Here is a 57,671-nt window from a genome sequence, read left to right as displayed (position 1 = left end):
TATTCAGAGCGATGAGAAGCGAATTGTGGGCATAAAAATGAGAGACGGTTACCGCTTTGGAGATGAAGACAGCGGAACAGAACTGTTTATCAAAGCCAACAAAGCAGTGGTGCTGGCCAGCGGAGGCTTTTCAGGGGATGCCCGCATGCGGATCTTACAGGACCCTCGTATTACGGAAGAATTTGAAACAACTAACCATGTGGGAGCTACCGGTGAAGCACTGCGGGAAGCCTTGAAAGTGAACGCCATGGATGTTCACATGGATTGGATTCAGTTGGGCCCCTGGACAAGCCCCGACGAAAAGGGTTTCGGTTACGTCCCCCAGTTCTGCGAGCGTCTGGTCGGGTACGGATTGATGGTCAATCCCCAGGACGCCAAACGGTTCATTGCCGAAACCGGTAATCGTAAGGTAAGGGCGGACGCCATCATTGCCATCGGTGAACCTGTTCTCATTATTGGTGATTCCTATGCAGTGGAACGCCAGGTGCTGCCTCATATACTGGAAAAAGGACTGGAAAACGGAGCGGTAAAGAAGTTTGACACCATCGACGAACTGGTACAGGAATATAACATGGATTCGGCCGCGTTTAGTGAAACCCTTGACCGTTGGAATTCAATGGTGATCCAGGGAAAAGACGATGATTTCAACTGTGCCATTCTGGAAGGAGCACAGCCAACTGAAGCAGGGCCTTTCTACGCTGCCCGACTCTGGCCACGTGTGCATCATACCATGGGTGGGTTAGTTACCAATGAAAAAACCCAGGTAATCAACCAGGATTTCGAACCAATAGAAGGACTCTATGCCGCCGGCGAAATCACAGGCGGAGTTCACGGGGCTGTTCGATTGGGCGGTGTTGCCATTGCCGATTGCATCGTCTTTGGTCGCATTGCCGGGCAGGAAGCTTCGAAAGCATAGGGATTGCCATAAGAACTGATCAAACGCAGGGTTTTGATGGGAACAGAAAACGAGGTGAAAAAAATGGGTTTTGGAAGAATAGGGTTTCAGGAATTACTGGTGGTGTTTGGGATTGCATTGCTGATATTTGGCCCTTCAAAGGTACCGGAGATCGGAAAAGCGATTGGAAACGGTATCGGGGAATTTCGAAAGGCTTCCAGAGAAATTACCAAGTCGATAGACATTGAAGACAACAAAGAATAACATGCTGCCAAAACCACCTGCCCCAAAAAGAGGCAGGTGGTTTTTTGGAAAAAAAGACCAACGTTATGAAACGACAGACAGGTATTTTCCTAAAACTCAACGATCAGGCGTTTCTGGAAATTGTGGAATGTGTGGTCAAAAAATCAAGCGAATCAGCAGACTCAACAGGATCAGCGAAAAAAACATTCTCAGTGCAAGAATCACCATCAGGTCTTTGAGAGTTATTCCAATGGTGGTGCTCAGAATGCAGGGGACGGTGCCTGCCAGAAACAGTACCGACGAAATGGAAAACACACCCACGGTAAACCGTGCGGCCAAAGAGGCTTCCATACCAGCCATCATCAATGAAGGCATGGTGACGTCAACGCCTGCTGTCACAATGGCTTTCGTAACAGCAAGTGAATCTGGAATACCCAAAAGGCGAACAAGGGGATGGAAAACATTAGCGGCAAAATCGAAGAATGGCGTCATTCTGGCCATATAAAACGCGATGGTGCCAATGGATAGAATCAGGGGAAGAAAACGAAGGCTCATGATGATGCCTTCTTTAACATTCTTAAGCATGCATTTCAGCGCCTGCTGATTATTTCCAGCTTCCAAAGTGGCCTGGTGTAAGGCGCGCGAGAAAAGATGGCCTTTTGTCACCTGTTCTGCCTTTTCGGGTGGCGCTTCTTCTCCAAAATGTTTTAGGGGAGGTAAGTGGACAGTGATGGCAGTTACCAAACAAGTGACCACGATTGATGCGCCGAAAAAAGTGGGCCATATGGACATCAGGTCCAGGTTGCGGGCAACGATGACGAAAAATGCGGTTGAAACCGTTGAAAATCCGGTGATAACGATGGCTGTTTCCCGGCGGGTGTACATCTGATCCCTGAAAAACTGGTCTGCCATGAAAATACCCACTGAAAAACTCCCCACAACAGAAGCGACCACATTCACTGCGGCACTTCCCGGAATCTTCCAGACAGGCCTCATCACCGGCTGCAGGATAACACCCAGAAAACCGATTAAGCCGTAGTCGGTCAGAAAGGTTAAGAAAAAAGATCCCAGGGGAACAATCAGGGCAACTGAAGTGGCGATGGTATAAAACAAGAGCGGCAGCATGTCTGAGGCCAGTAACCATTCAGGGCCCAGGTGAAAAAATGCCATTACCCCAAGAGCTGCGCCCAGCAGTTTCAGGCAGGTGATAATCACCGAGGGCACATCCCGTTTCCAGCTTTTTTCATAAAATGGCAGCAGGCTTCCCGCAAGAATCATTCCCAGTGTCACCAAAGCGCCAAAAGTCAGGGCATTTCGTGTGATGGCGGTGACCAGATGATCCAGTAAAATCGTTTTTCTGCCGGCAATGGTAAAGGGAATGAAATAAATGCAAATGCCGATGGTGCTGTTTAGGATAAACTTCATAAGACTGAGCACTTTTGGGGGAGTTTGTCGTGTTGTGTCATCTGATTTTGTATCCATGAAAGGCTCCTTTACATTGATGCTTAATGATCTGATGCATAACAAACCCATTATATCCGGATCTTAAATTTCGGTCAATCATCTTGATGACTCTTCCTTCTACACGTTTAAGGCAGATTCGGGCCGGCAATAAATAGAACGAGATCATAGTCAATGACGTCCTACAGTTACTTTGATGGAATAGGCGATAAAAAAAGCCTGCGTTGGGGCAGGCTCGAAGTTGGAGTCAAAGGGCTTTGGTCAGGGCAGCGGACTCCAATCTTGTGTGTTTTTAGTCAAAAGTCTCGAAAACAGCGCCTGAACTCGCTGCGCTAAACAGCAGGCGCTGGCGGTTTTCTCATCTTTTCGAAAAACACTGACAAGATTTCCAAGGCTGCCAGAATATTCAGTAGGGGCGCCAGGGGAGATAATATCATGTTACGTATAAAGGCACCTGATAACTGGAAGGTGGTTCAGCCAATAATGTTAAGGGAACAGAGAGCGATACCCACATCGGTGTCTGGTAAAGGTCTAGTAAATCCATTTTTTCTTAATATTATGGGTGCTAATCAGAAAGAGTCCGACACTGTAAGCCAACAGAACAATGAGGCTGATCCACAGCTGAATATGACCGTTTTGGTTAATGGAAAACTTGAGCAGATCAGCACCATAGGTCAACGGCAATACATAAGAAATGGGTCTTACAAAAACAGGGAGGCTTTCGATGGGGATGAACAATCCACAAAGAAACATCATGGGGAAACGGAAAAAATTTGAAAAGGTCTGAGCTTCAAAAACTTCGCGGACAGATACCGCAATAAAAAGTCCCAGGAAAGTTGATGTAACCGCAATCAGGAAAACACCAACGATCATTGTAACCCAGTGAATGCCAGAAAGATCCACCAGAAAAGAAGCAAACAGCACTGGAACAAAGGCATTGACAATACCAAACACAATGGCCCCTGTGGTTTTGGCCAACATTAACAAATTTAGACTGATGGGTGCCAGCAGGAGTCGCTCAAAAGAGCGGCTTTTTCGCTCAAAAGTAATGGTAACGGCAAGCATGGAGGTGGTGCCAAATAAGACTGATAAGGCCATGACCCCCGGGAGAATATCTCGAATATCCACCGGTGTTGATGATCGCATAAAGAACATAAGAGTCCAAGAGATGGGAAAAATGATGCCCCAGCTGATATTCGGCGGCTTAAGATAGTAGTTCTGCATGTCTTTCACCAAAATACTCCAGAAAGCCATTCGTTGTCTCATTTCTTTTTCCCCTCCTTTTCTTTTTTCAGTTTATTGATTTCGATCCCGGTGATATTGACAAAAACTTCTTCCAGGGAAGGGCGCAGAATCCTTGCCTCACTGACAACAACACCTTGTGCTTCAAAAAAACGCATAAAAGGCATCAGTTGAACTCTTTCAACTGAACTGATTTTGATGCTGTCCGGCGAGGACTGTTTAATGGAAACCTGAGGAAACTGATGTAAAAGAGCCGCTTCCAGCTCACTCTCGCTTTTTTCAATGAAAAACTCAACGATGTTTTCCTGTTGCGCTTCACTCATCAAATCATTGGTTTTGCTGACTTTTATTACCTTGCCATTGACAATAAATCCAATACGGTTACAGAGCCTCTCTGCATCTTCAATGTAGTGGGTGGTTAAAAAAATGGTTGTTCCTTTTGCGTTCAATGTTTTGATCAGATGCCTGATCTGTCGGGCGCTTTCCACATCAATCCCGGTGGTGGGCTCATCCAGAAAAAGGATTTCCGGTTCATGAATGATGCCAGCAGCAATGGTCAGCTTTCGCTTCATGCCCTTGGAATAAGCTTTGAATGGTCTGTCGCCTGTGTTGTCCAAGGAAAACTGTTTTAAAAGTTCCAGGGCTCTCTTTTCACGTGTTGCCTTCTCCAGGCCGTAAAGAGAAGCGCAGAAAACCAAATTAGCATACCCACTCATCTCATCGTACAGGTTGCTTTCATCCGGAACGATTCCGATGATCTGCTGTACTTTTTTGATATCTTTAATGCCGTCCTGTGAGGCAATCATGATTTCACCGGATGTCGGTTGTGCAAGCCCTGTGAGCATGTTAATGGTCGTGGTTTTTCCGGCACCGTTGGGACCCAGAAAGCCAAAAACCTCTCCTTTTTCAACCGAAAAGCTGATCTCTTTCACTGCAGTAAAATCTCCAAATCGTTTACTCAGATTTTTAACGTCAATAATGTGCACCGTAGCCGCCTCCTAAAGCCAAAAAGAACGGGCAAGTCATGTAAAATTCTGTTCTTTTCAGAGATTTGTTTCATCAGTCATGAAACTTTTTTGATGATGATCCTCGCCTGGGCGATCTTTCGTTATTCCTGTTTTTTTGCAACAGGAATGTTTGCTTGAAGCTGATTGATGACACTCCGAAAGACCCTGCGCCAAATCAGCCAGCTCGTTAAGTTCTTTTGCTGCCTGTTTCAGAAGATGCCGGTCAACATAGTAATGGGTGAAATAGCCTCTTTTATCCCCCTTTACGATTCCGGCGTTTCGCAGAATTTTGAGATGCTGTGAAACTGCAGATTCTGAAACACCCAGATGGTGGGCTAAAGCACCAACACAATAATCGTGTCTTAACAGCAGTTTAATCAGATGATATCGAGTCTCGTCAGATAAAGATTTGAGGATTTCAAATAACTCAGGAATAATGATCACCTCCTGTTTAATTAAGTAAACACTAAAATAAATTATAAACCACTAAAGTAAACGCGTCAATGATTGGTTGTTGCTTTTTTAATACCTGCTTTATGGTAAGGTGTAGTATACAGAGATGGCATTCTGATGGAACCGCGTGTGTCACTGCTGCTGTTTATGATCAAAAGCGAATGAGCAGTCTGAAGAGGGGTATCTAATAAAAATAGCATGTTTGATCCCGGGGTTTCTTTCTTTTACCCTGAATTCGCCACAGGAGTGAAACGCAGGAAATCTGGGAATAAGCAGGATGGTTTGAGAATTTCATAGCACATATATGGAGCGGATACATAAAATGGAGATAGGTGGGTAATGCCGTTGAAGAATTCGGTGAAAAATCTGGTGATCGACGACATCACCATTCAGGTGGTGCGTAAAAACATTAAAAATATCAACCTGACGGTTCGGGGGCCGGAAGGCATGGTGAGGATGTCAGTGCCCCGTGGGGTGGATGATCACTCCATCAACGCTTTTGTCAGGGCAAAGCTTTCCTGGATCAAAAAACACAAAACACGGCTCGAATCCCGGGAAAAACCTCCCGTGAGGGAGTATATCACAGGCGAAGTCCATGGTTTTCTGGGAAAAATGTACCGGCTGAAGGTGATTGAAGTGAGCCATCAACAGGAACAACAACGGGTGGTTCAGCAAGGCGAATGCCTGGAGATATATGTGCAGCCGGAGCATACCAAAGAGAAACGGGAGGCACTTCTCTACCAGTGGTACCGGGAACAGTTAAAGAAGCTGATTCCTCACTACATCAACAAGTGGGAACCTGTGATGGGGGTTAAAGTTCACCAATGGGGGATCAAACGTATGAAGACCCGGTGGGGAACCTGCAACATTCAGGCAAAACGCATCTGGATCAACCTGGAGCTGGCCAGAAAGCGGCCTGAATGCCTGGAATACATAGTGGTTCATGAGTTGGCTCATTTACTGGAACGCCATCATAATCAACGGTTTAAAGGATTGATGGACCAGTTCCTGCCACAGTGGCGGGATTTTCGCGGTGAATTGTCCGGGTAAACATGGCCGGCAGAAACAGCTGCAGCCGCAGTGCCTTTTTTCTTAAAAGCACTGCGGCTGTTTGATGTTAAAAAACGCAGTTCTTAGGAAACGTGGTTATTGCCGGGCATCAGCCATTCGGGCTACTTTTCTTTAACCTGTATTCCTGCAACGATTTGCTCATAGCTTTGAATGGCGTAGGCTCTGCCCTGATCAGTGAGCTTCAGGATATCATTTTCCACCACCACATGATGGTGGTCAATCAGCCGCTTCACCAGCCGGTCCAGAAAATCATGGGGCCAGTGGAGATGGTCATAAATGGTATGTCTTCCGTTTTCCAGCGCCTCATCGGGGTCTCCCTCGTGGTTGTGTAAATGAAAAAGAAGGGATTTTTCAGCAAAATCGACTTTTTGCCGGCGTCGTCTTAGAAAAACCGACAGCATACCCCTGCTGGGAGCGATTAAGAAAACCATAAAAAAGGTAATGCCTGTCAAAGTAGCCATGGATCCCGCAATGGAAACATCAAGCCATATGGCCATCCGAAAACCCAGGAATGCATTGAGCGCTCCAACGGCAAAACTGATGAGCATCATCCTTTTCAAGTCATCTGTCAGTAAATAGGCTGTGACAGGTGGTCCCACCATAAAGGCAACCACCAGGATAGAACCCACCGTTTCAAAAGCAGCCACGGCGGTGATGGAAACTGCAGCCATTAAACCATAATGAACCAGGGTGGGGGCCAATCCCAATACGGCTGCCAGTGCCGGATCAAAGGTGGCGATTTTCAGTTCTTTGAAGAACACGAAAGCCAGCAGCAGGTTCATCAGCAGGACGGCTCCCATGACGTAGATGGCTTTGGCCCCCATATCTACCCCCAGGAACACAAATCGGTTGAAGGGAGCGAAAGCCAGTTCTCCCAGCAGCACAGAATCTGTGTCCAGATGCACCGATCCGGCATAACGGGTGATGAGAATAATGGCAATGCTGAATAGGAAAGGAAACACAATGCCGATGGCAGAGTCTTCAGCCATCAGTTTGGTTTTGGTGATAGATTCCACCATAAAGACGGTGAGAAGTCCCATCAGCGCTGCTCCCAGAATCAGGAAGGGAGAAGTGAGGCTGTGGACGATAAAGAAGGCCGCGACAATCCCCAGAAGAATGGTGTGGGTGATGGCATCGGACATCATGGCCATGGAACGCAGCACCAGAAACATGCCGGGAATGGTGCAGGCAGTGGAAACAATGATGGCAATCAGTAAAATTTCGCCTTGAGCGCTCATTATTCATCTCCTTTCACGAGATGCCGGTTCACATGCCGGATTCCTTCGGGGGTGATGGCCACCTGGTTATCTTCATTTCGCCGCACCAGCCCCCGTTGCTCCAGGTTTTCAACTGCGGCCTGGAGTGCCTTGGAAGGTTTGCCGGCAATATTTTTTGACGGTTGAATCATGGCCATGGCGTGGGTATGTTGGTGATTTTCGTGATTCATGGCCAGTTCATGGATGGCTGTCAGAACTTTGTCGTAAGAGATCATCTGCTGATTTTTCCGCTGGCGCAGGTGCTGCCACAGCAAACCCCGGTTGGGAGCCAATAACAGACTTATAAGGGTAAACAGGCTTAAGACAATAACAATGGTGGGACCAGTGGGCATTTTGGTGATGGATGAACTGATCAGCGTTCCAATGAGGCCGGAAACAGCCCCGAAAAAGCCGGCCAGCAGTGCCACCACCGACAGCCGGTCTGACCACTGTCTGGCCGCCGCGCCTGGTGCCACAATGAGGGCGCTCATCAGAATAACGCCAACGGTCTGGAGGCCGATCATAATGGCAACCACAATCATTCCAGACAGGAGTGCATTGATGCGGCGTGTGGAAAAGCCGGCCACTTCGGTAAAACCAGGATCAAAAGAAAACATTTTCAGTTCTTTCCAGAAGAGCACTGTCAGGCCCAGCATGAGTAACGTGACCCAGATCATCAGGCGCACGTCTCGCACCAGCATGGTGGAGGCCTGGCCAAAGATGAATTTATCAAGCCCGGCCTGGTTGGCAGTGGGAATTTTTTGAATAAAGGTGATGAGTACCAGCCCAAATCCAAAGAAAACGGAAAGAATCAGGGCCAGGGCGCTGTCATATTTAATCCTGGAAAATCGGTCAATGGCGATGATGGTGCCTGTGGCAAGAACACCGGTGAGAGTGGCTCCCAGCAAAAGCAATTCTGTCTGGCGAGTCTGGGTCAATAGGAACATCAGGGCAATACCGGGCAATGCCGCGTGTGCCACGGCATCACCCAGAAGAGATTGTTTTCGCAGGACTGCAAAAACACCCAGAACACCACTGACAAGTCCCAAAAGTCCTGAACCTGCCGATACAACCAACAATGTATAATCAAGTCCCAACGATGTGAGCATCAAATCACTCCTCGCTCTGCAGCACCTTGCCGGTGCTGCGGTAGGTTTTTCTCAGGTTTTCTTCCGTAAAAACATCGGCCACAGGCCCGCTGGCAATCAGCTGGGTATTGAGCAGTGTTACCCAGTCAAAATAGTCGGCAACGGTTTGCAGGTCATGATGGACAACCACCACGGTTTTACCGGAGGCCCGGAGTTCTTTCAGCAGCACCATGATTGCCTGTTCTGTTTTGGCATCGACACCCTGAAAAGGTTCGTCCATGAAGTATATTTCCGCATCCTGGACCAGTGCCCGGGCAAGAAACACCCGCTGTTGCTGGCCGCCTGAGAGCTGGCTGATCTGACGCTGGGCAAATGCTTCCATTCCCACTTTTTGAAGGGCGTCCATGGCCAGCTGACGGTCTTGCTGGCTGGGGCGCTTAATCCAACCCAGAAATCCGTAACGTCCCATGAGGACCACATCTAAAACATTGGTGGGAAAATCCCAGTCCACACTGCCCCGTTGGGGCACGTAGGCAATTTTTTTTCGCTGCGCTTCATAGCTGCTGCCTTGAATGGTCACAGTGCCGGAGATTGGTTTAATCAATTGCAAAACGGCCTTGATAAGTGTTGATTTGCCGGCACCGTTTGGGCCGACGATGGCCATCAGAACACCCGTGGGTACTTTTATGTCAATATCCCAGAGTACGGGGGTTGTCTGATAGGCGACTGTCATGTCTTCAACGATCAGTGCGTGTTCCTGATTCATGGCTGTGCCTCCTATTTCAATGCATCCACAATGGTGTCGATATTGGCCCGGACAGTTCCAATGTAGGTTTCGGCATCGGTACCGGCAGATCCCAGAGAATCTGAATATAGCTCTCCTCCGATGGCTGTATCGAAGCCTCTGGAACTGACGGCTTCCTGAACGGCTTCAATGCTTCGGGTTGGAACAGATGATTCGATAAAAATCGCCTTGATCTGTTTTTCGTAAATATAGTCAGCCAGTTCCCGAATATCAGCTGTACCGGCTTCGCTGACGGTCGAAATACCCTGCAGTCCCAGCACTTCAAATCCGTAAGCTTCGCCAAAATAAGCAAAGGCATCGTGGGCGGTGATGAGTACGCGAGAGGCTTCGGGAAGCTCTTCCACACGGGACAGGATATAGGCATCCAGTTCATCAAGTTGGGTTGCGTAGGCTTCATAGTTTTCCCGGTAAGCATCTGCATTGGCTTCGTCCAAATCAATCAGGGCATCCTGTACAGCCTCGGCTGCCATTTTCCACAGTTGTACGTCAAACCAGATATGGGGGTCGTATATTTCGTCTTCCTCATCGGATTCCAGGAAGAGTTCCTCGGGCAGTGCTTCAGCAACGGCCACCACTTTTTTGTTCTGACTTCTCATCTGACTGAACACTTCACCCAGCTTTGCTTCCAGATGGAGGCCGTTATAAAGTATCAGATCGGCCGAACTGATGGTTTCCACATCACCGGCGCTGGCACTGTAAAGATGGGGGTCAATACCTGGCCCCATGAGGCCGGTGACGGTAACGTGATCGCTTCCGATGACCCGGGCCAGGTCTGCGAGCATGGTGGTGGTTGCCACCACCTGATACTGGTCGCTTTCTTCCGAAACAGGTGCAGAACTGCAACCCACAGCTGCTAAGGCAGCCGCTGTTATGATCACTGTGATTAATTTCCATTTTTTCATGTGAGATCCTCCATTCTTTGTGGTTGTTCATCGGGAAGTGTTGACTGTTTTGTTTTCGGGAAGCATTCAACGTAGAGCAACTTGGCCACCTTAAAGCCAATGGCAATGTGCTCATGCTGCAATTTCAGTGTGATAATGTCGCTGATGTTGTCTTTACGAACCACCTGCAGTTTGTCTCCCAGCTTCAGTCCGATTTCCAGCAAATAAGCCAGCACCTGTTGTTCGTCTGTTACCCGCACCAGCTTGTAACTGCTGCCCGGCTCAGCCTCCATCAATGAGATGAGGGGCAGATCAGGCATATGGCCCTCAAAGGTGGGAATGGGGTTCCCGTGGGGACAGTACGCCGGTCTGCCTAAAAAATCAAAGAGGGATTCCTCCAGCCTTGCCGATGTGACGTGTTCCAGCAGTTCGGCTTCTTCATGAATTTCTTCCCATGAATAGTGGAGTTTTTCATGTAGAAAGTATTCCCATAACCGGTGCTTTCGCAGGAGAGAAACAGCTGCTTTTATTCCGCTTTGAGTCAGCCGGGTACCCTGGTAAGGGGTGTATACCACATGGCTTTTTGATGCCAGCTTTTTGATCATTTCATTCACTGACTGAACAGAATGATCGAGGGTGAGTGCCAGTGTTGCATTGCTCACAGGCTTATCACTGGCACTCTGAAGTTCGTAAAGCACTTTCAGGTAATCCTCTTCGCCGCGGTTCATTAGAATACACACCCTTTGCAATAAGGATAGCAAGTGAAAAATGTTAAGGTATACCTGATAATTACCCCATCAAGGCTGGTCTAAACATCCTTTATGTTGACAAAAAAGAAATCTGAAGATATACTAAGTTACAACACTAACTTAGTGAGCTACTCTGAAGGGGGCGGTGAGTGGTGAAACAGCTGGAGGGCACAGAACCCATCTATCTGCAAATTGCAGACTGGCTGGAGAATGAAATTCTCTCAGGGCATGTCAGGTCGGAAGAAAAAATCTACTCCCAATACAAGCTCTCAGAAATCTTCGGAATCAACCCGGCAACGGCTCTCAAGGGGTTGAATCTTCTGGTGGAGAAAGGCATTGTCTATAAAAAGAGGGGACTGGGAATGTTTGTTTCTGCTGATGCACTGACAATCGTGAAGGAAGAGCGGCGGGGCCAGGTAATGAAAGAACAGATCAGAAACCTGGTGGAAGAAGCCAAACGACTGGAAATCTCACAGGCAGAACTGATAAAGGCCATCGAAAATGAAATGAAAAAAGGTGGGAAGACACTATGATTCAATGCGAAGAACTGACAAAAGATTTTGGCGGCACAAGAGCGCTGAATGGGTGCAGCTTTCAGATTGAAGCACCCACACTAACCGGGGTTATCGGTGTGAATGGAGCAGGGAAAACCACCTTGTTTAAAATCCTGGCAGGTTTCCTGAGGCCCAGCAGTGGCGAAGCCCGTGTTTTAGGTGAGCCGGCCTTTCAAAATATCAACGTGGCGCAGAATGTGGTGCTGAACGAAGGGAGAATGACCTTCCATGCCAATGCCACGTTACAGGAGTTAGTGCATTCTTACGGCCGCTTCTACCTGAACTTTGACGAAAAACTGGCAAGGGGACTGCTGGAGTACTTTCAGTTGGATGAAAAGCGGCAGTATTCCAAGCTGTCAAAGGGGATGGCCAGTACTTTTCGGCTCATCATCACTCTGGCTGCACGGGCGCCCATCACACTTCTGGATGAACCCGCCAACGGGATGGACCCTACGGTGCGGAAAGATCTTTATGAAGTGATATTAAAGGACTACATTAAAGTACCCCGAATCATACTCATTGCCAGCCATTACCTGGGGGAAATGGAACAGATACTGGAAAATATGTTGCTGATTCATGGGGGTAAAGTCATGCTGCACAGCGCTTTGGAAGAATTTCAAACGTTTCTGGTGGCTTTGAAGGGCTCTCCCCAGGCGATCAAACCCATTGAAGAAAAGCTGCAGGTGTATGAAGGAAAAGACTTTGGTCCGGGAATCCGGCAGATAGTCGTCAAAAGAGAAGCATTTCAACAGCTACAGCTGAAAGAGGAAGAAGCCGGAGTGCTAAAAACCACGGGCATCAGCCTGGAAGACAGCTTTATCTATCTGACACAACGAAAAGGAGGCGGCATCGATGAACTCTATCATTCATAAAGAGACCCAGATGACCATCGCCCTCCGGCAAACCAGAGACAAGCTCTATCATAATGCCAATGCGTTTATGTATCTCATCATTCTTCAGCTGTTGGGATATTTCCTTGCCAATAATGTGGGAATGAGCGGGTCTGGAACAGAATACTTTAGTTATACGGTACGCATTGCCAGCAGCGTCCCCCTGATTTTTTTCACTATCATCTGGATGCTCCTGCAGGGGCTGCATCTGGCCGGAGAAAAAAGCCGGGAGTATTACCTTGTCTCCAACAATTTTACCGCCTATTTTTCTGATATTGCCGTCCTGGAGATCTTTGCAGTGACGGGGGGCGTCACTCTGTTGCTGTCAGAGTCTTTTCTTCAGGTGATGGTCTCTGTCTTGTATGAAAATGTCACTTTGCAGGCATCTTTTTCAGAGGTGGGCTTCATCAACTATGTGAGTCTCTTTGTCACTGCCACGCTGTATTTGCTGATGTTTGGGGCGGCCGCCTATACGGTGGGCATTCTCAGAGCCCGCTTTAAAGGCCGGTTCTTTCTGGGGATATTTCTTTTGATTGCCCTGCTTATCTTCGGAAGTGTACTGGCAGCGCGCCTGTTGGGCCCTGCATTTGGATCCACTATTGAATCTGCAGTCAATTTCTATCTTCACGAAACACGAGGCATGATCTGGTTTCTGAAAATGGCCGTCACCATTGGAGCGCTTTATGGGATCAGTTATCTGGGAATTCGTAATCTGGAGGTGAATGCGTGATGGCAATGGCGGGGTTTTGGGTCATTTTGAATCTTCTCTTCCTGGTTCTTTTAATTCTGGGAATCAGCAAAATAGTGAAAAGTCGCATTTCTAAAAAGATATCAATCTGGGTAATGGCCATTTACTTCATTTTGCTGTTTTTTTCACCTCTCATGGCAACCATGATGCAGGGTGCTGACAAAATAAATGAGCCGGTCAGAGTGCCCGACTCTTACTTTATGAGTGTGGTGGAGAATGCAGATACTATGACACTGGAAGATCTGGTCGAGGATGAACATTTCGTTTTGCTTGATGTGCGGGAGATTCCCGTGGCTCTCAATGATTTCTCAAAGGACCGTCCTTTGAAAATTGCCTCACGGCATCGGGATCATGACCAGTTCGACCACATGTATCGATACCAGCTGATGGTGGAAGTGACAGATGAAGTGGAAAACGTGGAAATATCACAATTTGTACAACGAACTTATACTGACCAGGTGGAGATTAGTCAGGAGCTGGTTCCCTGGTCGTGGACCATGACAGAAGGCCGTCTGAAACCGGAGATTCATCAGACGGAAATTGTTCGGCACAGGTTGTCACCCAATCCGCTGCTCTTTCATTTTCAAGAGAAGCACAATATCATAAAGAATGGAAGCATTTCACAGGAGATGGATTTCCATTTTATGATTCCAGAATTTCGTATTATTCAATGGGTTCGAGTGCCTGAAGATCTTCATTTTCTGGTTCAGGGTGTTGGCCCCCACTGAGAGAATTGACAGGATAACAGCTTAAATCCTATGATGAGTGGCGTCGACTTATGCTTTTGCATACCGTTTAATCACTGATTGCAGCAGACTCAGATTAAATGGTTTTGACAGAAAACCGTCCATGCCCGCATTGAGGCATTCTTCCCGATCGCCAGGCAGCGTTTTGGCTGTGATGGCCACAATGGGAGTATGGCGGCCAGTGCTGATTTCATAATATCGAATGCGGCGTGTGGCCTCGTAACCATCCATTATCGGCATCTGACAGTCCATGAGTACGAGGTGGTAGGAGTAACGGATCGCCATTTCAAGAGCTTCTTCGCCATGGGTAGCGGTGTCCACCTGACAGCCCAACTTTTCAAGAAAGAGCTGCGTCATGATACGGCTGGCATAATCGTCATCCACCACAAGGGTTTTGAAACTTGGTAGTTGGTTTAACTTTGAAAACGACTCGCTGTAAACCGGCTTATCGGAATGTTGGAGAACTTCCTGGTCCAGTTTAAGTTCACAGGCGAGTGTGAAGGTGCTTCCGGCTCCAGGAGTGCTGACGGCGGTAATGCTGCCCCCCAACGTGACTGCCTGTTCCTGGGCTACAGTCAGCCCCAAACCCAAGCCGCCGTGTAACCGGCTGTGAGATTCATCAGCCTGGCTGAAATGCTGGAAAATATACTTCATTTTATCTGGAGGAATACCAATGCCGGTGTCTTGAACTTGGAATTGAATGTTGATGCGGCCAGAAGCTGCTGTTTTTTCACCCTGCATGATACGCAGAGTCACCGTGCCGTTTTCCGTAAACTTCAGAGCATTTCCCATGAGGTTTCCCAGAATCTGAATTAACTTAAACCGGTCACCCACCAGCTGATTTGGCAGGTGGTTTTCTTTGTTAAGGCTCAGCGTGAGCCCTTTGTGTACGGCGGCCACCTGGTGCAAATCCATGATTTCCTGAAGTAACACATCCAATTCGAAGGGTGCTTCGGTGATTGGATGAATGATATTTTCCATATTGGTCAGCCTGGTGTAGTTAAGAATGTCATTCACTACCCGGGTGAGGGCCAGGCTGCCATCCAGGGCAACCTGTGTGAATTCAACCTGCTCTTCGGTGAGGGCTGTGGTTTTCAAAAGCTGAAGCATGCCCATGAGACCATTTAAAGGTGTACGCAACTCATGACTCATATTGGTCAAAAACCGGGTTTTAGCATGATTGGCGGCATCGGCACTCTCCTTGGCCAGGGCCAGTTCCTGGTTTTTTGTCTCCAGTTCAAGTTGAATCTGCCTGAGTTGAGAAATATCCACGTGGGTACCCAAAGTGATCCCCATGAGTTTACCCTGCTCATCCTGCAATGTCTGCCCACGTGATAAAATCCAGGCCCAGGTGCCATCCCTTCGTTTCATGCGAAAAGATGACTCGTAAATCCCCTGAGAACCACCCGCCACATAGTTTTCAAGATATTCAACCGCTCGATCCATATCCTGGGGATGAATCAGTGCACGCCAGGCATTGATATGACCGTTGCCATCAGGCAGCAAAAACGCACTTTCTTCGTAACCCAGCATGGAGAAATAAGTGGGGCTGTACCAATCTGCTTTTGTTTCGTGATGATACTCCCAGGCACCGATCTCAGATACGGCGGTGACGGTTTCGTATCTGTTTTCAGTCAGCTTCATTTGTTTCTCAGCCTGTTTTCGTTCAGAAATATCCCGAACAATGCTCTGAATAAGGCCGTCGCCGTCATAAGAAATGACTTTAACACTGACTTCCACAGGAATGTAAGACCCATTTTTATGACGGTCAGCACTTTCAAAAACGGCTTTGCCTGCCCGTTGAAGCTGGGTCATTTCCTGAGGCAGGATAACGGCAGCCTTTGGATCCAAAAGGTCAGACAGATGACTGCCGATTAATTCATCCCGCTGATAGCCAGTCATTTGACAGGCCTGCTGGTTGACATCAAGGATGATGCCATGAAAATCATGGATGTAGAGGGCATCGTTGATGTTTTCAACGATATTTCGATACCGGGCCTCACTCTTTTCCAGTGATTCTTCCCGCGTTTGGATCTCGGTGATGTCCCGAAAATATTCAACAGCCCCTGCCAAAGCACCTTCGCTATTGTAGACGGGATAAGCAAATACCTCGAAAATGTGACGATCATCCTCGTTTTGATAATACTCTTTCTTTTTCACCAAGCGGCCCGTTTTCATGGCTTCCAAAACATGGCAATTGTCGCAGGGTGTCTGGCGGCCATAATGAACCTGATAGCAGGGGAGCCCCAGTTCCTGGCGGCCTTTGCTTAATCGGCGCGTTGTTTCATTTTGAAGCCGAATGATTAACTGGGGATCCATCACCCGAATACCATCTTGGATGGCATTCAGGACCGAGTGCAGGCGATTATCAGCTTCTTCAGCTAAAATCTTCCATTTTTCTTTCTGGACGCAACTCTTGGAATACCGGATTGCCAATTGATTTAAGTGTTGTTGATGAATCCGGATGGTCTTCATGGAGTACCTCCCTATAGGTTCTTATCTACTGTGGTTCGGCAGCAGGCGACAGCTATCATTCCGTTGATTTTTGCCAGTTTTTGACGCTCACTGCTCACTTTGTGAAGTCAACTGTCAACCAAAATCTCGATGCAGGCGGTTTTGTTTTGGATAAGTAAATAGAATGCGCAAAGAAGCCGGGGATATAGCGTTTGATACTCGTAAAAGTAATCAATCTATGGTGGCATTTTTTCGGTTTCTGAGTAAGAATACACGTCAGAAGAAGTTACCTTATATTAATATACCAATGGCAGGGTTTAAAACATGAATAGTCGACAGATGGAAAATATCTGTTTACCATAAATGACAATTGTCATGTCATGATTGGCAGATGCTCACTGGCAGTGGATTTCTAAACCGCTATACTGGAGATAAGCGGTGCACACCAACCGGCACAAGATGCCCTGGTGAGGGTGGCCGCTTTGATAATCAGCAGCCACATGAAAGGAGCGTTTGATCATGAAACCAACACATGAACCGATTCGACCCAGTGAACGGATGGACATACTGGATATTCTACGAGGCTTCGCCATTTTTGGCATTCTGGCAGTGAATATTGCGGGTATGGCGGGCCCTGCCTTTTTACCGGGCTATCTGCCACCCGCCCTGCCCTGGCACGACCAGATCGCAACATTTCTGGTGAATTTTCTGGCCATGGGCAAGTTCTACGTGATTTTTTCGTTTTTATTTGGCTTGGGATTCTCCATTCAAATGAGTCGGGCCGAAGTGAAAGGCCAGTCACTGAAAAGCTTTTATCCCCGGCGTCTCTGGATTTTATTTGGCCTGGGCCTGCTTCACAACACTTTTTTCTTTCTTGGCGACATCTTGCGCCACTATGCTTTGCTGGGGTTTGTCCTCATGGCTTTTCGCAAACGAAGTGACCGCACACTGATGATCTGGGCGGCAGTCTTTATGGTGATTGGGTTTATCACAATGGGCATCACGGGAGGGCCGCTGGCCGTCGGTGGGGAGATACCGGAAGAACTGGCCTTTATTGTTCCCATGGCCCGGGACGTTTATACCGGCAGCAGCTTTTTGCAGGTGGTCATATTCCAGGCGGTGGGCGGAGTATTTTCCTTCTTCATCACCTTTGCGTCTCAGGGTGGTGTGGTGATGGCACTTTTTCTTCTGGGGCTTCTGGCGGGAAGAAAACAGTTTTTCCAGCAATTGGCAGAAAAGAAACCGGTGCTGAAAAATGTGGCGGTTTGGGGATTCATCTTCGGACTCTCCTTTAACGGTGCGTTTATCCTCTTTGCCGAACTACCCTGGGTCTCCACTTTTTTCTGGGTGGTGGGGGCGCCGCTGCTGGGCAGTGTGTATATGGCGTGGCTGTGTCTCTTATACCTGAAACCCCGGGGAGCCAAATGGCTGGCCCCTGTGGGCCGGGTAGGGCGCATGGCGCTGACCAATTACCTGATGCACTCTCTCATTGGCTCACTGATCTTTAACGGGTATGGCCTGGGATTCTATGAAAAAGTGGGTCCGGCGGGGCTTTTGGGCATCACATTCCTCATTTACCTGCTGCAGATTCCCTTCAGCACCTGGTGGCTGAACCGGTACCAGTTTGGCCCCATGGAATGGCTGTGGCGTTCATTAACCTACAAAAAGCGCCAGCCCTTCAAAAAGGTCTTCCCGGTGACGGCAGGTTCATCAGGATTAATGGAGCAGGGTTCATGAATACCCGGTCTATTGCCCCATATACGATTTCAAACTGAATCAGAACAGACCGAGTCACCACTCACTGAATCAGAACAGACCGAACTGCCATTAACTAAGTCAAACAGACAGAATGGAGGTGCAGCAATGCTGCTGGAACTGGAAAGTTTGGTGAAACGCTACCAGGATCACCTGGCGGTGGATCACCTAAACCTTAAGATAAAAGAAGGGGAGATCATGGGGCTGCTGGGGCCCAACGGGGCGGGAAAAACCACCACGCTGAACATGATCACCGGGCTTGCCAAAAAAGATGCAGGGATCATTCGCATTTTTGGGGAAGAACTGCATTTAAACAGCCGTGAAGTGAAGGGGAAAATTGGAGTGGTTCCCCAGGAGATTGCTGTTTTCGATGATTTAACCGCTGAGGAAAATGTCACTTTTTTTGGAAAACTGTACGGGCTCAGGGGGAGCCTCCTAAGGGAGCGGGTCAAAGAAGCACTGGCATTTTCAGGCCTGACAGGGCACGAGAAGCAGTTTCCCAAAAAGTACTCCGGCGGCATGAAGCGGCGATTGAACATTGCCTGCGCCATTGTTCATCAACCCCGTCTGCTCATTATGGACGAACCGACAGTGGGAATTGATCCTCAGTCACGCAGCCATATCCTTGAATCGGTGCGCACCCTTCAACAGAAAGGAACCACCATTCTATACACCTCCCATTATATGGAAGAAGTGGATGATCTATGCAGCCGCATCGCCATTATGGACCAGGGGCGCATCATTGCCCAGGGCACCTCAGAAGAGTTGAAAAGCATGATTTCTTCAGAAGAAAGGATCGATATTATTCTTTCGGAAATCAACTACTCGCTGGTGGATGAAATGAAGCGGCTTCCGGGGGTGCTGGAATGCCATCTGGAGGGCAAAAAGCTGACGGTGCTGGTGCAAAAAGACAGCGGCCTCATTGGAAAAATCAGTCAGATCATCGGACGCTTCGATTCAGAAATCCGTTCTCTGCAGGTGGAAAAAATCACCCTTGAAAATGTCTTTCTCACATTGACAGGCAAAAGTCTGCGTGACAGCGGAACGGGGGAACAGCCATGAGTGTTGTCACCATCTTTTGGTACACCCTGAAACAAAACTGGCGGGATCGTTCCACCTATCTGGAAATGATGCTGCTGCCACTGGCACTGATTTTTATTCTGGGCGTTTCTCTGGCCCCTGCTTTTCATGTTACGCTGCTGCCCACCATTGAAACAGCCCTTTTCGTCGAAGATCAGGGACCCGCAGGAGCGGGTCTGAAGCAATTTCTTCTGGAAAGGGAAGAAGAAGGCCTGCTGAAAATTCAGCCGGTTTTAACAGAGCAAGCAGGGAAGGAACGGGTAAAAACCGGTGAAAGTCATGCTTTCATCCATTTGCCTGCCGGTGATACGGCACTTCAGCCGGCGTCCATCCAGCTGTTGACCGATTCACAAAACTCGCTGCGCACCAGCGTGTTGGAGAGTCTGCTGAACAGCTTTGTCATCGGCCTCTCCTCAGAGATTCAACCGGAGCAGATTCTTCCCAGGCCGCTGGCGGCCAGTGAAGTACTGCCCGGAGCCATGGATTATTACGCTGTCACCATGATGGTGATGTTTATCATGTATGGCGCCATCTATTCGGTATATGGGATGAAACATTGTTATTTGGGGCCGGTGGGCAAACGCATTGCCAGTACGCCCCTGTTGCCGGGGCAGCACTACTGGGGGCTTGTGCTGGCGAACCTGACCACCATTTTGATGCAATCTGTCATCGTGGTATTGTTCACCCGAACGGTATTTGGCGTCAACTGGGGCACCAATGCCCTTCTGGTGGGTGTCATTATCTTACTCGCGGGGTTGGTGGCCACCGGGTTGGGCACAGCGCTGGTCATGATCGTGCAGGATGAGACCCTGGCAGGCAATATCATCAATGTGCTGGTACCGGCCATGACATTTTTAGCCGGCGGTTTTTTCCGCATCAATTTTTCGGACGGCTCATGGATCAGCTACCTTCAGTATCTTTCGCCCAATTATCTGGCACAGACGGCGCTCTTCACCACCATCTACGGGGGCGATGATCTGACCATCATGGTTACGCTGGGAGTCATGGGCCTGTTCATCAGTGTCGCTTTTCTGGCAGCCCTGCTCAGTGAAAGGAGGGCCCGCATATGATTGTTTCCGGAACCATTTTTCGACGGCTTTTTCGCAATAAACTAAGCCTGCTGCTGGTACTGGTGATTCCACCTGTGATGATCAGCCTGCTGTTAGGGCTGGGAATGACGGGAAGCGATGCCATGAACGTGGGCCTGGTGGATCAGGACCAAACCCCGCTGACCCGGCAACTGGAAGAAATGCTTCGCGACCAGGTGTTGGTGATTTCCATGAAAGAAGAAGCGGTGAGGGGTGCCTTGGCCAGAAGTCAGGTCAGCATGGTGCTGGTGGTGGAGAAAGGATTTACCGGCGATGTGCTGGCAGGGCGCCAGCCAGAGGTGTATCGTTACAGCATCGAGGAATCCAACCTTTCAATGCCGGTACGCATGGCGGCGGAGGGTTTCATTGCCACAGCCCGCAGCCAGGGTCTGGCAGCTCAGGGTGATGAGAATGTTTTTTACCAGCGGATGGATGCCCTGCGCCAGACACAGATGCAAGTGGTGGTGGCCCAGGCAGACGGCACCTCGCCCCAGCAGGCCTGGGATGCGGTGAGTGCCATGGGAATTTTAGGGATGAACATGCTTTTTCTGTCTTTTTATGCAGCCATGTATTTGCTGAAAGACCGGGAAAACAGAACATTCCACCGGGCGATGATCACGCCGCTGACCCAGCGCAGCTATTTGTTTCAGATGATCACCTGCTTCATTGTTATCATGCTCATTCAGGTGGCAGGGGTCTTTGTGGTATCCCGGTGGTTGATGGAAATGTACCTGGGAGTCAATATGACTGCTCTTTTCGGAGTCATGATGGTCTTTGCGGTGGTATGCATTTCCCTGGGAGTGGCTGTTGCCGCCAATGTGAAGAGTACCCGGCATGCAGGGACACTGTCGTCTTTACTGGTGACCCCCATGGCCATGCTGGGAGGTTTGCTGTGGCCCCGTGAAATCATGCCCGAAGTGCTCCAGCATGTGGGGCTTTTCCTGCCCACCACATGGATGATGCAGGCCGCCGGTAAGGTTGTTGAAACTGGCCGGCTGGTGGATGCCACCTGGGAACTCATCATCCTCATGCTCTTTGCCCTGGTATTTTTTCTTCTGGGTGGGTGGCGACGGGTAGACATTAGCAGCTGAGAGCATTATGATGGGAGTAAGCAAAGATCAATCAACCAATAATCAACGGGACAACTGACAATAAAGGCAGGGGAATGCCATGAGAGACCCACTGAAAATCCTGCTGCTCATCTGGGTTGCCGCCAGCCTGAAGTTTGGAGAAACGGTGCCATTGCAGGAATTTGCCGGGCTGCTGCTTTTAGCAGCCTTTTATGTGGTGCGCGCCCGGTACCTCAGTAACCTGGTGATGATAACCCTTGAGGGGATACTGGTGCTGATCCTGTCTGCTGCGAATCCCCTGTACCTCACATTGCTGGGGATAACAGCCCATGACCTGGCGACCCGGGGATGGGTCCCGCTGGTACCGGTACTGTTATTGCCGGGCGTGTTCTTTCTTGACAGACAGTGGTTCATGGCCTATCTGCTGCTCATGGCAGTCTGCACCTATGCCGGCCTTCAGAAACAGCAGCTGGATAATGCCCGCCGCACGTACCGGCAGGCCTATGACCAGGAACGTCAAAACCGGTATGTGCTGGAAGCGACCAAGAACCAGTTGCTGCAGGCAGCAGAAGAAACCACCCACCTGGCGGAAATCAGGGAGCGTAACCGGATCGCGCGGGAAATTCACGACAGCATTGGTCATGATCTGGCAGGAAACCTGCTGCAGCTCCAGGCGGCTGAACGGGTGATGGCAAAAGACCCGGCAAAAACCAAAGAACTGATCCAAAAAACCGTCATTGGCCTGGCAGGTTCGGTGGAACTGCTTCGCAACACCGTTCACAACATTCGGCCCCGGCAGGTACAGGATTGGTCACACTTCCAAAAAATCGCTGACAATTTTCAGTACTGCCCTGTTGATTTTCGCCACCAGGGAGATTTCAGCCTGATCACCCCCCACCAGGTGGCCATTCTAACCACCATCATCAAAGAATCCCTCACAAATACCGCCCGCCACTCCGGCGCCAGCCGTGTGACCATGGAACTGGATGTGCGGGACAAAATCATTCGCCTGTTCATTCAGGACAACGGCAGCGGCTGCCGGCAAATTCGGGAAGGGATGGGCATCAGCGGTATGCGGGAGCGGGTGCACCATGCCGGAGGCAGCTTCTCGGTGAACTCCCGGGAAGGCTTTATGATTGTGTGTATTCTGCCCAGAGATCATGAGAGTGGAGGCGAAGGAAATGCTGAAGATCATCATCGTGGATGACGACGCCCTGATTCGGGACAGCTTGACATTGATACTGGAGATGGAAGCTGATTTTCAGGTGGTGGGAACCGCTGCCAACGGGCAAGAGGCCGTGGCCCTCTGTGGCAGCGCACAACCGGACCTGGTCTTGATGGACGTGCGCATGCCGGTGATGGACGGTGTGCTGGGCACCCGGCGCATTCGGGAACAATACCCCGCCACCAAAGTGGTGATTCTCACCACCTTTAAAGATGAAGCCTACATCAAAGAAGCCCTGAAGCATGGTGCTTCGGGCTATATTCTCAAGAGTCAGCCGGCAGAAAGCATTGTGGAAACCCTGCGGGCAGTGGCCCGGGGCAATACCGTGCTGGAGGCCCAAGTGGCCAGCAGCCTTACCCATATGATTCGTGAAGGAAAAAAAATGAGCCAGACAGATCTGGAGCTCACCGACCGCGAAATGGCAGTGCTGGAAATGGTGGCAGAGGGCCACTCCAACCGGGAAATCGCTGAAAAGCTCTATTTGAGTGAAGGCACCGTGCGCAATTATATCACCGTTCTCTTGGACAAACTGTCTCTGCGGGATCGCACCCAGCTGGCCATTTTTTATTTGAAGCACTTCTGAATGCCCTGATGCCCAAAAAAATCAACACAAGGCCGATGAACACATTTAAACCCGTCAGCAGTGCAGCTGGCAGAAACGCATTGACAGAATGACCAATGGCGGCGACCAGGGATAAAAAGAGCACTGTTGACAAGACGGCTCCAAAACCAAAAAGATACATATCACCCAGGCGCAGCTCTTCCTCAATCATTTTTGTGGAGAAAACGCCGGCCCAGAACAGAATCGTCAACGGATTTGAAAGGGTCAGCAGCAAAGCTTTCAGAAAGGGATGGGTGACAGTGGACAGTGACAAAAAGGTGACGCTGGGGATGACGGAAAATCCAAAGGCTCCGGCGATGATACTGATTCCAAAAACAATGAGAATGACCGCACCGATAGTCTGAAGGGCTTTTTTGATGCGGTTGTTGCGTTGCAGCAGCGTTCCCAGCCCCCGGATGGCCGCCAGGATGAATAATGCATCAATCAGTGTGACGCCGGTGACGCCGGCCATGGCGGCGGGAAACCCATGAGTGACAGCTGTTTGAAACACGAAGAGACAAATGGGGCCGACGGCTATCTGCAGCAGCATACCAAATTTGAATCCTCTGATCACCATAAAGACCCTCCTATCGGTTGGGAATTTCTTTTAAGGTGGATAGAACGATGAATGAGTTTGACTTCTGGACACCTGGAATCCCCTTCAGCTTTTGACTGAGAAAGACTTCCAGCTCAGCAGTGTCTTTCAGCAGCACCTTCAGCATATAATCATACTCGCCGGCCATGTGGTGGCATTCAATGACTTCTTCAAATCCAACAATGGTCTCCCGAAAGTCACCGATGTGTGCGGTGTGATCAATATTGACAAAAATAATGGTCAGCAGGTGGTAGCCCATCTTCCTGCGGTTGACTCTGATGCTGTATTCCTCAATTACCTGGCTCTCTTCCAGCTTTCTGATGCGCTCAGAGACGGCAGGGATGGAAAGATTCACCCTTTTACTGATTTCTGAAACAGTTACTCGCCCGTTCGCCTTCATGATCTCAAGAATATGGCTGTCCATCTGGTCCATCAGGCATATCTCCTCTCGAATTAAATAATTTAATGAAATTATACATGACTTTATTATGTTTTCATATGAAATGGGTATAATTCAAAAACAATTTAAGGAATAGATGATTACAATTAAATGTTTTAATGATGAGAAGAACGCAATGACGAAAATGATATCATGATGAAAAGGGCATAATGACATAATGGATCAATAACTGTTTTTGAACTATCCGTCCGGGATCTGTTTTCCCACAGTGAAGTGGGGGTACAGTTTCCCTGAATCAACGAACAGGAGGTCGTTCCATGCAACCAACCATCACAGAACAATTTCAACAGCAGCGCATCTATTTCGACAGCGGTGCCACCCGTACCACCCTGTTTCGCTTGAAACAGCTTCGGGCCCTGAAGCAAACGGTGAAAAAGCACGAAGAGGCACTGATGGAAGCCCTTCATCAAGATCTGGGCAAGCCCGCCTTCGAAGCCTATACCGCAGAACTGGCCCTGTTTTATGACGAAGTGAGCCGAAGCATCAGCCACCTGCGTTCCTGGGTGAAACCGGAAAAGGTGTCCACTCCCCTGGTGCTGGAACCTTCCAAAAGCTATATTCAGCCGGAACCCAAGGGGGTTGTGCTCATCATCGGCCCCTGGAACTATCCCTTTCAGCTGGCGATGGTGCCCCTCATTGGAGCCTTGGCGGCAGGAAACTGCGTGATGCTGAAACCCTCGGAACAGACACCTCACACAGCAGCACTGATTGAAACCATGATTGAAAGCACTTTCGAACCCCGTTATGTGACGGTGGTGCGGGGTCCCGGTGCTGAAGTGGGGCCAAAGCTCATTGAACCCCACCGATTCGACCACATTTTCTTCACTGGCAGCACCGGGGTGGGAAAAGAAATTCTAGCCATGGCAGCCCCTCACCTGACACCCGTCACTCTGGAACTGGGAGGTAAAAGCCCGGCCATTGTGGCGAAGGATGCCAATTTGGAAGTAACCGCCAGGCGCATTGTCTGGGGAAAATACTACAATGCGGGCCAGACCTGCATCGCCCCCGATTATCTGCTGGTTCACCAGGACGTGAAAGAAGACCTGATGCACCATATGGTGGAAGCCATTCATGCCTTTTACGGGCCCTACCCCTCCCGCAGCGACAGCTATGGTCGCATTGTCAACCGGCGTCATTTCGACAAACTGGCCGGCTATCTGGCTGAGGGAACACTGGTCACCGGCGGTGAAATCGATCCGGCGCAGCTGTACATGGCGCCCACGATTCTGGACGACATTACCCTGGAGGATACCATCATGCAGGCAGAAATTTTTGGCCCCATTTTGCCGGTGATGACTTTTAATGATCTGGAAGAGGTGATGCACATTGTTCGCCGTCATCGCCACCCCCTGGCCCTCTATCTGTTTACAGAAAACCGGCGCATTGAAGAACAGATCATCGACGCCATTGAGTTTGGCGGAGGATGCATCAACAACTGCATCGTTCATGTGGCTAACCCCCACCTGCCCTTCGGCGGCGTGGGCAACAGCGGCATGGGCCGCTACCACGGAGAAGCCTCCTTTCAGCTGTTTTCCAACATGAAGGCAATGATGCGAAGCAGCACGCTGCTGGATCCATCCCTTCGATATGCACCCTATGATGAGGAAAAACTGAAGCTTGCCAAAAAGTTTCTGTAAAAGAATCGGAGGGCAAATGGGGAAAGCTCCTTGTTGGGCAAAAAAAGAGGATGTTATCAGTTTTCCTGCGGCATATTCGTGATAAAGCGTGTTTCAGGTGGAAAAATGAATCAGCGGGAGGCATGTGAATGAAAAACCTTTGGATTCGACTTGTTCCATTGTTGGTGGCAGCGTTGCTATGCTTTGGAGGAATCACTGCCGGGGCCACCACATCCAGCCCAAGGGCAGAAGAAATTCATTTAAACGCCATTGTCATCGATACCCACAACGACACCATGATGAAAGTGGTGGATGAACGCACCTGGCTGCCGGTGATTGACATCGGTGGCACGACGCCGTCAGATTTTCAGCTGGACATTGCAAAAGCAAAGGCCGGTGGCCTTGATGTGGCCTTTTATGCCGCCTACAACGTGTACCAGACCGACAGCGCACACATCATTCCCCGCACCAACAGCCGCACCCTGGCACTCATCAACGCCCTGCACTGGACGGCACAGCGAAACAGGGACACCATGGTCATTGCCCGCAGTATGAGTGAACTGGAAAAGGGTCTGGCAGACGGAAAACATGTGGCTGTGGCCACACTGGAGGGCATGTATGCCTTCACTGATGAAAACGCCATTGAACTCCTTCATCAGTATGATGACCTGGGGGTTAGAGCAGCCGGGATTGTGTGGAATACCCCCAATTCCCTGGGAGCCGGTGCCCATGTTGCCAACCAGGGCCCTGATGCAGGACTCACAGATCTGGGAAAAGCCGTTATTCGGGAAATGAACCGACTGGGAATCATCGTGGATGTTTCCCACATGAATGAAACCACTTTTTACGACACCATGGCCATCGTTCAGGCGCCAGTGATTGCTTCACATTCCGGTGTGGACGGTGTGCGGCCCCATGTACGAAATCTGTCAGACGATCAGTTGCTGGCACTGAAAGAAAACGGGGGAGTGGCACATATCAACTTCTGGTCCACCACTGTGGCAGACGTGGGGCAGACGGCCACCATCGCCCGTTTGGCAGATCACATCGATTATGTGGCAGGGTTCATTGGAGTGGATCATGTGGGGCTTGGCTCCGATTTCGACGGGGCGCCCATGCCGGTGGATTTGCCCAATGCGTCCTACTTGCCGGCACTGACAGCAGAGTTGGTCAGGCGAGGCTATTCAGAAGAAGAACTGGAAAAAATACTGGGGGGCAATTTGCTGCGCGTCTTTAGAGAAGTGGAGGCATTGGCCCACCAGTCGTCTTCCCCAAGAGGACTGGGGTTCACCATTTTGCCGGAACTTCAGCCAGGGGAAATCATCCACAACGCCCGCCCCCGCTTTACGGCTAACGTTATCAGTCATGGCGGTGATTTTGTGGAGGCCGCCACCTTTCGGGTGATCGTTAACGGCATTGTCTACGAACCGGAGTGGCATGCGGCAACGGGCATCCTTTCCCTGGAGATGCCGGATCCCCTGCTGAACCATGGCAATTTTCATGTCATCACCTTCGAAGGCAGCAGCAACCAACATGTCATTGCCAGGGAAACCCTCATAGTGTATGTGCAGTAGGTGAAGAACAGCTGAAAGATGTTAAAATCATTGACAGGAAGATAAATTTACCCTATTATATAACTTAAGTAATTTAATAGACACACCACTTTTTGAATGGCAGAGAATGAGGGCAATCCCTTCCCAGATCAATGGGGAAAAAACTGTGAAAAGAAAGGGCTAATGAAACGAAAACGACTGCTGTGAGAAGGAAACCGACTAATGAAAGGAAAGCGATCCATGAAAAGTAAGAAATGGAAATATGCAGTGATCATAACCATCGCTGTCGCATTGGATATTCTTTTGCACGTTTTGACCGGTGGATACAGTGAGACAGCACCACATGCATTGGAACTGAGCTCCCTCGCTGAACATGTGGGCGAAGAAGGAGCAGCCATCCTGTGGGCGGTGCTGGCTTTTTCAGGGGTGGCGTATGTTTTTCATCGATTCGAAGGCAGTATAAAAGGGTCAAAGTTCACAAAAGGGTTGCGATATGGGATCGCAATCGGTATGATGTGGCTAATAGCGATGCTTGAAGGGGTGGCACTCTTCGGCAATTCATTGCTGAACGAGTTCATCGTGGGTTTGTCAGACTTTATCCCTGTCGTGGTCATGAGCGTTCTTTTAAGTCTGTTCACCGGCAACAATGAAAGCACTCGGCCGGCATCAAGCCTGGTTAAGAGGAGAAAGAACCCGGATATGAAGAAGCTGGCTAGTCAAAGAAAGAACCTGTTGACCTTGATTGTTTTTGCTACATTGTTTTTGGTGGGAAGGTATGTGGCGTACCATACTGAACTGATTATGTCCGGGTATCGGGTCAACGGGTTGTCAACGGCAGTCTGGACGTTCTTCATGGGTCTGACAATGGGAGCGGCCTATCTTCTCTTACATCATGCGGTGAAGGATGATCTTAAAATCATGAAATCTGTCACATTTGGCATCTGTATTTTCGGCACAACCTGGCTTTTGTTCATCTGCTTCATGCCCTTGCTGTTCAAAGGATTTCTTGTGGATGTTCTTGTCAGAGTGGCGATCGATGTCACCCTCGTCATTATAAGTGCCTATTGCTGCGAGCTGCTGCTGAGCGACAGCACCTTTCGGAAAGGAAGATTAAAATATGAACGAGAATCAGTATAGGCATACGGTTGCTGCCGAATCCCATGCAGAAGCTTATCAGCCGGCACCGTCAGTCAGGTGACGGCCGCCGCAGCTCCCTTCAGAATTGTGCCCGCTATGGTGCGTGAGACAGCCGGCAGGAAACAGGGAACAACGGGTCAATGAGTTTGCCGGCTTAAGAAGGTGCATAAGAAGTTCCGTAAGGAAAATGGATAGGGAGATTAAAAGGAGGGGTTAAAATGATCGGATTTTGGAACCGGCGTGAAGTATATGTGGGAACATCATTGGATCAATATCAGCGTGTGTGTGATGCATTGGAAAAAAGCCGGATAAAATACAAAACCCGCGTGGTTAACCGGAACAATGCCAATGTGATGGGTTCGGGCAGAGCCAGAACCGGCACTGCCGGACAGCGCCTGGACTTAGCCTATACCTATTATGTGTACGTGCATAAGGATGATAATGAAAAAGTCAGTCCGGTGTGAGTGCCTGTTGGAATCAGCCGCCCTGACCAAAGTCCTTTGTCTTCAACCTCAAGACACCTTCTCAGGGTGTCTTTTCATTCGCTGCTCCATAAATCAGCATGGATGGCGCCTTTTCAAAAAACAATGACCGCTCTTTTCGGGTATAATAGGTGTCAAGGCGGTCTTCGTAGCCAGAGGTATCTTCAATGAGGAGATAACCATTTGAATTTAGGACGTTTTCTGGCAGGACTGATTTTGCAATATTACAACATTGTCAAAAAGGAAGCCGGAATCATTTATCACATCGACAAATAATAGGAGGACACCATGAACAGGGTAAAAGAAAACAACAAGCTGCTTTCTGCTTTCATGTACGCCGCACTGTTGGTTAGTCTTTACCTGATGACCAGCAATTTTCTGCTTTTTCACGCGTATGCTGAGGGCTTCGCCATTGTCATCGCAGTCCTCATGTTTGTCATCACATGGAATGCCCGGCACTATATTGATGACCACTACCTGCATTTCATTGGGCTGGCATATCTGTTTATTGCCAATATCGACTTTCTGCACGTGTTGGGATACACAGGCATGAACATATTTCCCAACTACGACTATCACGCCAATCAGTTGTGGGTGCTTGGCCGGTATATGGAAAGCCTTACCCTGTTGGCAGGTTTCTATTATCTTCATCAGAAAAAGAAATGCAGTGAACTGTGGGTCATGATGGTGTATACGCTTATTTCTGCACTGGGAATTCTGGCGATCTTTGTCTGGAAAATTTTCCCGGAGGCCTTCATCGCCGGTGTGGGACAAACTCCTTTTAAAATCATCAGCGGTTATATGGTTATGGGTATTCTTATGCTGGTACTGGTGGGACTGAGGTATTACAGGGATCATTTTGGCCCCCATCTGGTGCGCCTCATCGGCCTCTCAGTGGCCATGACCATTATCTCGGAACTGTTCTTCACTTTCTACATTGATAACTATGGTATTTCCAATGTTATGGGACATTATTTCAAAATCATTTCCTTTTATCTGATCTACAAGTCCATTGTCGAAAAAGGCATTCAGGAGCCCTATGAAATCATATTCAGGCGACTGGAAAAGAAACGAAGCCAATTGACAAAAGCCAACGAAACCAAAATGAAGCTTTTTTCCATCATTGGCCATGACCTGCGCAGTCCCTTCAATAATCTGCTGGGTGTGGTGGAAGTGCTTACGAACGATCCCAGAGCCTTTGATCCCGAAGAACAGAAAGAGCTGTTCAACGAATTGCATGAAACCACCAAAGAAACCTACAGCCTGGTGAATAACCTGCTATCCTGGGCTTCTGTGAACATGGAGGGTCTGAAGCTGGATACAATGGAAATCAGTCCCATGGAAATCATGGATGAGGCGGTGAACGGGCTGAAGGGCATTTTGGAAAAAAAGGCACTGCAAATAAATATATCGGGCGATCCAGAATTGACCATAATGGCAGACGCCAAAAGTGCAGAGGCCATTATCCGAAACCTGATGTCCAATGCCATTAAGTTTTCACACACCGGCGGCCATATTAATCTCAGCGTGCACCAGGACTCCCGGGAAGTGATCATCCAGGTGCAGGATCATGGTGTGGGCATGACACCGGAGCAAGTGGAGAAGCTATTGGTGTCAGAAATAAATGAATCAACTGTGGGAACGGCCAATGAAAGGGGCACGGGCCTGGGCTTTAATATTGTCAGGGAATTTGTTCAACTGAATCAGGGCAGGCTGGAAATTGACAGCCAGGTGGATCAGGGGACTGTGATCAGGCTTTTTTTTCAGTCTCCTCCCCGGGGGCTTGCCGCTGGCCGTTGATGGTGGCCTGCTCGTGCGCGTCAAGGGGAATTACCAGGCAACGCTGGCCATCAATGATTTGAGTGGAAATCTGGGAAGTCTTACTGGGATTCACCCGCAGAATCACTTCATTCATATCTGGCTGAAGATCGCTGGAGACTTTTTCCAGTTCCGTCTGCAGTGTTTCCACCTGCCTCTCCAGGCGGGTTTCTTTTTTGCGCTGTTCGCCGGCTTTTAGAACTTTGGGGTCCATGATATGCTTGGCCAGAGGCAGATCTTCCTCAAAACACTGGCGATAAGAAAGTTCAATTTTGGCAGCCGCCTCTTCGGGAATGCCGCTTTCCTGCATTAAACGCTGTACCTGTTCCTGATTCAAATGAAAAGGAGGCTCTTCCATTCCTTCGTATTGAAACTCATGGTCTTCCACCATGGTGCGCAGGTTTTCATGAATTTCCAGCAGGGCACGCTCGCCCTTTTCCTCGTCTGGTCCCAGGCAGTCATTCACAATCATCTGAAAGGATTCCCGCTGCAAAGTGGCTGTTTGCCTGGGAAGACAGCCAAGTACACCGGCCATCACTTCCGGGTGAGGTGCTTTGGGGTTCTTGGTGTAATACATCACCGTGTTCACATCGGGGCTGCGCTCAATAAAGGCGGGGAAAACAAAGCCCACCACAGGTTTTTCCACCACCCAGTCCCGTGCCCGTGCCTTGATTTTCTGTACCTGCTCATCATAACGAAGGCCTGGCTCAGAAAGGGTGACGGGGCAGATGGCACACAAAAGGTATTCATATACCTCTTCAGACTCATCCAGCTTGGCATTGTCGCTGGTTTTGGTGATAACATCATAGGCATCATGAAACAACAAAATCAGATAATTGCTGTTATCGTGATCATACTGATCAATCACAGACTGATAAAAGGTGCTCAGCAGTTCGTCGTCCTTCAGCTGGCTTTTTTTCAGCTGATAAAGAGAAGCCTGCTGCTGATTTTCAAGGCTCTCATCCAAAGGAAACTGCAATGACAAAATCTGATTATCAATACCGCCGGACATGACTTTTCCTGCAATTTCCAGATATTTGAAAGCATCATCCTCTTCCAGGGTGAGAAAGGTTTCCCGAAACTGCAGCAGGATGCGCTGGTCATTGCTTACATAGCAGCCACACACCCTGGTGAAAGTGCAGTCGTTCTTTTTAAACCGCTTTTTTAATTCCAAAATGTCTTTTTTTTGCATGGATAATTCCTCCTGTAATGGAACATCTGTTTGAAACAATTGACGAAACAACTCGATTTCCATTCTATCAAAAAGCAGTAAGAGATAAAAGAAAAACCACACTGTAAAAAAGCATAGCGGCAAGAATCCGTCATGTTGGCAATAAAATTTTAAGTGTTCGAAGAAGGTGTTCCTCTGCCAGCACGTGCAGATGAGACAGAATATTTTGTGATGCGTAGTGGTAATGGTATAATCAGCCTGTAGCACATGTAACATAGTCGGGTTTAAGCCAATAGATGTGGTCGCAACTGAAGCCTGATGATGGGGGAGTTGAAGCAGATGGTGAGAGTGATCATTGCGGATGACGAAGTGCGGATATGTCAGTTAATTATCAAGTTAATTGAGTGGGAGAAGCATGAGATGTGCCTGGTGGGGACTGCACATAATGGTGTGGAAGCATTGGCTCTGGTTGAAAAAGAAAAACCTGATATTGTCATTACTGATATTAGAATGCCTGGTTGTGACGGGCTGGAGATGATCGAAAAAATAAAAAAAATAAGAAACGATGTCGAGTTTATCATCATCAGTGGGTATGGCGAGTTTGAGTATGCTAAAAAAGCAATTGCTTTAGGTGTGCAGGAGTATTTACTAAAGCCCATCAATCAAAACGAACTGCTCAAATCACTGATGAAAGTGATCACCTGTGTTAACAAAAAAAATGACCAAATTGATTTGGAAAAAGACTATGTAATGATGCTTAAAGACGATGTGAGCAAGACAAGGCAATCGTTTTTAAATGATCTTATGTTTATTAATGCGCGAAGTTATCACGAGCATCGATTGTGTGAAATTAACGAGACGTACCACTTCAATTTTCGAGAAGGGTTGTTTGGTGTGGCATGCATCAAGATTGATCAAGAATCAGAGAACGGGTCGCTAAGTCTTCAAAATCTGATGGATGAAATGACTGCCCGTCTGACAGCCTCTATTCAAAATTTAGTGTATGAAGGGGAGGTTGTCAGAAAACAGAGAACGCTCTATTTGATCATGAATTATTCTTCAGAGCAGAAAAACAACATGGAAGAGGAACTGAATCAGATCTTGGAACAGAGCAATCAAATGGAAGGAAGAAAGCAAGGGTTTGTTGTGACCATTGCCATTGGAGAAGAAAAGGGGGACCTGAATGGTCTGGTGGAATCTCTGGGATCGGCAAGTCAGTTAGTGGAAGATCGAATTGTGACGGGAAGAGGCAGCGTTATTATGCCAAAACATCAGATGATGGATCAGGCTGTAGTGGATCATCTGTATCATCGTTTTTCCAAAAAATTCATCCCCAAAATAGAACACTTGGATTTGGAAGGTATTGAAAGGGCCATTGGTGCGTTTAAGAAAGAAATCGAACAGGTTCCCATCAGCGGTGCTTATCTAAAACAAATGGTTCAGGAAACACTTCATTTATACGAGATGACCATGAAGAGCAGTCATAGTCATTTTAGTACTGCCATAGAACATGAAAACGTTCTCATTCGTCGTCTGGAACAAGCCAGCTCTGTGGATGAACTATTTGAAGCCCTTAGTTTCCATATCACAACTTCCATCAGCGCTTTTATCGAAGATGGATCTCGCAGCGGTTTAAAATCAATCAGACAGGCAAAGAAATATATTGAAGAGAACTATATGAACCAGCTGACACTGGAAGAAGTAGGCACGCATATCGGGTTTAATGCCTGCTATTTTAGCAGTGTGTTCAAGAAAGAGACAGGCAGCTCTTTCGTTGAGTATCTGTCAAAGACCCGAATTGAAAAAGCAAAGGCACTGCTTAAAGAATCTGATTTGAGGATCTTGGACGTGTCTTTGATGGTGGGATATAATGATGTGAAATATTTTACCAAGTCATTTAAAAAGCACACGGGTTTACAACCCAATGAATACAGAAAAATATTTTCTTAGGAGAAAAAGATGAGAGATAACCGGGGACCATACCTATTGACCAGAGTTGTTGTGCTGTTGCTCGTGATGGGCTCTTTGTTGACACTCGTTTGTCTGCGGTTGATTTTTATGTCAACGAACAAGAGCGGTTACGCATGGCTGGCGCTGTATGCAGCGCTGATCATTGGTGGAATCTACATTTCCTATCAATGGATCTACAGACCGTATAAAGAAACAAGCAAGGTACTTAGATTATTTCAGGAAGGGTACATTTTCAAAGGTGTCTTTGACGTGAGGGTACACTTTAACGAAGCTTCCCATCTTGCTTTTCAAAAATTCAAGGAGATCATAGACACAAAAGAACTCATTGAAGGCTCTAAAAAACATGCTGAATACCTGGCGCTTCAAAATCAGATTAACCCACATTTTCTGTATAACACCTTGGAAGGGATTCGCAGTGAGGCATTGATTGAAGGTGTGGATAGCATTGCCAATATGACAGAAGCTCTGGCCACTTTCTTCAGATATACCATTTCCAACGTCGATAAGCTGGTCAGCCTTGAAGATGAGATTGCAAATGTGGAGAACTACTATCTTATCCAAAAGTTTCGATTTGGAGAGAAACTGAACTTTCATACGGAATATCAAGTGGAACAAGGGGAAGAAAAGGAGATTCTTAAAGCGAAAATACCAAAACTCACATTGCAACCAGTTTTTGAAAATGCCATTTTCCATGGGGTAGAGCGGAAAATGGGGGTGGGAATGCTGGCATTAAAAATTCAAGCCACCCAGAAACGATTGATGATTATCATTTCGGATAATGGGGTGGGCATTGAAGAAAACCGGGTGCGAAGTCTGAATAAAAAACTTCGAGGGGCTTCGCTGGAGTATATGAAAGAAGATAAAAGTCAGGCAGGAATTGCTCTGTTGAATGTCAACAACCGAATCAAATTAATTTTTGGTGATGAGTACGGGGTCTACATCTATAGCCGTGTGGGGGCAGGTACAGATGTGGAAATAACCATGCCGCTGATTAAGGAGCCCCTATAAGGTGAGGTGTTGTGTGATGCCAATGATGAAGGAAGAAATTCTGAGGGTGGAAAATGTCACCAGTCGAATTGACGGGATCACTTATTTGGACAATATTAATTTTCATGTCTTCAAGGGTGAAATAATGGGATTGATCCCTTTGAACAATCATGGCAAGAAGCAGTTGATAGAACTGATAGCTCAAAACAAATCCATCAAGTTTGGCAGAATTTACTTTAACGAAACGTTAGTCAACTATTATGAACATAGCAATATGACCAACAACAAAGTGTATGTTATTGATAAAGAGACAAAGCTAATAGAAAGCTTAAAAGTAACAGATAATATTAATGTCCTCAACAATCAGTTTAATGAGCACATTATTCATGAAAAAAAACTTCAGGAGAAAACCGATCAATTACTAAAAGAAATGGGCGTTAAGATACGTGCCAACGAATACATTTCAGCGTTATCCATGTTTGAAAAAACGATTATTGAGTTAATCAAGGCATTGATCACCGGTGCCCAGCTGATTATACTCAATGAGCTGGCAAGTTTTCTAAGCATTGAAGAGCTGGGCGTGTTTCAAGAGCTGATGCTCCCCTATGCCCGCAAAGGAACCGCATTTATCTACATAGCAAATCACCATGAAGAGGCATTTAAAATTTGTGACCGGGTATGTCTTTTGGAAAATGGCAGCGTCATCAAGGTGATTGATCAAAAAGATTTTTCTGTGGAGACGATACAGCCATATATCATCGCCTTTGACCGTCACAGCAGCACTCATGAAAGCAAGTCATTTCAAGGCATTTTTGAATGTCATCACTTTAAGACAGAACATCTTAACGACATCAGCTTCTCTGTCAGAAGAGGGGAGTGTGTGACGCTGCTTGATGTGAACAACAAGGGCATTCAAGATATCGCCGAAATACTTCAAGGGTCTTTTCAACCGATCAGCGGTGAATTATTGTTGGACGGTCAACGAATAGATCCCATCAGCGTAGGCAACCTATTGGAAAACAAAGTGGTGTTTATTCCGGAAAATCCTGTCAAAAATATGCTGTTTTATCATATGTCATACCTGGAAAACGTAACGTTTCTGATGGACTACAAGCTGAAAACATATGTGATCCCCAAAAGAGTTCTAAAAAGCATAAAAGAAGAATACCATCTATTGATGGGAAACGATATTGATGTAAAGGACATCAGAACGCTGGACGCAAAATCGCTGTATCAGCTGGCTTATTATCGAGTTGAAATTTTTAATCCTAAAGTGGTGTTTATTATGCAGCCCTTTGCTGATGCCGACATGTATTTGCGCGGCAGTATTGTAAAACTCATCAACAGGCTCAAAAATAAGGGAAGTGCTGTCATTATACTGGCAGTAAACATTGCAGACACATTAACTGTTTCAGACAGGCTGCTAATGATGGAGAACGGTGTTTTCCTGAAAAACTATGACAAGAGTGAACTGTCCCACGTTAGATTATAGAATTTCAATTCATCAGGGAACCGGGCCTTGCAAGACAGCATAGAAATGAAGAACAACACAAAGGTGAAGAATCATATCAAAAGCAGTAATAAAACGAAATATCTAAAAAATGTCCCCCTATTTCAAAAGAATTCCTACCTCATTTTTTTAAAAAGTATGGTATCTTTTTAAGACAATGTGACGGAAGCAGGACGAGGGGGTTTCTTATGGGCAATTTTATTGTGGAATTGGAAAACGTTTCCAAGGGTTTTCCGGGTGTGAAGGCACTGGATCATGTGTCGCTTCAGCTAAGAGCTGGTGAGGTGCTGGCATTGCTGGGAGAAAATGGTGCCGGCAAATCAACCCTCATGAAAATTCTGTCAGGAGTCTATACAATGGATGAAGGGACAATGAAGATCTTTGGTGAAATGGTGACAGAAATGAACCCTGTCGCGGCACAAGAACTTGGAATAGCCATTATTCATCAGGAACTGAATATGTGCGACCACCTCACTGTGGCCCAGAACATTTTTCTTGGCCGGGAAGTGACTAAAAAAGGCATTTTATCAGATGCGGAAATGAATCAAAAAGCGTCGGAAATTCTCAGCAGTTTGAGCATGGATATTGATCCGGACACAGTCCTGGGGGATCTGTCTGTTTCTAAGCAACAAATGGTGGAAATAGCAAAAGCACTGTCCACCAATGCAAGAATACTCATTATGGACGAACCCACATCGGCACTAACCTCTCAAGAAATCGACGAGCTGTTCACCATCATCAATCGCTTAAAAAACGAAGGCTGTGGCATTGTGTACATTTCTCACCGGTTGGAAGAACTGCAACACATTGTTGATCGAGTGATGATTCTCCGTGATGGACAGTATATTACTTCCATGGATTTTAAGGATACCAGTATTCAAGAAGTGATCGCCCATATGGTTGGCAGAGAAATCACAGAAAAGTTCCCAAGGGTTAACCGAAGTGTGGGGCGTAAGATTTTTGAAGTGCAGCATTTAAATGCAGGGAAACTGGTGAAGGATATTAGCTTTTCTCTGTACGAGGGAGAAATTGTGGGTATTGCAGGACTCATGGGAGCAGGCAGAACGGAAACGACCCGGGCGATTTTTGGAGCAGATGCAAAGGAATCAGGCACCATTATCATAGATGGTGAAGTGGTGGAAATCAATCAACCGATTGATGCCATCAATGCAGGGATCGTTCTGGCTCCCGAAAACAGAAAAAAAGACGGATTGTGCACCAAGCTCAGCATTAAGGATAATATCGCTTTACCCAATTTGGATATGATGGTTAACCCATTGGGGATTGTGAACACAAAAAAAGAAGAAGAAATGACCGTGAAAGCGATTAAGAATTTAGATATACGACTGGCTAACTCAGATGTGGATGCAGAGAGCCTGTCGGGTGGTAATCAGCAAAAAGTAGTGGTGGGAAAATGGCTTGCAAGAAACTCAAGAGTGGTGATATTCGATGAGCCGACACGGGGCATCGATGTTGGTTCAAAAGTGGAAATATACAATATCATGAATGCGTTAAAAAGCCAGGGAATCGGTGTCATTTTTGTTTCGTCGGAAATGCCGGAAATACTTGGAATTAGCGACAGAATATTGGTAATGGCAGATGGCAGAATCACAAAAGAGCTGGACATCGAAGAGGCAACACAGGATTCCATTCTGGCGTATGCAACGCAGTTTGATAAAAAGATTCATCATGACATCGCGTAAAAAAAGCAGAGGAGACTGGGTATGGGAAATAAGGATCTCGGCAAAAAAATGCTAAAAGTGTTTTCGAAAAGAGGAATGGGGCAGGTTATTACGGCGTCTGTGGGGTTGGTGGTGCTGGTTGTCGTATTCGGCATCTTAAATCCCAACTTCTTTTCCAGCAGAAACGTTTCCAATCTGCTTAGACAAATCGCCCCCATCATATTGATTGGTATTGGACAATCTTATGTACTTATCACCGGGAATATTGATTTGTCCATTGGATCAGTGGTGGGCATGAGTTGTATGATTTCGGCCACATTAATGACCAAAGGCATGAGCCCCTGGTTGGCAGTTGGGTTCACCTATGTGGCAGCACTGGCCATGGGCATACTGAATGGGCAGTTGGTGTCAAAAGCAAAACTGCCACCATTTATTGCCACATTGGGAACAATGACCATCGCCCGGGGGATCGCCCAAATTGTGAACAACAATTACAATACAGACTCGATTGGAGCAGGGGCTGAAGGGTTTAGAGAACTCTTTTATTATGGAAAAACAGCGGGACTATTTAATACCATCTGGATTGCCCTTGGATTATGGCTGGTGTTTAACTTTATCCTGAGCAAAACCAGAACAGGCAGGCATATTTACGCGGTCGGCAGCAATGCCCATGCAGCACACTTATCTGGCGTGAATATTGCACAGACCGTTACAAAAGCATATCTTGTCAGTGCTGTTTGTGCAGCAACCGTGGGCCTGATCATGACGGCCATCAGCGGTATGGGCACCATGGATGCGGGGACCACCTATGAATTATACGCTGTTGCAGCATCGGTGATTGGTGGTGTCAGTACCCTGGGTGGTCAGGGCATACTCCTAGGTACAATCGTTGGCGCATCCATATGGGGCGTATTGCAGAACGGGCTTCAGTTTGCTGGAGCGCCTGTGGCCATCAGAAATATCGTGATTGGGGTCATCGTCATTATTTCTGTTCTTTTAGACATTGTCTTAAGAGCCAATAATAGAAAAAACAAAAAAGGGAAAGCGGCAGCGTGAACGCAACCCAACTTTTTTCAACGTGCCTGAATATGTCTTTAAAGCGAAAGCTTTAAAATAAAATCAAGGGGGATTAACATGATGAGAAAATTAGTGACAGCAGTTCTTGTTTTGATGCTTCTGATGGCCATGGTTGGATGCTCCAATGATACCGGTTCCACCAACGCAGGCGAACCGGCAGGTCAGGCAACAGCAGAGGAAAGCTTTAAGGTGTATCTGATCACAATGGATCAAATGGATCAGCACTGGGTGACGGTGGATGCAGGGGCAAAACAGGCGGCTGAAGAGCTGGGTAATATTAGCTACACATGGCTGGCGCCTGACGTTAAAGATGATGCAAAACAAATCGAGAGTATCAATAATGCGATTGCCGGCGGGGCACAAGCCATACTGTTGGCAGCCAACGGTCCCAATGCGGTTACTTCAGCGCTGAGGGAAGCGGAAAATGAAGGCATTAAAATTATCTATGTTGATTCGCCGGCAGATTTCCCTGCGGTGCAGACACTGGCCACAGATAATGAAGCGGCTGGAAAAACAGCCGGTATGGAAATGCTGGCAGCATTGGAAGCGCAAGGGATCACCGAAGGAAAAATTGGTATTGTGAATGTGAATGCATCCACTTCCTCAGTAGTGGCAAGAGAAAATGGATTTAGAGCAGCATTTGAAGGCACAGCCTTTGAGCTGTTGCAGACCCAGTACGGAGAAGGGGACGCGGCAAGATCACAAGACATTGCGGCCAACTACATTACTGAAGGGGTCGTGGGAATCTTTGGCGCCAATGAAGGTTCAACAGTGGGAGCGGGAAATGCCATTAAAGAAGCTGGTGGAGGAGTTGTGGGTGTTGGTTTTGACAAATCAGACACCATCCTGCAGTTGATTTCAGAAGGACAATTACTGGCGACAATGGCACAGAATCCAGATGTGATGGGTTACGAAGGCATGAAAACTGCAGTTAAAGCACTTAAAGGAGAGACGATTGCAGACGAATTAGTTGACACAGGTGTGTCGGTGATTGACAAGTCATCCCTGTAATACACAGGGCTGTTAAAATGCCTTCTCTTTTTTCATAGAAAACCCGGCAACCTGACGCATGGTACAGTCTATGGTTGCTGGGTTTTCATATCCTGCTGGGTTTTCATATCCTATAGGTAATTCGGGATGCCTGTGAAACTTTATGCAGAATCATTCGTTTTCATTATTGTCATGACAAAAGTTGCCTTGGGGCAAGGGAGGCACCACGAAGGAGTGATCAGTATGCTGGCAGCCATTGAAGCAGGGGGAACCAAATTTGTGTGTGCAGTGGGAGATCACCAGTTTAATATCATAGACAGAACATCCTTTCCAACCACCTATCCAGAGGAAACCATGGCAAAAATCATTGGTTTTTTTGACGCCTATGATGAGATTGAAGCCATGGGAATTGGTTCATTTGGACCCATTGGCATTAATCAACATGCGTCAAATTATGGATACATTACTTCCACCCCCAAAGTAAAGTGGAGAAATTACAATTTTCTGGGTGAAATGAAAAAGCATTATCAGTTCCCAATTGGCTGGACAACCGATGTGAACGCGGCTTGTTTGGGCGAATATCATTTGGGCAGTGGGAAAGATAAGCATAGCTGCATTTACCTGACTGTTGGAACCGGAGTGGGTGGCGGTGCCATTTTTAACGGCAGGTTCATCGAAGGCTTTGGTCATGCAGAGATGGGACATATTATCTTGAGAAATCATTCTGCAGACCCCTTTCAAGGAGTCTGCCCTTATCATGGAAACTGTTTGGAGGGGCTTGCATCGGGTCCGGCCATTGAGAAAAGAGTAGGGGTAAAAGCAGAAGAATTAGACAAGAACCATCAAGTATGGGAGATGATTGGGCACTATTTAGCCCAGGCTTTGCTGAACTACACGCTCATACTCCGGCCCGAAAGAATTATTCTGGGGGGAGGCGTCATGAATCAAAGCAAGGTGTTGACATGTGTCAAAAAAGAGTTCGCGTTGATGCTGGCAGGCTATGTGGATACACCTGAGGTGGATGAGTATATTGTGCTTCCGTCACTGGGGAATAATGCAGGTATTACTGGCGGACTGATACTGGCGCATCAGCTTCTGTAACTAATGACAATATGCATGCAGCTAACTGGAAAAAGCAGAGCAGTCAATCATATACAAGGTATGAGAAAACAGCAGACCATAAAAGTATGGAAGGGGGATCTAATGGAGCTGATTTTTTTTGACAAGCTGTTTTATGAAAAATTATGGGGCGGAAACCGGCTTGCAAAGTACTTTGATACGGCCCTTGCAGGCGACAAGATCGGTGAATGCTGGACAGTCAGCGGACATCCCAATGGAGACAGCACCGTCATCAATGGCAGGTATAAAGGTCGAACACTTAGCTGGTTGTGGCAACATGAAAAGTCTATCTTTGGAAATCTAAAAGGAGCCACTTTTCCGTTGTTGATAAAAATCATTGACGCAAAAGAGGATTTAAGCGTTCAGGTGCATCCAAATGATCATTATGCACACCGGCACGAGAATGGTGAACGGGGAAAAACAGAATGCTGGTACATCTTAGAATGTGAAGAAGGCGCTGAACTCATTCTGGGTCATCATGCATCACATATAGATGAAATGGAAGCAATGATCAGGGAAGAACGATGGGGAGAGCTGCTGAAAAAAAAGAAGATTAGACCCGGGGACTTTTTGTACATTCCGGCAGGCACGATCCACTCCATCGGAAAAGGCACGCTGCTGTTGGAGATTCAGCAATCCAGTGATGTGACGTATCGTGTGTTTGATTTTAACCGGCTGGAAGGCGGCAGGCCGAGAAAATTGGATATAAGCAAGAGTTTGGATGTGATCACCATACCTCATCAAGATTACGCGTCAACACCGCAGATTTCACATATGGCAGGTGGAAGTCAGACATGTTTAGTGGCAAAGGAACATTTTACAGTCTGGAAGCTGACAGTAAGCGAAAATCTAATTTTTGAGCATGATGAGACATTTAAATTGGCGAGTGTCATCAAAGGCAGCGGGCGCGTTGCTGGGATAGAGGTGAAAAAAGGCGATCATTTTATGGTGCCTCATCAATTTGGTTCAATGAAAATAGCAGGAGAAATGGAGATAATTCTTGCGCACTTGTAAAAGTACAATATGTTTCATATGCTTCAAGTGGAAATCTGATACCGACCGGCCACTTAGGGCTGCCGGGCGGAAGACATAGCCCCCTACATCCCATAAGAGACGAAAAAGGGAATTTCTTTGGACAGCAAACAAGGAGTTCCTTTTTTGCGTCAGTCATGATCGCAAGAGAAATTTCGGAAAGACTTAAGAGGGGGTCTAAATGACCCTCAAAAGCCCAGTTGACTTGACGCACCTGTTTCCAACGCGTAGAATGGGTCATGTTGAGAGTCGTCTCATGAAATGCATATGGATGGGAAAAATACCTGAGATGAACGGGCGGAATGAGATTACGGAGAACAGCTGATATGTAAGGACAACAAGAAGGGAATGAATGACAATGACAGAAGCAGCAACAACACAGAGCATGGCTGATGATGAGAAACTTGTGAAAGAAGTTGAATCAACCGTCGTGGGTCACCCCTGGCGGCGGCTGATTGCCCGGTCTTTTGATCAGTCCCTGTACGGCATCATATGGGCTGTGTTTCATTATTTTATCATCTGGTGGCATCCGCCAAACAGTTTTTTCTTCAATCTGCTGGACAGCTACATAACACTGGCCATGATGATGGTCATCGAACCGGCCCTGCTGGCTTTCTGGGGAACCACCCCGGGGAAGTTCATATTCGGGCTTGAGATTCGCAATACCGATGGGTCCCGGCTCACCTACAGCCAAGGGTTCAGTCGGATGCTGGGCGTATTCTCCAAGGGGCTGGGTTATGGCATTCCCATTTATAATCTGGTGCGTTGCTGGCGCAGCAGTGAAGCCACCCTGCAGGGGGAAATACTGGAATGGGATGAAGGGCTGAGCTATCAGTTGAAAGATACCCGGCCGCTACGGGGCTGGATCATGGCGGGTGCCTATGTGATGGTGCTGGCCACTGCCTTTTGGATCATCATGCAGGCCCAGTTGCCGGTGCACCGGGGAGATCTGACACCGGAAGCCTATGCAGCCAATGTGAACGACCTGCTTTCCCGGCCAAACAGGGGAACCATGAGCCGCCGTATGACGGCAACGGGGGAATGGGTGGAATCGTCAGATCATCGGGGAAGTGTCATTTATTTTGATTTTGACGGGCCGCCTCCCACCCATGAACTCACCGTCGAGAACGGTTTGGTAACAGGTGTCAGCTTCGAAGTGGAGCGAACCGACACAGATTTCTGGCAACCTACTTACAGCTACCAGAAAGAACTGATGGTGATGGCCTTTATAGGTGCCCAGAAGAACGTGAACGGTTATGGGTTAATCTTCAGGTCCGGATTACAGGAGATGCTGAGCCAGCGGGACAGCTATACCCGTGAAATTGCCGGCGTTCGCATCACCAACGAAGTGACCCACAGCGGCTTTGACCAGGTGGGCGTTAGGCCAGTTCCCAAAGAGGGTCAAGAACAGTATCACCATGTGATTTTCAGGCTGGAAAAAGTCCAGTAAAGCCATGATGAATGCGCGCATTTGACAATCCGCTCTGAAACATTTTATAATAAAATGGTACAGGTGATTACAGGAAACAAAATTCTAAAACCAATACACGAAAGGAAAAGGTGCCTGAAAAGATGCGCAAATAACCTCACGTCACAAAGAAGCATCATGACATTCGTTCTTGCCGGCAAGCTGCTGTCAGGAGTGTTGTGGTGAACATCTTTTGAAAACGCGAGAGGACGGCATCTTTACGGGATCAGCACACGGCGCACATACCCTTCAGGGGGTGATATTGCGCTGTTGCCTTTCTGTTATCCGAAAGTGGCATCCTCTCCCAATTGAACGGAGGGGATTTTTTTGTATGTAATTGAAGCGAATGGGATTTCCAAAAGCTTTGGAATCCGTGAAGTGATTCATATTGAACAACTGAAGGTTGAAGCGGGGCGGCGCATTGGCATCGTCGGTGCCAATGGGGCAGGCAAAACCACTTTGCTCCGGCTTCTCGGCAGGCAGCTTGAGCCGGATGCGGGGCTGGTACACCTCCATGTGCCGGCTGTCTTCTGGTCTCAAATGGAACCCCCTGAAATCAAGGAGTTATTACCGGAAATGGCATCCCGGTTCAATGTGCCGGTCTTCTGGCGGGAAAATCTCAGCGGTGGCGAAAAAACCCGTTATCGGGCAGCGGCCGCCTTTCAGAATCCGGCACCGCTGATGCTGGTGGACGAACCCACCACCAACCTGGACATGGAAGGAATTGAACAACTGGAACAGTTTTTTGACCACTACAAGGGAACACTGCTTCTGATTTCCCATGACCGACGGCTGTTGGATACACTGTGCACCGACATTCTGGAAGTGGAAGCCGGAAAAATCAGTAGCTACAAAGGGAACTACAGCGACTATGCGGCGCAGAAAGAAGCTGAACGAAGCCGGGATCAGAGTGCGTACGAAGCCTACCGGCAGGAAAAGAAGCGGCTGAAAAAAACCATTCAGCAAACGAAAGAAAAGTCCGCCGGCATTCGCAAGACACCCCGCCGCATGGGCAACTCGGAAGCCCGTCTTCATAAAATGGGGAACCAGTCGGCGAAAAAAAATCTGGATCAGGCGGCCAATCGATTGAAAACCAAGCTGGAGCAATTGGAAATAAAAGAGAAACCCTTGCGCCTCACCTCCATGCAATTGCATTTCGAAGGAACAAAATCCCTCCATAAGCAGGAGGTGGTTCGGGTTGAAGGGCTGACTTTTGCCTACGGGGAACACCTGTTGTTTCAGAATGCCGCTTTCCGGCTGATGAAAAACAGCCGCACAGCCCTGGTGGGTCCCAATGGCTGTGGAAAAAGCACCCTGGTGCGTTTGCTGCTGGAAGGCCATCCGGCGGTTCAGGTGGCTGAAAAAGCCACCATAGGCTATTTTGATCAGCAGATGCACATTCTGGACGATGAAAAAACCATTCTGGAGAATGTGATGGCAGCGGCACAACTGCCTGAAACCGGTGCCCGCATGTTACTGGCCAAGCTTCTTTTTCCCGGTGACCGGGTGCATCAGCAGGTGAAGGTCCTCAGCGGCGGCGAAAAAGTCAAAGTATCCCTGGCCAAAATCCTGCTTCAGGGATTTAACCTGTTGCTTCTGGACGAACCCACCAATCATCTGGACATTCCTTCCATGGAAGCGGTGGAAGAAGCACTGAAAGCCTTTGAAGGCACCCTGCTGCTCATCTCCCATGACCGGCACCTCATCAGTCAGGTGGCGGAGCATCTATTGGTGGTGGAAAACCGGAAAATCAACAGCTACTCCGGCACCTATGAAGCCTATCAGCAACAACAGGCCAAGGGTCAGTCACAGGATGTGGAGCAGCATCAAAAACAGAACCAGGAGCGCGGCGATGAACAGGAGCAAGCCATGCAGCAAAGAGAAGAACAGCTGCTGGTGTTGGAAAACCGGAAGAATCATCTTATTGGACGCCTGTCTCTCCCTGCCCCTGACGACGACGTGGCAGCCCTCGATGACGCGTATATGAAAGTGCTGAAGGCGATTCGGGAGTTGAAAGAAGCGATTAGTGGCAGCAGATGACATTGACAGTTTGATTGACAGTATTATAGACTCAAAAGGATCAAGGGAATAATAAGGGGCAGTTCGTTCATCTGCCCCTTATCATCCGGGAGGAAATCAGCATGGACCATCAAGCGACTGAACAACAGCAAGATTCTGGGAAAGTTCGAAACCAGTACCCGGTGAAGGGATACGGCATGCTGGGACTGTGGTTCCTGGTATTTTTCGTGTGCGTGGGTATTTTCTCCATGGTTACTCCCCGGTGGGGAGAAGTACTGGGTGTTAAGGCAGTTACCCTGGTGTGGCTCAACCTGGTGAACCTGCTTTTGGCAGGGCTGTTTTACATGATTTTGAAAACCCAGCGGGTTTACTACATCAACTATGTTTCCTACAAAGAGGCAGTGGCGGCAACAGAAGAAGAACGCCTTCGCTTTGCCAGTCAGCACCTGCGCACCTTCCTCCAGGCAACAGGTCTTTACGCCTTATACTCGTTGGTGTCCTGGGGGCTGAAGGCGGGACTTGTGCTGGACATAGGCCTCTATATGCTCATTCTCATAGGTGCAGCTTTGCGTACCATTCCCTTCAAACTGGGGAAATGAAGTCGAATGGCATCTTTTTTGAGTAAAACCATTGACATATGGAAATGGCAGGTGTATACTTAAGTAAATACTTCGGTTGACGAAATATTCGGAGGAAGAAACAGTGAACCCATCAGACGAGTTTCTGCAATTTGTCACAGACAACCTGAAAAAAATCTTTTTCCCGGAAGAATGGCTTGAGCTGGACATGAAAGTGTCCAAAACAGAGCTGTTTGCATTGCTGTATCTTTCCCGAAAAGAGAATACCACCATGACAGAACTGGCAGAAACCATCGGCCTTCCCATGAGCACCGCCACCGGTCTGATGGATCGCCTGGTGCGCCAGCAGTATGTCAGACGGGGACGAAGTGAGGAAGACCGGCGAATCGTGGTGCTGGTGCTGACAGAGGCTGGCCAGGGGTTGGTGGATAACTTTAAAAAAGTGATGTCGGAGTACTTTGCCATGATCATGGATGACCTGACAGTTGAAGAACACCAATTATTAATGCGTATTGCCCTTAAAGTATTCCGGAAACTGAAGCAAAGAAAAGAATCCGAAGAGGAACAAGTGGTTCAGGAAACCGGGATCAAACGAATCGAGATTGAATAGAAACATGCCATTTTCATCAATCAATCAATCAATAAATCAATAAATCAATGGGCGAAGAAAAAGGGACAGCGAATCGGCTCATAAAGTGACAATGGCTTTTTTTTACCCAAATATTACGAGGTACGAAGTATTCGCAACAAGAAACAATAACCCCGAAACACAGCACAACAACAGGCAAAAGGAGAGGAAGGATCACATGAGAATTATTTTGTACACAGGCAAGGGCGGCGTTGGAAAAACCAGTGTGGCAGCAGCAACGGCTGCAAAATGCGCTGCAAAAGGACTCAAAACCCTGGTGGTGAGCACAGACCCGGCCCATAGCCTGGGAGATTCACTGGAAGTCAAATTAACCCCTGAGCCGGAAGAAGTGGCTCCCAACCTGTGGGCCCAGGAGATTGACAGCATTCATGAAATGGAGCAGGGTTGGGGAAAGGTGCAGCACTATCTCACCGAACTGTTCACCGCCAAGGCAGTGAAGGATATCACCACCGAAGAGTTGACCATGTTCCCCGGCATGGAAGACTTGCTCAGCCTGCTGCGGGTACTGCAATACTATAAGGAAGGCCGCTTTGAGGTGATTATCATTGACTGTGCCCCCACGGGTGAAAGCCTGGCCCTTTTAAGTTTTCCGGATATGTTCCGGTGGTGGATGGAAAAGCTCTTCCCCCTGAAAAAGAAAGCCATAAAAGTAATGGGCCCGGTGATGCAGCCGCTTCTGGGGATTCCCATGCCTTCCAGTGATGTGATGAATGAAATCGACAATCTGTACTATCATTTGGACGAAATGAAACAGCTCTTCTCAAACAAAGAGATCACCAGCATCCGGGTGGTGGTGAATCCGGAAAAAATGGTGATCAAGGAGGCTCAGCGCAGCTTCACATATTTGAATCTCTATGATTTCAATGTGGATGCCATTGTGGTCAATCGGGTGATTCCAGATACAGTCACCGACGATTATTTCATGGTGTGGAAGGACATCCAGCAAAAATACAGAAAAGAAATCATCGACAGCTTCAGTCCGCTGCCCATCTACTACGCGCCCCTTTTCGAAACAGAGGTGGTGGGGATGCACATGCTGAACCGTATGGCAGAGGCCGTCTTTGGTGATGAAACACCTGAAGCCATCATGTACACCGGCAGGTCTCAGGTCATCGAAAAAACGGAACAGGGCTACCGCCTGACGATCCACATGCCCTTTGCCGACAAGGGAGAAATCAATCTGAACCAAAAGGGTGATGAGCTGCTCATCAGGGTGGGCAGCCGAAAACGGAATATCACATTACCCCGCACCCTGCTGAACTATACCATTCAAAAAGCAAAGTTTGAGGAAAGCAGTCTTCACATTGAGTTTGGAGGTGAAAAAAGTGAATGAAAATCTGATCAAGGGACTGGTGAAGCTGAAATTGGGCATGATGGACAATGTGATCGATCACCTGCCGGAAGAAGAGGCTGCCGAAGTGCGAAAGCTGGGGAACACCATTCTGGAAGCAGTGACAGAATACAGGGATAACCCTGTCCGCAAAGACAGGGAGTCCTCTTCATCCAAAGAGTTGAAGTCCATCAATATTGACTGAAAGAATCACTCTCGACCGTAAAGTTCATCTGCCGGCTTCTCCTCCCAGAGCTGTTTCAGGATCTGAAGCTCTTCCGAATAATCGGTCTTGGTTTCATCCTTGCTGTAGGGCAGTACCTCCAACACCTCCACCGACAAGTGATTTTCACCCAGTTCTTTCCAGACCCGCTGCAGTTCTTTTTGGGGGTGGCTGCCGAAACGAAGCTGAAAAATCGTTTTATTCATGGTGCCCTTCAGATCCTGTGTGGTTTCAAGATAGCAGAAGGGGGGAGATGCTGAGCGGATGGCAAAAATCCCCATCTCCGTTTTCATCTGCTTATACTGCGCTTTCAATTCTTTGCGACGGTCCATGCTAGTACCCCATTTCCCGCAGAATCCTGGCCAGGGTGCTGAGGCGTTCGCCAATCAGTTCACCGTCCTCCGTCAGTGCCTGGCTGAACAGTTGAATGTCTTCATCAATTCTTTCGTTATCGGTGCATACAGCCACCGTCATGGCATCTCCCTGAAGCCCCACGCGATCCAGCGTGGGGTTTTCCGGGTCATACAGCTTTTCGAACCGGTAGGCATCACGAAAATGCTGGCTGGTTCGGCATACTAAAATCGCCAGATCCAACACCCGGTGCAGGGGAAGTTCTTCCGACTGCCGTGACCACTTGCCGCCGGTGTGACGCCACACTTTGGCAGAAATATCCACCTTGCCCCGGTCATTCCATTGAGCCAGGCCCAGTGATAAACCCTGGGCATCGGTATTGTAGGCATAATGCCCATCCACATTGCCATAGTTCTCAGAAACAATCACGGGTTTGTGTTTTAAGTTGGTTGGGATGTTCATTTCATTTTCCTCCTTTGGAAACCACAGAAACCACGAAACATCTAACGTACCAGTGCAATCATTCGCGAAACAGGCAAATTGCCAAGGGTCAACTTTCTCATTTGCCAATCAAGCAATCTTCCAACTTACTAATTTACTAATTTACTAATTTACTAAATTACTAAGTTGATAATATCAATATACCCGCCTCCCTGTTTTCTGTCAAGGTATTTTTTATGGTGTTATCGAATCTTCCCGGGAACAGGCGGGTGGCGATTGCTTATTTTTTGGAGGTTCGGGTATGATGTAAAAACGGGAACGTTCAGGTTGAAGGAGTTGATGACATGCCCATTCGAATTCTGCAGTTATATCGTGACCGTTCCGATTTCTTTTGGGAGCTTTTTGTTCAGCATGCTTATATCACTCTGATCGCCGTGGGGATTATCACAGTGCTGGGTTTGGTGCTGGGAATCGCCATGACAAAAAACAAATGGATGGCCGTGTTACTGTTGCGGCTCACCAGTTTTTTATTCACCATTCCTTCCATTGCTCTTTTTGGCGTTCTGGTATCCATCACCGGCATTGGGTTGCGCAGTGCCCTCATCGCCATTATTCTCTATGGGCTGCTTCCCATGATTCGCAATACCTATACCGGCCTCATTGAAGTCGACCCGGAGATTATGGAAGCGGCCGAGGGAATGGGCAGTACCCCTGGGCAGTTGCTGCTGCGCATCCAGCTGCCTCTGGCGCTGCCGGTGATTTTCAGCGGATTTCGTACCATGGTGGTGATGACCATTGCCCTGGGAGGCATTGCTTCCTTTATTGGAGCCGGTGGTCTGGGGCGTGCCATCTGGCGGGGAATTTCCACCAATTATGCTGAAATGACCATTGCAGGCAGTCTGCTCATTGCTCTTTTTGCCATTATCACAGATATGATGCTGGAAAAAGTCGAACAATACTTACGAACCCATTATCTGGGAGAAGGAGGAAAACATGAAAAAACACAGCTGCACCATGAGAGAGTCAAAACCTGAAAATGGCCAACGCGATCACCATCGCCAAAGCCACAGTCCCAACCATAGCCACCGCGCTGTTCACAGACCTGGTTTTAGAGGTGCTGCCCTCCTGTTGACGCTGCTGGTAATGGCTGTGCTTCTGGCCGGATGCGGCAGCCAGGAAGTAAACAAGGTGGTGATTGCCAGTAAACCCATGCCGGAACAGTATGTGCTGGCAGAAATGCTGGGGTTGCTCATTGAAGCAGAAACAGATATTGAAGTGGAGCTGAACCACGGCATCGGCGGGGGCACCTCCAACATTCACCCGGCCATGGAACGGGGAGATATCGACATCTACCCGGAATATACCGGTACAGGATGGCTGTTTGTTTTAAAGGAAGATCTGATCTCTGATCCCCAGGCCCTGTACCAGGCCACCAAAGAAGCCTATGCAGCAGCGTACCAGATTCACTGGACGGGGTTGTATGGCTTTGAAAACACCTATGGCATTGCCGTGACCCGGGAAGTGGCGGCGGCCCACCAGATGAACAGCATTACCGATCTGGTGGCGGTTAGCCCGACGCTCACCTTCGCCACCAATGCCGATTTCTTCGAAAGAGAAGATGGGTATCCGGGCCTGCAAGAAGTGTATGGGCTGGCGTTTGGATCATTGAAGGAAATTGACATTGGCCTTCGATATGATGTGGTACGCAACAATCAAACGGACGCCCTGGCAGTGTTCACCACCGACGGCCAGCTGCAGGAAGTCGATGTGGTGGTGCTGGAGGATGACCGGCACTTTTTCCCCGCCTATCATGCCGCCACTCTGGTGCGCATGGAAACGCTTGACAAGTATCCTGAGCTGGAAGCTGTTCTGGAAAAGCTGACAGGTCAAATTGCCAATGAAGATATGATTGCCATGAATTACGCGGTGGAAGTGGAAAACAAAGACCCCAGAGAAGTGGCTGAAAACTTTCTGAGAGAGAAGGGACTGCTGCCATAATGGCTGTCATTGAGTTTCAGAAGGTGACGAAATCCTATGGTGAAGGAGACGTGCTCAAAGGGCTTGACCTGCAGGTTGAAAAAGGAGAGTTTATCACATTGCTGGGTGAATCCGGCTGCGGAAAAACCACCCTGCTGAAAATCATCAACGGGATGATTCCCTTTGACACCGGCTATGTGAAAATTGGCGGCAAACTGTTGAGTGAGTGGAATATTGTGGAGCTGCGGCGGCAAATCGGCTATGTGATTCAGCACATTGGCCTGTTTCCCCACATGACGGTGGCGGAAAACATCGCCTACGTATTGTCGCTTCAGAAATCTCCCAAAACACTGCAGCAGCAAAAGGCAGAAATGCTCATGGACCTGGTGGGCCTGCCCCGGGAGTTCATGCCCCGCTATCCCCGTGAACTCAGCGGTGGTCAAAAGCAGCGGGTGGGAGTAGCCAGGGCACTGGCGGCTGAACCGGAAATTATTCTGATGGATGAACCCTTTGGAGCGGTGGATGAACGGACCCGAAACCAACTGCAGGAAGAAATGGGGGCCATCCACCGGCAAATGAACAATACGATTTTATTTGTGACCCATGATATTCAGGAAGCCATGAAGCTGGGCACCCGGGTGGTGCTGATGAACCAGGGCGTGATTGAGCAAACCGGCACCCCCGGGGAACTGGTGCTAAGACCGGCCAATGACTTTGTTCGCCGGTTTTTGGGAAACAAAGGGTATCTTGCGCTGCTGGATGACGACCATGTTTCCCGTATGTACGAAGAAGCGCTGAAAAACGAAGCAATAACGGAAGAAATACCTGCGTTAAACTGAAGAAAAGATCCGGAGCAATTCGGATCTTTTTTTGAATCATTTTTCTGCAATGCTTCTAAAACCCTTGATGTTCCAACCATTCAAAGATTTTTTTCTCCCGGGCAGCCTGTGCCTGTTCATCCGCCTCATGCTTTCCCAGAGCCAGTTCATCCTGAATTAATCCATCAACCAGGAAAATAATCCGGTCTGCCCGGGCAGCCACTTTGGCATCATGGGTCACCAGCACAACGGTGGTGCCCTCGCGGTTGATGCGGTTGAAGATGTCCATGATTTCCTGTGTGGCGCGGCTGTTTAATGCGCCGGTGGGTTCGTCGGCAAACAGAATATCAGGATCATTAATCAGCGCTCTGCAAATGGCCGCGCGTTGCAGCTGGCCGCCGGAAACCTTTCCCGGGTCATGAGCCGCCACAGAAGAGATGCCGGTTTTTTCCATTAAAGCCTTTCCCCGCTGGTTCACATCATCCCGGGAGAGGGCCCCGGCCTTAAACCCTGGCAGCACAATGTTATCCATTACAGAAAGCTTGTGAAGCAGGTAGGCATGCTGAAAAACAAAGCCCATGTGCCTCAGCCGCAGCTCGCTCATCTGGTCATCGTCCAGAGATGTGATCTCCCGGTCAAATAATGAAACGCTGCCGGAAGTCGGCTTGTCCATGCCGCTGATGCCATAGAGCAAGGTGGATTTTCCTGATCCCGATCTCCCCATGATGGCCACCATCTCTCCTTCATAAACAGTGAGATGGACCCCTTTTAATACCTGTGTCCCATCAAAGTCTTTCGCCAACCCTGTGACTTCCAGTAGTGTTTTCATCTCAAATCTCCTCGAATGATTGTTTGGTTTTTCTGATAAAGGGACGATTCTGTGCGGGTAAATGTCTATTGGGTCATCATCGAAATGATGCTGTGTCTTTTGGCAGATCCTGCTGAAATGCCTGTGACAACAAGAACCAGGGCCAGCAGCAACAGGGGGCACATGAGATAGGTGACCAGTGGATTTGCAATGAGTTCAACCTGTCTGATGCCGATGCCTGCCACACGCAGAGCTCCATTGATGATGCGGCTTCCCAGCACATGGGTCAGCATGATTCCCGTGACAATGCCCAGGAGGGCCACCCCGCCCATTTTGATAAGGTACTGCTTTTGAATATCCTTTTCTGAAAACCCCACCGCTTTGAAGATGGCAATTTCCCACACATCTTTAGCCAGGCGCAGCTTCATGAACAAAGCGGTGAGAAGCATCACCAGGCAGATGCTCATGATGGCAATGGCAATCACCATGAGCCTGAGCTGACTGACAACACCGCCCAGGGTCTGGCTGATATATTGGTCCATGGGGTCCACCTTGACACCGGTGCCAATGATGGCCGACCATTCATCCGCCTTGCTCTCGGGGTGAACACCATCCTTCAGGCTTACGGAGAAGGCGTATTTGGTACTGGCCAGTTCAGGGAAAACATCGGTTGATTTTGCCGTAAAGCCTCCGCTGGTGACATCCTGATAGACTCCGGAAACAATGAACTCACGGGCTTCGCCGTGAAGGAAAATGATGACGGTATCTCCCGGCGCTTTTCTCATTTCATTGGCATTCAGATAAGACAGGGCGATTTCATATGCGGTCTCAGGCTGTTGTCCGGTGAGGTACTGAAGTCCGCTGCCGGCGTGGGGGCCGACATCAATATCAATGTTGAAGGGCTGATGGTCGCCATCAATCGTCTGAACACGCACCCTTCGGAACGCATCATAGCTGGCAATGGCCGGATCCCCATCCAGTACTTCCCGAACCTTTGTATAGCCTGTCTCAAGGTGCTCGCCGCTTTCCACCTCAATAAGAATATCCTTCAGAGAGCTGCCCATGTAGGTGATAAATGCCGGGGATTCAAAGGTGTTCATCAAATGGGTGGGGATGAGCATCATGAGCACTGCCGTCATCACAACGGCAAAGAGAATGGTCCAGTCCCTGAAATGATGATAAACCTCCCGGAGGGCAAGGAGCCAGTTGACAGACAGCTTTCTGGAACGATGAAGCCCCTGTTTTTCAAACCGCTTTTCCTTTCCAAAACCCTTACCGCTGACCAGGGCTTCCACAACCGTCAGCCTGCGGATTCGCTTCAGAATCTTTTTGGCGTAGAGAACAATTAAAAGATACAAAAGACAGGCTGTGGCAAGGGACAGGGTAATGACAGACACTGAGAGTGTGGTTTTTCCAAAGGTGGTGCTGATGTGCCGGGTGAAGAAGCCGCTGATAGAAAAGGCAAAGCCATAACCGGCCAAAACACCTGCCACAGCCAACAACCGATACTTATGGAGGTAAAGATTCCGCTGATCCTTAAAGGAAAGACCGATGGCTTTCATAATGCCAATTTCAACGATCTCCTCTTCGAGAGTTGCCAAAATGGTAAATCTGATGCAGATGAAGGCCACCATGATCAACAGGAGGCTCACCAGAAGCATGACAAACACGGTCACCAGATCTGTGAGGGCACTCAAAACAAAGATCATGGCATAGGTGATGGTGGGGCCGTTCTGGGGAAGCCCTGCATTTTCATAGGCGGTTTTTAATCCGGAAGCCTCTTTTGGATCATTGAGATAGGCTTCAATAAGATATTCATGCTCGCTGACTCCCATTGACAGGGTTTCAAAATCATGATCACTCAGCAGGATTCGGGTGGAAGAAGTCATGGGTGAATTCATCTGAGAGTCCAGCACAAAGGTGACAATCACCAGTTCTTGCATCACATCTCCATTGGATAACATCAGCCGGTCGCCGATTTCAATGCCGTACATTTCCCTGAGGAGAACTGGAATGCCCACTTCGCCTTCGCCAAGAACCACCTTTTCATGGGCGGCATCCAGCAGCAGATCCCTGGTTTCATTTTGCCTCACCAGGCCAATGTCCAGCCGCAAATCAGCCAGGGTGAAAGCCTCCCTGGTTCCCGCGATGGTCAGATGGTCGCCATAGACGTTCAGCATGGTCACGGTTTGCCAGTCAATGACATTTTCCTGACCTGCCATAAAGGCGTCAATGGCGCCCTGATCCAGTTCGCCTTTATGCATCTGAAGAAAATGCGGGGGCTGGGCGATGCGATAGAGGTTTGAAATGCCTGTCAGGGTTTGAGTCGCCACCATCACAGACAAAACTGCCAGGCTTGCTGAAAAAATAATGAACAGCAGCAGGCCGGCATGAATGACTTTGTTTCTTTTGAAATCATTTTTAATGATGATCCAGTTCATCGCTCTTCCTCCACATTCATTTATCTTATGCTGCATCCATTTATCATCCACTGCATGCATCCATCTTTTTTACATTGATCTGCATTTTTACAAAAAGTATTTTCAAAATCGCAGGCAAAGCGACAGTGTCATCATTCGGTGGCCCAGTGGGCGCTATATTGCTTCAAAAATTCATTTTCAGGGACTCCCAGCATTTTTTCCAGAGTGCCAATTAAAGCGATCATGATCAGCGTCTGGGAATCAGCATCCATTTCAAAGATACCTTCATCTGTCAGCGATAATGCTGCCGCCAGAAAAATCTGCATGCACTGCAAAGGGTGGGAACACCGCCAGATTTTTTGGTCGATCCCTTCCTGTACAACATCTGCCAAAATGGGCGAAAGGGACTGAATCAGCTGCTTCAGGCTTTTCTGATGCAAGAGGGCGTTGGCGGGTTGGTGCATGTCTTCCAGCATGTGATGGGCGGCGGGGTCATCAACCCGCATGGCCAGAAAAGCATTCATCAGTTTTTCATTCGGATCACCCGCCGCTTTTTCAATGGTTGCCTGTACCCGGTCGATGATTTTATCCACATTTCTGGCAATCACGCCATCCATCGCCGCTTCCTTTGATGGGAAATAGTGGTAAAAAGTGCCCTTGGCGATGCCAACGGTCTTAAGAATGTCATTGACGGTACAAGCCTCAAATCCTTTGGAATAGAACAGTGACTCTGCAGCATCCAGAATTTCGTTTCTGCGTTCTTCGTAGTTTTTCACGATTCGGTTCATGTGACCGCCTCCATATCACGTTCCTTGTCATTTCAGCAAAAATGTTTGAGTGCCCAACGATAGACCGACCGTCGGTCTACAAACTGACTATATGCTTTTCCTGTCGACTTGTCAAGGGAGATTTTAAAAAAAAGATTAATAAAAAAACGAAATTGCCTGAAATAAATCATTTTTCAGGCAGGAATTCAGGCAAATGTGTCGAATGTTCATTGAAAGATCTTATCAGGCTCCGCGATCCCGTCTGCCACATACAGGGAGCGGCGAAGGAAGCCGGATTTTTCGCCAAGAGATTACAGTACAGTTCAAATACATCAACAGGGAGATGAAAGCATGTGGGAAAAAATGGTGGCTGACAAAATTGAAGGGAAAACATCGCCTCTGCACGACTGGCACATGAACCATGGAGCTGAAATGCTGTGGGATGACGGCTACCCCTGGACGGTGCACCAGGGGGGTGACCCGTTGCTGGAATACGAAGCCATTCGCACGGGTGCCGGTCTTTTGGATCTTTTCGCCATTTTCACCTATGAAATTGTGGGGCCGGCGGCCGCCGATTTCATTCAGCGCACCTTCACCAACACGGTGGCCGGCATGAAGCCGGGAGATGTGCGGTATGGGGCCTTTGTGAACCATCAGGGGATGCTCATGGATGAAGGTAATGTCTACCGGTTTGCCGAAGACCGGTTTATGATCATGGTGAACGCTCCCCGGGCCATCCACCAGATCAAGTCTTATGCAGAGGGCCTTGATGCCCGTGTCATCGACCGTACCGATGATTACTGCATGATTGGTGTTCAGGGCCCGGAATCTGAGAAAATCCTGGCGCCGCTGGTGGCGGGTGACCTGTCTCAGCTGAAGTTCTTTCACTTTTGGCCGGAACCCACCACCGTTGCCGGCCGCCGGGGCTGGGTTTCAAGAACCGGATATTCCGGCGAAAAGGGGTATGAGGTATGGGTGGAAATCAAAGATGCCCTGCATCTGTGGGAGAAACTGGTGGCGGCTGGCGGCGTTCCCTACGGCGTGATGGCGGTAGATATTGCCCGGGTGGAAGCAGGCCTGCTGCTGATCTACCTGGATTTTGACCTGGGTACTGTTTCTCCCTGGGATCTTTCTCTTGACAGGTTTATCAAGCTGCATCCCGACTGCGTGGGAACGGAAGCCCTGGCGGTTTACGGAAAAAATCCGCCCAAGCGACTGAAGACACTGGTCATCGAGGGTGACCAGGTGCCGGAACATCAG

The 57,671-nt window shown here is 48.3% G+C and carries 54 protein-coding genes (1 of these 54 running past the window's edge); 36 read left to right on the top strand and 18 right to left on the bottom strand.

Going from position 1 to position 57,671, the window contains the following annotated elements:
• Both QOL74_RS13260 and tatA read left to right on the top strand, forming a co-directional pair.
• On the top strand, positions 1-916 hold the 3' portion of the coding sequence (locus QOL74_RS13260) for a flavocytochrome c (RefSeq protein ID WP_283409975.1). Its footprint begins 608 nt before the window's first position; 916 of the gene's 1,524 nt are visible here — the last part of the coding sequence; its start codon lies off the left edge, out of view; the stop codon is at positions 914-916.
• Positions 917-952: 36 nt separating this feature from the next.
• Positions 953-1,159 carry a twin-arginine translocase TatA/TatE family subunit gene (gene tatA / locus QOL74_RS13255; RefSeq protein WP_283409974.1) on the top strand — a complete coding sequence of 69 codons (207 nt, stop codon included), beginning with the start codon at positions 953-955 and terminating at the stop codon, positions 1,157-1,159.
• A gap of 135 nt (positions 1,160-1,294) precedes the next feature.
• Here tatA and QOL74_RS13250 read toward each other — a convergent pair whose 3' ends face one another.
• From QOL74_RS13250 to QOL74_RS13235, 4 genes are all read right to left on the bottom strand, one after another.
• Positions 1,295-2,620, bottom strand: a complete 1,326-nt coding sequence (locus QOL74_RS13250; protein WP_283409973.1) for a YjiH family protein — start codon at positions 2,618-2,620, stop codon at positions 1,295-1,297.
• A 510-nt stretch (positions 2,621-3,130) separates the two neighbouring features.
• Positions 3,131-3,865 carry an ABC transporter permease gene (locus tag QOL74_RS13245; protein ID WP_283409972.1) on the bottom strand — a complete coding sequence of 245 codons (735 nt, stop codon included), beginning with the start codon at positions 3,863-3,865 and terminating at the stop codon, positions 3,131-3,133.
• The gene (locus QOL74_RS13240; RefSeq protein WP_283409971.1) at positions 3,862-4,827 is read right to left on the bottom strand and encodes an ABC transporter ATP-binding protein; all 966 of its coding nucleotides are present in this window, start codon (positions 4,825-4,827) and stop codon (positions 3,862-3,864) included. The genes QOL74_RS13245 and QOL74_RS13240 overlap by 4 nt, the downstream gene beginning before the upstream one ends.
• A gap of 57 nt (positions 4,828-4,884) precedes the next feature.
• A complete protein-coding gene (locus QOL74_RS13235; protein ID WP_283409970.1) occupies positions 4,885-5,292 on the bottom strand; it encodes an ArsR/SmtB family transcription factor in 408 nt (135 codons plus the stop codon).
• A 354-nt stretch (positions 5,293-5,646) separates the two neighbouring features.
• Here QOL74_RS13235 and QOL74_RS13230 point away from each other — a divergent pair, with 354 nt between their 5' ends.
• Positions 5,647-6,351 carry a M48 family metallopeptidase gene (locus tag QOL74_RS13230; RefSeq protein ID WP_283409969.1) on the top strand — a complete coding sequence of 235 codons (705 nt, stop codon included), beginning with the start codon at positions 5,647-5,649 and terminating at the stop codon, positions 6,349-6,351.
• 122 nt (positions 6,352-6,473) lie between these two features.
• Here QOL74_RS13230 and QOL74_RS13225 read toward each other — a convergent pair whose 3' ends face one another.
• Genes QOL74_RS13225 through QOL74_RS13205 form a run of 5 tightly spaced genes read right to left on the bottom strand, consistent with a single transcriptional unit; the run spans position 6,474 to position 11,130 of the window.
• Positions 6,474-7,610 carry a metal ABC transporter permease gene (locus QOL74_RS13225; RefSeq protein WP_283409968.1) on the bottom strand — a complete coding sequence of 379 codons (1,137 nt, stop codon included), beginning with the start codon at positions 7,608-7,610 and terminating at the stop codon, positions 6,474-6,476.
• On the bottom strand, positions 7,610-8,737 hold the full coding sequence (locus tag QOL74_RS13220; RefSeq protein WP_346771753.1) for a metal ABC transporter permease: 1,128 nt from the start codon (positions 8,735-8,737) through the stop codon (positions 7,610-7,612). The genes QOL74_RS13225 and QOL74_RS13220 overlap by 1 nt, the downstream gene beginning before the upstream one ends.
• A 4-nt stretch (positions 8,738-8,741) precedes the next feature.
• Positions 8,742-9,482 (bottom strand): metal ABC transporter ATP-binding protein, encoded by a 741-nt coding sequence (locus QOL74_RS13215; RefSeq protein WP_283409967.1) that lies wholly within the window; start codon positions 9,480-9,482, stop codon positions 8,742-8,744.
• A gap of 11 nt (positions 9,483-9,493) precedes the next feature.
• Positions 9,494-10,423 (bottom strand): metal ABC transporter solute-binding protein, Zn/Mn family, encoded by a 930-nt coding sequence (locus QOL74_RS13210; RefSeq protein ID WP_283409966.1) that lies wholly within the window; start codon positions 10,421-10,423, stop codon positions 9,494-9,496.
• The gene (locus QOL74_RS13205; RefSeq protein ID WP_283409965.1) at positions 10,420-11,130 is read right to left on the bottom strand and encodes a metal-dependent transcriptional regulator; all 711 of its coding nucleotides are present in this window, start codon (positions 11,128-11,130) and stop codon (positions 10,420-10,422) included. The genes QOL74_RS13210 and QOL74_RS13205 overlap by 4 nt, the downstream gene beginning before the upstream one ends.
• 173 nt (positions 11,131-11,303) lie before the next feature.
• Between QOL74_RS13205 and QOL74_RS13200 the strand changes: the two genes are divergently transcribed.
• Genes QOL74_RS13200 through QOL74_RS13185 form a run of 4 tightly spaced genes read left to right on the top strand, consistent with a single transcriptional unit; the run spans position 11,304 to position 14,071 of the window.
• A complete protein-coding gene (locus QOL74_RS13200; protein ID WP_346771752.1) occupies positions 11,304-11,684 on the top strand; it encodes a GntR family transcriptional regulator in 381 nt (126 codons plus the stop codon).
• Positions 11,681-12,577, top strand: a complete 897-nt coding sequence (locus tag QOL74_RS13195) for an ATP-binding cassette domain-containing protein (protein WP_283409963.1) — start codon at positions 11,681-11,683, stop codon at positions 12,575-12,577. Before QOL74_RS13200 ends, QOL74_RS13195 begins: the two co-directional genes overlap by 4 nt.
• On the top strand, positions 12,558-13,325 hold the full coding sequence (locus QOL74_RS13190) for a hypothetical protein (protein WP_283409962.1): 768 nt from the start codon (positions 12,558-12,560) through the stop codon (positions 13,323-13,325). The genes QOL74_RS13195 and QOL74_RS13190 overlap by 20 nt, the downstream gene beginning before the upstream one ends.
• Positions 13,322-14,071, top strand: coding sequence for a hypothetical protein (locus QOL74_RS13185; protein ID WP_283409961.1), 750 nt, complete (start codon positions 13,322-13,324; stop codon positions 14,069-14,071). Before QOL74_RS13190 ends, QOL74_RS13185 begins: the two co-directional genes overlap by 4 nt.
• Positions 14,072-14,119: 48 nt before the next feature.
• Here QOL74_RS13185 and QOL74_RS13180 read toward each other — a convergent pair whose 3' ends face one another.
• Entirely contained in the window at positions 14,120-16,564 is a 2,445-nt protein-coding gene (locus QOL74_RS13180) for a PAS domain S-box protein (protein WP_283409960.1), read from the bottom strand.
• Positions 16,565-17,062: 498 nt separating this feature from the next.
• On the opposite strand from QOL74_RS13180, the gene QOL74_RS13175 reads away from it, so the two are divergent.
• From QOL74_RS13175 to QOL74_RS13150, 6 genes are all read left to right on the top strand, one after another.
• Positions 17,063-18,280 (top strand): DUF418 domain-containing protein, encoded by a 1,218-nt coding sequence (locus QOL74_RS13175; protein WP_283409959.1) that lies wholly within the window; start codon positions 17,063-17,065, stop codon positions 18,278-18,280.
• A gap of 126 nt (positions 18,281-18,406) precedes the next feature.
• Positions 18,407-19,360: an ABC transporter ATP-binding protein gene (locus QOL74_RS13170; RefSeq protein ID WP_283409958.1), complete on the top strand. Its 954-nt coding sequence runs from the start codon at positions 18,407-18,409 to the stop codon at positions 19,358-19,360.
• Positions 19,357-20,448 (top strand): ABC transporter permease, encoded by a 1,092-nt coding sequence (locus QOL74_RS13165; RefSeq protein WP_283409957.1) that lies wholly within the window; start codon positions 19,357-19,359, stop codon positions 20,446-20,448. Before QOL74_RS13170 ends, QOL74_RS13165 begins: the two co-directional genes overlap by 4 nt.
• The gene (locus tag QOL74_RS13160) at positions 20,445-21,557 is read left to right on the top strand and encodes an ABC transporter permease (RefSeq protein WP_283409956.1); all 1,113 of its coding nucleotides are present in this window, start codon (positions 20,445-20,447) and stop codon (positions 21,555-21,557) included. The genes QOL74_RS13165 and QOL74_RS13160 overlap by 4 nt, the downstream gene beginning before the upstream one ends.
• Positions 21,558-21,636: 79 nt before the next feature.
• Entirely contained in the window at positions 21,637-22,743 is a 1,107-nt protein-coding gene (locus tag QOL74_RS13155; protein WP_283409955.1) for a sensor histidine kinase, read from the top strand.
• Positions 22,721-23,344 carry a response regulator transcription factor gene (locus QOL74_RS13150; protein ID WP_283410050.1) on the top strand — a complete coding sequence of 208 codons (624 nt, stop codon included), beginning with the start codon at positions 22,721-22,723 and terminating at the stop codon, positions 23,342-23,344. Before QOL74_RS13155 ends, QOL74_RS13150 begins: the two co-directional genes overlap by 23 nt.
• Here QOL74_RS13150 and QOL74_RS13145 read toward each other — a convergent pair.
• The gene (locus tag QOL74_RS13145) at positions 23,271-23,939 is read right to left on the bottom strand and encodes a LysE family translocator (RefSeq protein ID WP_283409954.1); all 669 of its coding nucleotides are present in this window, start codon (positions 23,937-23,939) and stop codon (positions 23,271-23,273) included. The two genes, QOL74_RS13150 and QOL74_RS13145, sit on opposite strands and share 74 nt — an antisense overlap.
• 10 nt (positions 23,940-23,949) lie before the next feature.
• On the bottom strand, positions 23,950-24,390 hold the full coding sequence (locus QOL74_RS13140; protein ID WP_283409953.1) for an Lrp/AsnC family transcriptional regulator: 441 nt from the start codon (positions 24,388-24,390) through the stop codon (positions 23,950-23,952).
• 284 nt (positions 24,391-24,674) lie between these two features.
• On the opposite strand from QOL74_RS13140, the gene QOL74_RS13135 reads away from it, so the two are divergent.
• The 5 genes from QOL74_RS13135 to QOL74_RS13115 all read left to right on the top strand — a co-directional run bounded on the left by QOL74_RS13135 (position 24,675) and on the right by QOL74_RS13115 (position 31,005).
• Positions 24,675-26,054, top strand: a complete 1,380-nt coding sequence (locus tag QOL74_RS13135) for an aldehyde dehydrogenase (protein WP_283409952.1) — start codon at positions 24,675-24,677, stop codon at positions 26,052-26,054.
• Between the two features lie 128 nt (positions 26,055-26,182).
• Complete coding sequence (locus QOL74_RS13130) at positions 26,183-27,607, top strand: dipeptidase (protein ID WP_283409951.1); 1,425 nt, start codon at positions 26,183-26,185, stop codon at positions 27,605-27,607.
• 219 nt (positions 27,608-27,826) lie between these two features.
• Positions 27,827-28,723 (top strand): hypothetical protein, encoded by an 897-nt coding sequence (locus QOL74_RS13125; protein WP_283409950.1) that lies wholly within the window; start codon positions 27,827-27,829, stop codon positions 28,721-28,723.
• 218 nt (positions 28,724-28,941) lie between these two features.
• Positions 28,942-29,187: a hypothetical protein gene (locus QOL74_RS13120; RefSeq protein WP_283409949.1), complete on the top strand. Its 246-nt coding sequence runs from the start codon at positions 28,942-28,944 to the stop codon at positions 29,185-29,187.
• Positions 29,188-29,493: 306 nt separating this feature from the next.
• Positions 29,494-31,005 carry a sensor histidine kinase gene (locus QOL74_RS13115; RefSeq protein ID WP_283409948.1) on the top strand — a complete coding sequence of 504 codons (1,512 nt, stop codon included), beginning with the start codon at positions 29,494-29,496 and terminating at the stop codon, positions 31,003-31,005.
• On the opposite strand, the gene QOL74_RS13110 is transcribed toward QOL74_RS13115, so the two are convergent.
• On the bottom strand, positions 30,956-32,215 hold the full coding sequence (locus QOL74_RS13110; RefSeq protein ID WP_283409947.1) for a DUF4317 domain-containing protein: 1,260 nt from the start codon (positions 32,213-32,215) through the stop codon (positions 30,956-30,958). The two genes, QOL74_RS13115 and QOL74_RS13110, sit on opposite strands and share 50 nt — an antisense overlap.
• 318 nt (positions 32,216-32,533) lie before the next feature.
• On the opposite strand from QOL74_RS13110, the gene QOL74_RS13105 reads away from it, so the two are divergent.
• The 14 genes from QOL74_RS13105 to QOL74_RS13040 all read left to right on the top strand — a co-directional run bounded on the left by QOL74_RS13105 (position 32,534) and on the right by QOL74_RS13040 (position 48,811).
• Positions 32,534-34,144 (top strand): response regulator transcription factor, encoded by a 1,611-nt coding sequence (locus tag QOL74_RS13105; protein WP_283409946.1) that lies wholly within the window; start codon positions 32,534-32,536, stop codon positions 34,142-34,144.
• 9 nt (positions 34,145-34,153) lie between these two features.
• Positions 34,154-35,173 (top strand): sensor histidine kinase, encoded by a 1,020-nt coding sequence (locus tag QOL74_RS13100; protein WP_283409945.1) that lies wholly within the window; start codon positions 34,154-34,156, stop codon positions 35,171-35,173.
• Between the two features lie 16 nt (positions 35,174-35,189).
• Positions 35,190-36,644 (top strand): ATP-binding cassette domain-containing protein, encoded by a 1,455-nt coding sequence (locus QOL74_RS13095; RefSeq protein WP_283409944.1) that lies wholly within the window; start codon positions 35,190-35,192, stop codon positions 36,642-36,644.
• 206 nt (positions 36,645-36,850) lie between these two features.
• Complete coding sequence (locus QOL74_RS13090) at positions 36,851-38,365, top strand: sugar ABC transporter ATP-binding protein (protein ID WP_283409943.1); 1,515 nt, start codon at positions 36,851-36,853, stop codon at positions 38,363-38,365.
• Between the two features lie 21 nt (positions 38,366-38,386).
• On the top strand, positions 38,387-39,400 hold the full coding sequence (locus QOL74_RS13085; protein WP_283409942.1) for an ABC transporter permease: 1,014 nt from the start codon (positions 38,387-38,389) through the stop codon (positions 39,398-39,400).
• 78 nt (positions 39,401-39,478) lie between these two features.
• A complete protein-coding gene (locus tag QOL74_RS13080) occupies positions 39,479-40,432 on the top strand; it encodes a substrate-binding domain-containing protein (protein WP_283409941.1) in 954 nt (317 codons plus the stop codon).
• A gap of 222 nt (positions 40,433-40,654) precedes the next feature.
• Positions 40,655-41,512: an ROK family protein gene (locus tag QOL74_RS13075; RefSeq protein WP_283409940.1), complete on the top strand. Its 858-nt coding sequence runs from the start codon at positions 40,655-40,657 to the stop codon at positions 41,510-41,512.
• A gap of 3 nt (positions 41,513-41,515) precedes the next feature.
• A complete protein-coding gene (gene manA / locus QOL74_RS13070) occupies positions 41,516-42,544 on the top strand; it encodes a mannose-6-phosphate isomerase, class I (protein ID WP_346771751.1) in 1,029 nt (342 codons plus the stop codon).
• 370 nt (positions 42,545-42,914) lie between these two features.
• Positions 42,915-44,012 carry an RDD family protein gene (locus QOL74_RS13065; protein WP_283409938.1) on the top strand — a complete coding sequence of 366 codons (1,098 nt, stop codon included), beginning with the start codon at positions 42,915-42,917 and terminating at the stop codon, positions 44,010-44,012.
• Between the two features lie 345 nt (positions 44,013-44,357).
• The gene (gene abc-f, locus QOL74_RS13060; RefSeq protein ID WP_283409937.1) at positions 44,358-46,070 is read left to right on the top strand and encodes a ribosomal protection-like ABC-F family protein; all 1,713 of its coding nucleotides are present in this window, start codon (positions 44,358-44,360) and stop codon (positions 46,068-46,070) included.
• Positions 46,071-46,171: 101 nt separating this feature from the next.
• The gene (locus QOL74_RS13055) at positions 46,172-46,648 is read left to right on the top strand and encodes a hypothetical protein (protein WP_283409936.1); all 477 of its coding nucleotides are present in this window, start codon (positions 46,172-46,174) and stop codon (positions 46,646-46,648) included.
• Between the two features lie 103 nt (positions 46,649-46,751).
• Entirely contained in the window at positions 46,752-47,237 is a 486-nt protein-coding gene (locus QOL74_RS13050; RefSeq protein ID WP_283409935.1) for a MarR family winged helix-turn-helix transcriptional regulator, read from the top strand.
• A gap of 196 nt (positions 47,238-47,433) precedes the next feature.
• A complete protein-coding gene (locus QOL74_RS13045) occupies positions 47,434-48,609 on the top strand; it encodes an ArsA family ATPase (RefSeq protein WP_283409934.1) in 1,176 nt (391 codons plus the stop codon).
• Positions 48,602-48,811, top strand: coding sequence for a hypothetical protein (locus QOL74_RS13040; RefSeq protein WP_283409933.1), 210 nt, complete (start codon positions 48,602-48,604; stop codon positions 48,809-48,811). Before QOL74_RS13045 ends, QOL74_RS13040 begins: the two co-directional genes overlap by 8 nt.
• A gap of 5 nt (positions 48,812-48,816) precedes the next feature.
• Here the strand turns inward: QOL74_RS13040 and QOL74_RS13035 are convergent, their stop codons facing one another.
• Positions 48,817-49,161: a GIY-YIG nuclease family protein gene (locus QOL74_RS13035; protein WP_283409932.1), complete on the bottom strand. Its 345-nt coding sequence runs from the start codon at positions 49,159-49,161 to the stop codon at positions 48,817-48,819.
• 1 nt (position 49,162) lies between these two features.
• Entirely contained in the window at positions 49,163-49,642 is a 480-nt protein-coding gene (locus QOL74_RS13030; protein ID WP_283409931.1) for a DUF6530 family protein, read from the bottom strand.
• A 323-nt stretch (positions 49,643-49,965) separates the two neighbouring features.
• Between QOL74_RS13030 and QOL74_RS13025 the strand changes: the two genes are divergently transcribed.
• The 3 genes from QOL74_RS13025 to QOL74_RS13015 are packed head-to-tail and all read left to right on the top strand — an operon-like array spanning position 49,966 to position 52,437.
• The gene (locus tag QOL74_RS13025; protein ID WP_283409930.1) at positions 49,966-50,655 is read left to right on the top strand and encodes an ABC transporter permease; all 690 of its coding nucleotides are present in this window, start codon (positions 49,966-49,968) and stop codon (positions 50,653-50,655) included.
• Positions 50,615-51,619 (top strand): glycine betaine ABC transporter substrate-binding protein, encoded by a 1,005-nt coding sequence (locus QOL74_RS13020; RefSeq protein WP_283409929.1) that lies wholly within the window; start codon positions 50,615-50,617, stop codon positions 51,617-51,619. Before QOL74_RS13025 ends, QOL74_RS13020 begins: the two co-directional genes overlap by 41 nt.
• Positions 51,619-52,437, top strand: a complete 819-nt coding sequence (locus QOL74_RS13015) for an ATP-binding cassette domain-containing protein (RefSeq protein ID WP_283409928.1) — start codon at positions 51,619-51,621, stop codon at positions 52,435-52,437. Before QOL74_RS13020 ends, QOL74_RS13015 begins: the two co-directional genes overlap by 1 nt.
• Positions 52,438-52,492: 55 nt before the next feature.
• On the opposite strand, the gene QOL74_RS13010 is transcribed toward QOL74_RS13015, so the two are convergent.
• The 3 genes from QOL74_RS13010 to QOL74_RS13000 all read right to left on the bottom strand — a co-directional run bounded on the left by QOL74_RS13010 (position 52,493) and on the right by QOL74_RS13000 (position 56,432).
• Positions 52,493-53,245 carry an ABC transporter ATP-binding protein gene (locus tag QOL74_RS13010; RefSeq protein ID WP_283409927.1) on the bottom strand — a complete coding sequence of 251 codons (753 nt, stop codon included), beginning with the start codon at positions 53,243-53,245 and terminating at the stop codon, positions 52,493-52,495.
• Between the two features lie 65 nt (positions 53,246-53,310).
• Positions 53,311-55,665 (bottom strand): ABC transporter permease, encoded by a 2,355-nt coding sequence (locus QOL74_RS13005; protein ID WP_283409926.1) that lies wholly within the window; start codon positions 55,663-55,665, stop codon positions 53,311-53,313.
• Between the two features lie 131 nt (positions 55,666-55,796).
• Positions 55,797-56,432: a TetR/AcrR family transcriptional regulator gene (locus QOL74_RS13000; protein WP_283409925.1), complete on the bottom strand. Its 636-nt coding sequence runs from the start codon at positions 56,430-56,432 to the stop codon at positions 55,797-55,799.
• A gap of 330 nt (positions 56,433-56,762) precedes the next feature.
• Here QOL74_RS13000 and QOL74_RS12995 point away from each other — a divergent pair.
• The coding region (locus QOL74_RS12995; protein WP_283409924.1) for an aminomethyl transferase family protein at positions 56,763-57,671 on the top strand (909 nt) is incomplete at its 3' end.

Source organism: Anoxynatronum buryatiense, from assembly GCF_900182905.1.
GTDB lineage: Bacteria > Bacillota > Clostridia > Peptostreptococcales > Tindalliaceae > Anoxynatronum > Anoxynatronum buryatiense.
The sequence above is the reverse complement of the archived record's forward strand: the minus strand, read 5'-3'. Positions and strand labels throughout refer to the sequence as shown.

Coding starts and splice junctions, on each gene's coding strand:
- QOL74_RS13225 (WP_283409968.1), bottom strand. CDS start 7,610: ATGAGCGCTCAAGGCGAAATTTTACTGATTGCCATCATTGTTTCCACT.
- QOL74_RS13035 (WP_283409932.1), bottom strand. CDS start 49,161: ATGGACCGTCGCAAAGAATTGAAAGCGCAGTATAAGCAGATGAAAACG.
- QOL74_RS13120 (WP_283409949.1), top strand. CDS start 28,942: ATGATCGGATTTTGGAACCGGCGTGAAGTATATGTGGGAACATCATTG.
- QOL74_RS13090 (WP_283409943.1), top strand. CDS start 36,851: ATGGGCAATTTTATTGTGGAATTGGAAAACGTTTCCAAGGGTTTTCCG.
- QOL74_RS13165 (WP_283409957.1), top strand. CDS start 19,357: ATGAGTGTTGTCACCATCTTTTGGTACACCCTGAAACAAAACTGGCGG.
- manA (WP_346771751.1), top strand. CDS start 41,516: ATGACAATATGCATGCAGCTAACTGGAAAAAGCAGAGCAGTCAATCAT.
- QOL74_RS13075 (WP_283409940.1), top strand. CDS start 40,655: ATGCTGGCAGCCATTGAAGCAGGGGGAACCAAATTTGTGTGTGCAGTG.
- QOL74_RS13025 (WP_283409930.1), top strand. CDS start 49,966: ATGCCCATTCGAATTCTGCAGTTATATCGTGACCGTTCCGATTTCTTT.
- QOL74_RS13190 (WP_283409962.1), top strand. CDS start 12,558: ATGAACTCTATCATTCATAAAGAGACCCAGATGACCATCGCCCTCCGG.
- QOL74_RS13110 (WP_283409947.1), bottom strand. CDS start 32,215: ATGCAAAAAAAAGACATTTTGGAATTAAAAAAGCGGTTTAAAAAGAAC.
- QOL74_RS13115 (WP_283409948.1), top strand. CDS start 29,494: ATGAACAGGGTAAAAGAAAACAACAAGCTGCTTTCTGCTTTCATGTAC.
- QOL74_RS13055 (WP_283409936.1), top strand. CDS start 46,172: ATGGACCATCAAGCGACTGAACAACAGCAAGATTCTGGGAAAGTTCGA.
- QOL74_RS13215 (WP_283409967.1), bottom strand. CDS start 9,482: ATGAATCAGGAACACGCACTGATCGTTGAAGACATGACAGTCGCCTAT.
- QOL74_RS13005 (WP_283409926.1), bottom strand. CDS start 55,665: ATGAACTGGATCATCATTAAAAATGATTTCAAAAGAAACAAAGTCATT.
- QOL74_RS13015 (WP_283409928.1), top strand. CDS start 51,619: ATGGCTGTCATTGAGTTTCAGAAGGTGACGAAATCCTATGGTGAAGGA.
- QOL74_RS13160 (WP_283409956.1), top strand. CDS start 20,445: ATGATTGTTTCCGGAACCATTTTTCGACGGCTTTTTCGCAATAAACTA.
- QOL74_RS13250 (WP_283409973.1), bottom strand. CDS start 2,620: ATGGATACAAAATCAGATGACACAACACGACAAACTCCCCCAAAAGTG.
- QOL74_RS13175 (WP_283409959.1), top strand. CDS start 17,063: ATGAAACCAACACATGAACCGATTCGACCCAGTGAACGGATGGACATA.
- QOL74_RS13105 (WP_283409946.1), top strand. CDS start 32,534: ATGGTGAGAGTGATCATTGCGGATGACGAAGTGCGGATATGTCAGTTA.
- QOL74_RS13065 (WP_283409938.1), top strand. CDS start 42,915: ATGACAATGACAGAAGCAGCAACAACACAGAGCATGGCTGATGATGAG.
- QOL74_RS13045 (WP_283409934.1), top strand. CDS start 47,434: ATGAGAATTATTTTGTACACAGGCAAGGGCGGCGTTGGAAAAACCAGT.
- QOL74_RS13010 (WP_283409927.1), bottom strand. CDS start 53,245: ATGAAAACACTACTGGAAGTCACAGGGTTGGCGAAAGACTTTGATGGG.
- QOL74_RS13210 (WP_283409966.1), bottom strand. CDS start 10,423: ATGAAAAAATGGAAATTAATCACAGTGATCATAACAGCGGCTGCCTTA.
- QOL74_RS13135 (WP_283409952.1), top strand. CDS start 24,675: ATGCAACCAACCATCACAGAACAATTTCAACAGCAGCGCATCTATTTC.
- tatA (WP_283409974.1), top strand. CDS start 953: ATGGGAACAGAAAACGAGGTGAAAAAAATGGGTTTTGGAAGAATAGGG.
- QOL74_RS13180 (WP_283409960.1), bottom strand. CDS start 16,564: ATGAAGACCATCCGGATTCATCAACAACACTTAAATCAATTGGCAATC.
- QOL74_RS13080 (WP_283409941.1), top strand. CDS start 39,479: ATGATGAGAAAATTAGTGACAGCAGTTCTTGTTTTGATGCTTCTGATG.
- QOL74_RS13125 (WP_283409950.1), top strand. CDS start 27,827: ATGAAAAGTAAGAAATGGAAATATGCAGTGATCATAACCATCGCTGTC.
- QOL74_RS13195 (WP_283409963.1), top strand. CDS start 11,681: ATGATTCAATGCGAAGAACTGACAAAAGATTTTGGCGGCACAAGAGCG.
- QOL74_RS13130 (WP_283409951.1), top strand. CDS start 26,183: ATGAAAAACCTTTGGATTCGACTTGTTCCATTGTTGGTGGCAGCGTTG.
- QOL74_RS13095 (WP_283409944.1), top strand. CDS start 35,190: ATGCCAATGATGAAGGAAGAAATTCTGAGGGTGGAAAATGTCACCAGT.
- QOL74_RS13205 (WP_283409965.1), bottom strand. CDS start 11,130: ATGAACCGCGGCGAAGAGGATTACCTGAAAGTGCTTTACGAACTTCAG.
- QOL74_RS13030 (WP_283409931.1), bottom strand. CDS start 49,642: ATGAACATCCCAACCAACTTAAAACACAAACCCGTGATTGTTTCTGAG.
- QOL74_RS13140 (WP_283409953.1), bottom strand. CDS start 24,390: ATGGACCAGATGGACAGCCATATTCTTGAGATCATGAAGGCGAACGGG.
- QOL74_RS13085 (WP_283409942.1), top strand. CDS start 38,387: ATGGGAAATAAGGATCTCGGCAAAAAAATGCTAAAAGTGTTTTCGAAA.
- QOL74_RS13000 (WP_283409925.1), bottom strand. CDS start 56,432: ATGAACCGAATCGTGAAAAACTACGAAGAACGCAGAAACGAAATTCTG.
- QOL74_RS13155 (WP_283409955.1), top strand. CDS start 21,637: ATGAGAGACCCACTGAAAATCCTGCTGCTCATCTGGGTTGCCGCCAGC.
- QOL74_RS13245 (WP_283409972.1), bottom strand. CDS start 3,865: ATGAGACAACGAATGGCTTTCTGGAGTATTTTGGTGAAAGACATGCAG.
- QOL74_RS13100 (WP_283409945.1), top strand. CDS start 34,154: ATGAGAGATAACCGGGGACCATACCTATTGACCAGAGTTGTTGTGCTG.
- QOL74_RS13170 (WP_283409958.1), top strand. CDS start 18,407: ATGCTGCTGGAACTGGAAAGTTTGGTGAAACGCTACCAGGATCACCTG.
- QOL74_RS13220 (WP_346771753.1), bottom strand. CDS start 8,737: ATGCTCACATCGTTGGGACTTGATTATACATTGTTGGTTGTATCGGCA.
- QOL74_RS13020 (WP_283409929.1), top strand. CDS start 50,615: ATGAAAAAACACAGCTGCACCATGAGAGAGTCAAAACCTGAAAATGGC.
- QOL74_RS13145 (WP_283409954.1), bottom strand. CDS start 23,939: ATGGTGATCAGAGGATTCAAATTTGGTATGCTGCTGCAGATAGCCGTC.